Below are 57,671 nucleotides of genomic sequence, written 5' to 3' on the forward strand. Positions count from 1 at the left end.
GACGCGGACGGCGAACGGCCGGCGTCCCCCTGTCGGACGCCGGCCGTTCGTTGTCTCAATTACTACCAGGTCAGGCCGCCTGCAGCCCCTCCGCGCGAGCCAGCTCACGCAGCCGGCCGAGGGCCTGGATCTCCAGCTGGCGGATCCGCTCCCGGGAGAGCGAGAACCGCGACGCGACCTCGGTCAGCGAGTGCTCGCGCCCGTCCTCCAGGCCGTACCGGGCCCGCATGATGCCGGCGGACCGGTCGTCGAGGTGGTTGAGCAGACCCTCGATCCGCTGCCGCTCCAGGCCGGTGAGCACGATCTCCTCGGGCGACGGCGCGTCACTGTCGGCGACCAGGTCACCGAGATTGGTGTCGCCGTCGTCACCGACCGGCGTGTCCAGCGAGACGGTGTCCTGCGACCAGCGGACCAGCTCGTTGACCCGCTCGACGGTCACGCCGAGGGCGGTAGCGATCTGCTCCGGCTCCGGGTCGGCGCCCAGCTCACGGGTGAGCTGCCGGGCCACGTTGCGCATCCGGTTGACGTCCTCGACCAGGTGCACGGGCAGCCGTACGGTCCGCTCCTGCTGGGCGATCGCCCGGCTGATGGCCTGGCGGATCCACCACGTCGCGTAGGTGGAGAACTTGAAGCCACGCTCGTAGTCGAACTTCTCGACCGCCCGGACCAGGCCGGTGTTGCCCTCCTGGATCAGGTCCAGCATGGGCATGCCGGAGCGCACGTAACGCCGGGCGATCGACACGACCAGCCGCAGGTTCGCGCGGATGAACAGGTCCTTCGCGCGCTCACCCTCGACGACCAGCCGCTCCAGGTCCTCCCGGTCGACGCCGTCGGGGATGCGCTCTGAGTCGAGCAGGTGCTCGGCGTAGAGGCCCGCCTCGATCGCCTTGGAAAGGTCGACCTCCCGGGCGGCGTCGAGCAGCGGCGTCCGGGAGATCTCGTGCAGGTAGACGCCGACCAGGTCCCGCTCCTCGGCGACCTCGTCGGTACGCATGCCGATGTTCTTGTCCACGATTGCCACGGTCCCCTCGCTCGCGCCGGTTGCCCGGTTCCTTGCCATCCCCACGTTCATCAGCCCTCCCCGTAACCTCCGCTGTGCCCGTAGGTGCTGACACCTACACAACAGGTGTGACGCGTCGGGGATTCCATGTCGTGAGTCGAAACTGTCACGAATGCCTGAGTACTAGCTGAGAGCCCGGTCCATGTTTCCTGTTACCGGCCCGGTTCGGACGGCTTCCGGACACGGCTTTCGACGCCTGCCGGAGCTGCTGAATCGCTATTCGCCCATGGAATGGCACCATTGCCTGTTCCATGAACACAGCGAGCCGCGTCACCGGGTCGTTGCGATCCTGGTCACTGCGAGATACGCGCTCGCGGACCGGTCGGTTCAGCCACGCTCAGGATTACCCTCCGCCTCGTTGAACAATCCGTGCGGGCGGGAACGTCCCCCTCCCGCACGTGATACGCGTCGCACCCGCCTGGCGGATGCGCCGGGCGGGTGGATCCGGCGGGAAGAGCGGGCCGGAGCGCTCAGGAGGCGAGCAGGGCCAGCGCGCCGCGTACCTGGTGGGCGGAGCGGGCCAGCGCGGCCCGGGCGGCCGGCACCTCGGCGCCGGAGACGAGCGCGACGAGTGCGGTCTTGAGGTCGCCGTCGGCCTCCCGCAGGGCGACCTGGCAGACCTCCTCGGCGCAGCCGGTGGCCTCCATGAGAATCGAGATCATGCGGCCGCGCAGTTTGGCGTTCGTGGCCACCATGTCGATCATCAGGTTCGAGTAGACACGGCCCAGACGCACCATGACGGCCGTGGAGAACGTGTTGAGCACCAACTTCTGCGCGGTGCCGGCCTTCATCCGGGTCGACCCGGTGACCACCTCCGGCCCGGTGTCCACCCCGATGAAGACGTCCACCGACGCGGCGGCCTCGGCCTCCGGATTCGCGCAGAGCAGCACCGTAGCGGCCTCCAGCTCCCGGGACGCGGCGAGCGCCCCGAGGACGTACGGGGTGCGTCCGCTGGCCGCCAGGCCCACCACCAGGTCGCCCGGGCGTACGCACTCGGCGGCCTCGGCGGCGCCGCCGAGCTCGTCGTCCTCGGCGTCCTCGACCGCCCGCCACATGGCGTCCGGGCCACCGGCGAGGTGCGAGCAGAACCAGTGCCGGGGCGAGTTGAACGTGGGGGCCAGCTCGGCCGCGTCCAGCACGCCGAGGCGGCCGGAGGTGCCGGCGCCGAAGTAGTGCACGCGGTGCCCGTCACGCAGCGCGGCCACCGCCAGGTCGACGGTCTCGGCGATCTCGTCCAGCACGGCGGCGACGGCGGCCGGCACCCGCCGGTCGGCCTCGTTGATCACGGTGAGCACGTCGCGGGTGGACATCAGGTCGAGGTCGAAGCTGTGCGGGTTGCGGCGCTCGGTGGGCGCGCCGACACGCACCACCGGCTGGATCGCCGCCACGCCGTCGCGTTCCACCCGGCCCGCCGTCATCCCCGCCTCCGGCCGGGACCGACCCGGCGCGACTTGACCGCCTCGGCGGTGGCTTCGAGCGCCTTCTTGGTCCGGGCCCGGCTGCGCGCGGCCACCCCGACGAAGAGGCAGTCGACGACGGTGAGCTGGGCCAGCCGGCTGGCCGTCGCGCCGGAGCGGTAGGTCGTCTCCCGCGCGGCGGTGGTGAGCACGTGGTCGGCGACGTCGGTGATCGGCGAGCGCGGGAAGTTGGTGAGCGCGACGGTGGTGGCTCCGCGGGCCCGCGCCTGCTCCAGCACCTCGATGACGTCGGACGTGGTGCCGGTGTGCGAGATGCCGACCGCGACGTCGCCGCGCCCGAGCAGGGCGGCAGAGGTGAGCGCGGTGTGCACGTCCGGGAAGTAGAACGCGATGCGGCCGATGCGGTGCAGCTTCTGCTGGAAGTCGGAGGCGACGAAGCCGCTGGCGCCCGCGCCGTAGACGTCGATCCGGCCGGCCGCGCCGATCGCCTCGACCACCAGCTCGCAGACCGCCGGGTCGAGCTGCTCGGCGGTCTCCTCGACGGCCCGGGCGTCGTTGAACGCGATGGTGGCGATGATCTGGGCCAGGTCGGCGCCGGGCGGGATGTCGCCGCCGACCACCCGCGCGTCCGGCGGCTCGATCCGGCGGGCGGCCTCGGCGGCGAGGCGGATCCGCAGCTGGGGATAGCCGTCCATGCCGACCGAGCGGCAGAAGCGGATCACTGTCGCCTCGGACGTCTCGGCGGCGGTGGCGAGGTCGGTGATCGTGCGCCGGGCGGCGTCCGCCGGATCGGAGACGACCAGCCGGGCCACCCGCTGTTCGGCCGGGGACAGCGAGGGCAGCAGGCCGCTGATGTGGACGATCAGTCCACCGGGCTCGTGACTCGCAGAAATCTTCGAACTCTTCGCCACGGATGAAACTTACTTTCAGAGGGCGTGAGCGTCAACCATGACACCGTGTATCGGGAAATTTACCGTCCTCCGTGCCCGCCACCCGAGCCAAGGATCCCATTCTCGCAGCCCGGCCGCTTCATCCGGTCCGCTCGAGTCCGTCCCGCCGGGCGACGTGCCGGTCCGCCGTCGCGCGGCCCGGCCTGGCTGGACGGCCTCGACCAGGCAGGCCGGACGGCCGCCGCAGGGTCGCCGGACGGCCGGTGGGGCCGTTGGTTAGCGTGTGTCCATGACGGAGCGCACGGTGCTGGTGACCGGAGGTACTGGCGGACTGGGTGGCGCGGTCACCACCGCCTTCCTGGACGCCGGCTGGCGGGTGGTCGTACCCCAGCGGGAGCCCGGGACGGACGGCGGCGGCCCGGTCCGCGTCGAGGCGGACCTGCTGACGCCCGAGGGGGCCGCACGGGCGGTCGAGGTCGCCACCGCCGAACCCGTCGCGCCGCTGCGCGCGCTGGTCAACCTGGTCGGCGGGTACGCCGCCGGGGGCCTGGTGCACGAGACCCCGGTCGAGGAGTTCGAGCGGATGCTGCGGATCAACCTGCGCCCGACCTACCTGGTGACCCGGGCGGCGCTGCCGCACCTGGCCGCCACCGGCGACGGCGCCGTGGTGTGCGTCTCCGCGCGGGCGGCGGTGTCGCCGTTCCCGGGCGCCTCGGGCTACGTCACCGCCAAGGCCGCGGTGCGGGCGTTCGCCGACGCGGTCGCGGTCGAGTACCGGCAGCGCGGCGTGCGGTGCAACACGGTGCTGCCGAGCGTCATCGACACCCCGGCCAACCGGGCCGCCCAGCCCGACGCCGACCACCGGCGCTGGGTGCCCCCGGCGGAGATCGCCGGCGTGATCCGGTTCCTGGCCTCCACCGAGTCGGCGCCCACGAGCGGCGCCGGCATCCCGGTCTACGGCCGGGCCTGAACCGGCACCGGGCCGTCGCGGCCCGCCCCGCCGGCCGGACACGGCGGGCCGCCCGGAGCCGGGCCGGGACCGGCGGACGGATCGTCGGGCAGCCACTCGCTCAGGTGCGCCCGGATCCGGCGGGCCACCTCCTCCGGCGGGCCGTTGCCGTCCACCACCACGAAGCCGCCGTACTCCGGCAGCCTCCGATACGCGGTGTCCGCGTCGGTCAGCCATTCCATGCTCTCGTGGTCGGTGCCGCGCCGCTCGATCCGGCGATACGCCTCGGCCGGGTCCACGGTGAGCAGGAACGTCACCTCGGGCGCCGGGAAGACCCGGTACCCGGCCCGGGCCAGCCGCTCCCACCGCTGCCCGCCGTGCGCCCGGATGCTCGCGTACTGGCAGAACGACCAGCGGTCCATTACCGCGGTACGGCCCGTGACCAGGCAGCTGAGCAACGCGAGCGCGATGGCCAGCCACCGCAGCGCCGACTCGACCGCGAGCAGGCCGTCGCGCCCGACGAGCCGCTGCGCGTCCGCACGGCCGACCCGTTGGGCGATGCGGCCCAGCCAGCGGCGGCCACCGGCGTTGCGGTGATAGGTCGCGGGGTGGCCGGCGGCGGTCAGGGCCTGGGCTAGCCGGTGCGCCTGGGTGGTCTTGCCCGAGCCGTCGATGCCGATCAGGGCTACAGCGCGCAGTCGGGCCCTGCCGCGCCGCGCTCGCCGTGAGCTGGCCACCTTGTCGAGGTTATCCGATCGACGCTCACCATCGCCTATTTGTCGCTTTCCTGCCCGAGCGGACGGACCGCGCCGCTACAGGTGTGACCAAAGCGCCAGCCGGGTACGCATCGTGATCCCAACGCCCATGACGACGAGGGAGCCGCAGATGGCCGAGCGCGGGGACGAGACCCTGGTGCACACGCTGAAGAAGGTCGCCGCCGTGCTCAAACAGTCCGAGATCCCGTTCGCGCTGGGTGGCAGCTTCGCGGTGTACGCGCACGGCGGCCACTCCAGCGACCACGACGTGGACTTCCTGCTCCGGGAGGCGGACGTCGACCGGGCGCTGGAGGCGCTGGTCGAGGCCGGCTTCACCGCCGAGCGCCCACCGGAGGACTGGCTGGTCAAGGTCTACGACGAGGACCGGATGGTGGACCTGATCCACCGGCCGGTCGAGACACCGGTGACCGAGGAGACGTTCGCCGACACGATCGAGCGCCCGGTCGACGCCATCCGCATGCCGGTGCTCTCGGCCAGCCAGCTCATGGTGCACAAGCTGCTGAGCTTCTCGCAGCACTACTGCGACTTCGCCCGCGCCCTGCCGCTGGCCCGCTCGCTGCGGGAACAGATCGACTGGGAACGGGTACGGAAGGAGACGCAGCACTCGCCGTACGCGGAGGCGTTCCTGGTGCTGCTCGACCGGCTGGACGTGCTGCCCGGCGGCGTGCCCGGCGGAAGGGAGACCCTGTGACCGGACAGTCGCACGACGTTCCACCCGACGAGTACGTCGAGGCGGAGATCCAGAGCATGCTCGCCGAGGACCCCTCGGTGGCCGAGCAGGGCATCACAGTGGTGCGCCGGGAGAGCGGGCTGGTGCTCTACGGCGAGGTGGAGAGCCCGCACCGGCGGGAGGAGATCCTGCGGCGGGTCGCCGAGCGCTTCCCGGACACGCCGGTCACCAGTGACATCGGGGTGATCCGCACCGAGGCGCCCACCCAGGTCGAGGAACTGCCGTGAGGGAGGTTCGATGGTGATCCGGATCGCCGCCGTCGGCGACGTGCATCTGGACGAGGACGTGGTGGGCCGGTTCCGCCCGGCGCTGGAGGAGCTGCCCGGCAGCGCCGACGCGCTGCTGCTCGCGGGTGACCTGACCCGGCACGGCACCGAGGCCGAGGCGCGCTGCGTGGCCCAGGAGTTCGGCGATGTCGGCGTACCGGTGATCACCGTGCTCGGCAACCACGACCACCAGTGCGACCAGGTGCCGCAGGTGGTAAAGGTGCTGGAGGACGCCGGGATCACCGTGCTGGAGGGCACCGGCACCGTGGTGGAGACCCCCGGCGGGCGGCTCGGGGTGGCCGGCGTGAAGGGGTTCGGCGGCGGGTTCGCCGGGCGGTGCGCCAGCGACTTCGGGGAGCCGGAGATGAAGGCGTTCGTGCGGACCACCCGGGAGAGCGCGGACGCGCTGGCCGAGGCTCTGCTCTCGCTCGACTGCGACGCGCTCGTCGCGCTCACCCACTACTCCCCCGTGCCCGACACGCTCGCCGGCGAGCCGCTGGAGATCTATCCGTTCCTCGGGTGCTACCAGCTCGGACAGGCGATCGACGCCGCGCCCACCGCGCTGGCGTTGCACGGGCACGCCCACCACGGCACCGAGCGCGGCACCACGCCGGGCGGAGTGCGGGTCCGCAACGTGGCGCACCCGGTGATCAAGCAGGCGTACAGCATCTTCCACCTGGGAGATCAGCTGGACTGAGCGGGAGGTTTCCGGGATCGGACGTACGGGTATCCAGCCGCCATGGAGCTGATTCTCTGGATTCTCGCAGTCGTATTGGTGGTCGCCGGAATTCTCGCCCTGTTCCGCCGGCAGATCCTCTGGGGCATCGTCCTCATCGTCGTCGGCCTGCTGGTCGGCCCGGGCGGCGTCAGCATCTTCAACACCTAACCCGTAGCGAAGCGCGACGCGCCGGAGTCCTCGGGCCAAGGCGTTCCCTCCCCTCGGATCGGAACGTCGGCGCCCGGGGACTCCGGCGTCTCCGTGTCCGGGGCCGGGTGCGCCTGTCCGCCGACGTTTGCCCGCCACGCCGAGCGGAAACATCTCGACCATGGAGATGTCGCAGAGTGTCACCCGGCGGACGGCCGGCGCCCGGAAGTGGTGGGCGCTGCTCGGCTTCGGCGCCGCCACCTTCGCCGCGGCCGCCATCGGCGGGCTGGGTGTCCAGGGCACCTCCGCCGAGTACCAGAGCCTGGAGCAGCCCGCCTGGGCGCCGCCGTCGTGGCTGTTCGGCCCGGTCTGGACCATGCTCTACGCGCTGATCGCGATCGCCGGCTGGCTGGTCTGGCGCCGGGCCGGTTTCGGCGCCGCGCTCTGGGCCTGGGTGGTGCAGCTCGTGCTCAACGCGATCTGGACGCCGCTGTTCTTCGGCGCCGGGGCGTACGGGCTGGCGTTCGCCGAGATCGTGCTGATGTGGCTGGCGATCGGCGTGACGGTGGCCCTGTTCCGGCGGATCTCCCGGCCGGCCACGCTGCTGATGCTGCCGTACTGGGCGTGGGTGACGTTCGCGTCCGCGCTGAACTTCGCGGTGTGGCGGCTGAACTCCTGACCGGTACGGGCGCGCGGGCCGGTCGCCCCCGCGCCCGCCGGGCTCAGCAGCGGGGTACGCCGGGGATGTAGCCGTCGTAGCCGGTGTAGACGTAGGCGTCGGAGATGAACCGGCCGGAGCCGATCCGGTCCCAGATCGAGCTGGTGCCGTAGGTGCCGCTGACGCTGGTGCCGCTGGTCTGGCACTGGATGGTCACCTTCGCCCCGTCGGCGACCGTGCCGACCGAGCTGTAGCCGGTGCCGGGGCCGGAGCGGACGGTCAGCGGGGAGCCGGCCGTGTTGACGGTGCCCTCGCCGGTGTTCGTCCCGCCGCAGCCGTTGTCGCTGGTGTAGGTCTTGGTGCCCCAGTAGAGGGCCTGGGCGCCGTTGAACTTGATCTTCACGGAGCTACCGTCGATGCGCTGCTCGTAGTGCAGGTGCGGGCCGGTGGAGCCGCCGGTCGTGCCGACGTACCCGATCACCCGGCCGTAGCCGACGGTCTGCCCGACCGACACGTTGAAGCCGCTCAGGTGGGCGTAGTAGGTGGTGTGGCCGCCGCCGTGGTTGATCCGGACGTACTTGCCGTAGCTGGTGTCGCCGAGGTTGGTGACCACGTCGACGGTCCCGGGCGCGCTGGCGACCACCGGGTCACCGGCGTCGTCGGTGCGGTTGAAGTCGATCGCGTTCGCCGGGCTGTGGTTGGTCCGGGTCTGCCCGGACCAGGACTGGTTGCACGGGAACGGGACCTTGAACGCCGGCGCGGCCATCGCCGGCGCGGCCGGTACGAGAGTCGCCGCCAGGACCACCGCGCTCGCCCCGAGGGCGAGCCATCGCTTCCGCATCCACTGCCTCCTATGTTGAAAGTCTTCAATATGATGCAGACATCCTGACAGAAAGTTCCGTTCTCGGGAAGATTCGTGGGAGCGCACCCAACCCCCGTGGCCAGGGTTTCGGGATTGTTACCGGGCCGTGTCCGACCAGGGGTGGACCCGACACGATGCAAGCGCTTACATGTGAGGACGACCATCGGACCGGCGCGGGTTCGATCCCCCCACGCGCCGGCAAGGAAGGAGATCGGCATGGCATTTGCCAGATCGCGCCAGACGCTCGCGGTCGCCGGCGTCCTGGGGCTGGCGCTCGGTGTCGCCGCCTGCGGCACCGGCGATGACAAGAAGAGCGAGAAGGCCGGATCGGCCGAATGCGCCGCATACGAGAAGTACGAGGGTCACGACGGCAAGAAGGTGACCATCTACTCCTCCATCCGGGAGATCGAGGCCGACCGCCTCAACGAGTCCTGGAAGGAGTTCGAGGACTGCACCGGCATCGAGATCGACCACGAGGGCAACGCCGAGTTCGAGGCGCAGCTCCCGGTCCGGGTCGACGGCGGTAACGCCCCCGACCTCGCCTTCATCCCGCAGCCGGGCCTGCTGAAGCGCTTCGTCGACTCGGGCAAGCTCAAGCCGGTCGGCGCCGACACCAAGGCGATGGCCGAGCAGAACTACTCCCCCGACTGGCTGAAGTACAGCACCGTCAACGGGCAGCTCTACGGCGCCCCGCTCGGCTCGAACGTGAAGTCCTTCGTGTGGTACTCGCCGAAGACCTTCAAGGAGAAGGGCTGGACCGTCCCCACCACGTGGGACGACCTGATCAAGCTCTCGGACCAGATCGCGGGCAGCGGCACCAAGCCGTGGTGCGCCGGCATCGAGTCCGGTGACGCCACCGGCTGGCCGGCCACCGACTGGATCGAGGACGTGCTGCTGCGCACCGGCGGCCCGGAGGTCTACGACAAGTGGACCACCCACCAGATCCCGTTCAACGACCCGCAGGTGGCTGACGCGCTCAACCGGGCCGGCACCATCCTGAAGAACGAGAAGTACATGAACGGCGGCTTCGGCGGCGTCAAGAGCATCTCCACCACCGCCTTCCAGGAGGGCGGCACGCCGATCACCACCGGCAAGTGCGCGATGCACCGCCAGGCGTCCTTCTACGCCAACCAGTGGCCCGAGGGCACCAAGGTGGCCGAGGACGGCGACGTCTTCGCGTTCTACTTCCCGGCCATCGACCCGGCCAAGGGCAAGCCGGTGCTGGGTGGCGGCGAGTTCGTCGGCGCGTTCGCCGACCGTCCCGAGGTCCAGGCGGTGCAGACCTACCTGGCCTCCGGCGAGTACGCCAACAGCCGCGCCAAGATCGGTGACTGGGTGTCCGCGAACAAGAAGCTGGACATCAACAACGTGCCGAACCCGGTGGACAAGCTCTCCGTGGGCATCCTCCAGGACGAGAAGACGGTCTTCCGTTTCGACGGCTCGGACCTGATGCCGGCCGCGGTCGGCGCGGGCACCTTCTGGAAGGGCATGGTGGCCTGGATCAACGGCAAGGACACCAACTCCGTCCTGAACGACATCGAGGGAAGCTGGAAGTGATCTAGCAGGTGGCCCGGTCCGCGCACGCGGACCGGGCCACCTCTGGTAACCGAGCCCTTGAAGGAGGGTCGATGGAGTTCGACTTCGCGGCGGAGCAGCCGAAGTTCCTCATGCTGATGTACGGGCTGATCGCCTTCGTCGCGGTGGTGGGCGGGCTGCTCCTGCTCCTCGACGTGGTGCCGTCGTACTTCGCCCGGCGCCGGGAGGCGCAACTGGTCGCCGCCTCGGTGAGCGGCACGCCGCTGCCCCGCCGGCCCAAGCAGCGCGAGGGCGCGTTCGCGTTCTTCTTCCTGCTGCCGACGCTGCTGCTGCTCGCCGTCGGACTGGTGGTGCCGGCCATCCGCACCACGCTGCTCTCCTTCATGGACTCCAGCAGCAGCAACTGGGTGGGACTGGACAACTACCGCTGGATGTTCGCCGAGGACTCGATCGTCCGGGTCCTGATCAACACGCTGATCTGGGTGCTGCTGGTGCCGCTGGTCGCCACCGCGTTCGGCCTGATCTACGCGGTCCTGGTGGACAAGGCCCGGTTCGAGGCCGTGGCCAAGTCCCTGATCTTCCTGCCGATGGCGATCTCGTTCGTCGGCGCCTCCATCATCTGGCGCTTCGTCTACGCCTACCGGGGCGAGGGCGACCAGATCGGCCTGCTCAACCAGATCGTGGTGAGCCTCGGCGGAGAACCGAAGCAGTGGCTGCTGGACTCGCCGCTGAACACGTTCCTGCTCATCGTGATCATGGTGTGGATCCAGGCCGGCTTCGCGATGGTGGTGCTCTCCGCCGCGATCAAGGCCATCCCGGCCGACATCGTCGAGGCGGCCCGGCTCGACGGCACCACCGCGTGGCAGATGTTCTGGCGGATCACCATTCCGAGCATCCGCCCGGCGCTGATCGTCGTGGTGGTGACGATCTCCATCGCCACGCTCAAGGTCTTCGACATCGTCCGGACCGCCACCAACGGCAACTACGACACGAACGTGATCGCGACCGAGATGTACAACCAGGCGTTCCGCTACCAGGAGAACGGGCAGGGCTCGGCGCTGGCGGTCTTCCTGTTCGTCCTGGTGATCCCGATCGTGATCTACCAGATCCGCAACCTGCGCAAGCAGCGGGAGGGCTGAGATGACCACCACCACGCCCACCGTCGGAGTCGGCGCCCAGGCCACCGAGCCGACCACCCGGGGCGCCCGGGTGCGCAAGCGCCTGAACAGCCGTTCCGCCACGCTCGTGTCGATCGTGATCGCGATGCTCTGGACGATCCCGACCTTCGGCCTGTTCATCTCCTCGCTCCGGCCGGAGAACGAGATCAAGACCACCGGGTGGTGGACGTTCTTCACCGACCCGCAGATCACGCTGGAGAACTACCAGGAGGTGCTGTTCAGCTCCGGCTCGTCCGGGCAGCTGGCCAGCTACTTCATCAACTCGCTGGCGATCACCATCCCCTCGGTGCTCTTCCCGCTCGCGTTCGCGTCGCTCGCCGCGTACGCGCTGGCGTGGATGAACTTCAAGGGGCGGGACTGGGTCTACATCGGGATCTTCGCGCTGCAGATCGTGCCGCTGCAGATGGCCCTGGTGCCGCTGCTGCGGTTCTTCTCCACCGGCGTCACCGTCGCCGGCGTGCAGATCATGCCCGCGTGGGACCTGGTCGACGAGCAGAAGTTCGCCCAGGTGTGGTTCGCGCACACCTGCTTCGCGCTTCCGTTCGCCGTATTCCTGCTGCACAACTTCATCTCGCAGCTCCCCGGCGACCTGATGGAGGCGGCCCGGGTCGACGGGGCCACCCACCCGAAGATCTTCCGCACCATCGTGCTGCCGCTGATCATGCCCGCGCTGGCGGCGTTCGGCATCTTCCAGTTCCTCTGGGTCTGGAACGACCTGCTGGTCGCGCTGATCTTCGCCGGTGGCGGCGACGAGACCGCCCCGCTGACGGTCCGGCTCGCGGAGCTGGCCGGCACCCGGGGCAACGAGTGGCAGCGGCTGACGGCCGGCGCGTTCGTGTCGATCGTCGTACCGCTGATCGTGTTCCTGTCCCTCCAGCGCTTCTTCGTGCGAGGTCTGCTCGCCGGCAGCGTCAAGGGTTGATCCGGCGCCCCGCCGCCGGCACGGCCGGCGGCGGGCCCGGGTCACAGCGGGGAGCCCACGATGACCAGAATTGACGATGTCGCCCGGCTGGCCGGGGTCTCCACGGCCACCGTCTCCCGGGCGCTGCGGGGCCTGCCGACGGTCTCGGCCGCGACCCGCCGCCGGGTGCTCGCCGCCGCCGAACAGCTCCAGTACGCGGTGTCGCCGAGCGCCAGCCGGCTGGCCGGCGGCCGGACCGGCACGGTCGCGGTGGTCGTTCCCCGGATCACCAGGTGGTTCTTCGGCACTGTGGTCGAGGCGGTCGAGGAGTTCCTCCAGGACAGCGGCTACGACCTGCTGCTCTACAACCTCGGCGGCCGGGAGCAGACCCGCCAGCGGGTGCTGCACACGGCGAGCCTGCACAAGCGCGTGGACGCGATCATCCTGGTCGCCACCCCGCTGCGGGCGGCCGACGTGCACGCGCTGACGAAGCTGGAGCTGCCCGGCGTGACGATCAGCTCCGGCACCAAGGTCCCCGGCTGGCCCTGCGTCCGGATCGACGACGTGGCCGCCGCCCGGACCGCCACCCGCCACCTGCTCGACCTCGGCCACACCCGGATCGCGCACATCTCCGGCGACCCGGACGACGAACTGGCCTTCACCACGCACCTGGACCGGCGGCGCGGCTACCAGGAGGCGTTACGGGCCGCCGGCATCGGCCCCGACCCGAGCCTCGACGTCGAGTCCCGGTTCACCATCGACGGCGGCACCCAGGCCACGGCCGAGCTGCTGGCCCGGGGCGAGCCGCCGACCGCCATCGTCGCCGCGTGCGACGAGATGGCGATGGGCGCGATCACCGCGCTGCGCGACGCCGGGCTGCGGGTGCCGCAGGACGTGAGTGTGATCGGCATCGACGACCACGACCTCGCGGGTGTGCTCGGCCTGAGCACCATCGCCCAGCCCGCCGCCGAACAGGGGCTGCTGGCCGCCCGCATCCTGCTCGACCCGCTGGGCGTACGGGCCGCCGCGCCGCACCCCGGCGCGGTGCCCGCGCCGCGCGGCGCCGACACCGACGACCGGACGCCGACCCCGGTGATCCTCCCCACTCGCCTGGTGGTGCGCGAATCGACAGCGCCGCCCCGGGCACACTGAACCAACTTGCTCGTCCCGCACCACCAAGACAGGAGTAAGGCGCTGAACACCCACGCGACGCAGCAGGCCCCGGGCACCGGATGGTGGACCGAGGCGGTCATCTACCAGGTCTACCCGCGCTCGTTCGCCGACTCCGACGGCGACGGGATCGGCGACCTGCCGGGCATCACCTCCCGGCTCGACCACCTCGCCGAGCTGGGCGTCGACGCGGTCTGGCTGTCTCCGTTCTACCCGTCCCCGCAGGCCGACGCCGGGTACGACGTGGCCGACTACCGCGACGTCGACCCGCTGTTCGGCACGCTCGCCGACGCCGACAAGCTGATCGCCGAGGCGAAGGCCCGCGGGCTGCGGGTGATCGTCGACCTGGTGCCCAACCACACCTCGTCCGCGCACCGCTGGTTCGAAGCGGCGGTGGCGGCCGCGCCGGGCAGCCCGGAGCGGCAGCGCTACGTCTTCCGCGACGGCAAGGGCCCGGACGGCGCCCAGCCGCCGAACGACTGGGTGAGCGTCTTCGGGGGCCCGGCCTGGACGCGGCTGCCCGACGGGCAGTGGTACCTGCACCTGTTCGACTCCGGCCAGCCCGACCTCAACTGGGACAACCCGGAGGTGCGCGCGGAGTTCCTCGACGTGCTGCGCTTCTGGCTGGACCGCGGCGTGGACGGCTTCCGGGTGGACGTGGCGCACGGCCTGATCAAGCAGGCCGACCTGGCCGACTGGCAGGAGCCGCAGGAGATCCTCTCCGGCAGCGTGGTGGACAAGCCCCGCCCGCCGATGTGGGACCAGGACGGCGTGCACGAGATCTACCGGGAGTGGCGGCGCCTGCTCGACTCGTACCCCGGTGAGCGGATCCTCGTCGCCGAGGCGTGGGTGGAGCCGGCCGAGCGGCTGGCCCGGTACGTGCGCCCGGACGAGATGCACCAGGCGTTCAACTTCGAGTACCTGCTCGCCGCGTGGACCGCGCCGGCCCAGTACGCGGTGATCACCCGATCGCTGGAGGCCACCGACTCGGTCGGCGCGCCCACCACCTGGGTGCTGTCCAACCACGACGTGGTCCGGCACGCCTCCCGGCTCGGGCTCGGCACCGCCGGTGGCCGGGCCAACGGCGTCGGCGTGGACGACCCGCAGCCGGACGCCGCGCTGGGTCTGCGCCGGGCCCGGGCGGCCAGCCTGCTGATGCTCGCGCTGCCCGGCTCCGCCTACCTCTACCAGGGTGAGGAACTGGGGCTGCCGGAGCACACCACGCTGCCGGACGAGGCCCGGCAGGACCCGACCTGGGCGCGCAGCGGGCACACCGAGCGCGGCCGGGACGGCTGCCGGGTGCCGATCCCGTGGGAGGCCGACGCCCCGTCGTACGGCTTCGGGCCGACCGACGCGAGCTGGCTGCCCCAGCCGTCGACGTGGGCCGAGTACGCGCTGGACCGGCAGCGGGGCGTGGCCGGCTCGACGTACGAGCTGTACCGGACCGCGCTGCGGCTGCGCCACGAGCACGCGCTGGCCCGGGGCCCGCTGCGGTTCCTGTCCTCCGGCGACGAGGTGCTCACGTTCACCAACGGCGACCTCACCGTGCTGACCAACTTCGGGGCCGAGCCGGCGCCGCTGCCGGCCGGCGCGCAGGTGCTGGTGTCGAGCGCGCCGCTGGACAACGCCGCGGTCCCGACGGATGTCACCGTCTGGTTCCGGGTGTAAGGAAGGGCCCCTTATTAACGCCTCCGGTAGAGGAAGGGCCCCTTCTTAACACTCACCTGTTAAGAAGGGGCCCTTCCTTCCAGGCGGTCGGCTCGGGCGTGCAGCAGGTCGTGCACCTGCGCGATGTCCCGGGGTGAGGTGCGGGCCGCGAGCCAGTACATGATCCCGGTCGGGATGAAGAAGAGCTGGAACGCGGCCAGCCCGACCGCGTAGTTCAACGGCGGCGGGAAGGCCGTACGCAGCGCCGCGAACGCCACCCCGACCAGCCCGTTGCCGGCCGCCCGCCCGACGCCGTTCACCAGGTTGCCCAGACTGTAGACAGTGCCCCGGTGCTCGGGCGGGTTCACGTCGGCGATCAGCGCGAACCAGTTCGGCGAGTTCGCCGACGTCAGCCCCAGCGCCACCACAGCGGTGAGCAGGCTCAGCCCCACCGTCGGCTCGGTCAGCACGCTGGACAGCACCGCCGTCACCACCGCGCCCGCCCCGGCCCCGTCGGGCACGTCGATGCGGATCGGCACGAAGAACAGGACCAGGTAGAACGGCAGCGCCGCGAGGATGCCGACGGCCGCGACCGTGGCCCGGCCGCTCGGCGTACGCCGTTGCAGCGCGTCGCCGACCAGGCCGCCCACGATCGAGAGCACACCGCCGAGCTGGAACAGCGTGGCGAAGACGCTGCCCACCACCACTGCCGTGGCCGGTGAGTAGCCCTGCGCCTCGGCCCGCTGGCTGAACAGCACCGGCAACCAGACCAGCGAGCCGAACGCGGCCTGGGCGGTCAGCCCCTGCAGGATCAGCCAGCGGTTGGTCCGGCGGGCCAGGATCCGGGGCAGGTCGGCGCGGCTGATCCGGTAGTCGTACTCGTTCCCGGCGTCGATCGCCCCGGCCAGCTCCGGTTCGCTCTGCCCGCGCCGGATGTCGTAGGTGAACAGGTACGCCAGCGTCGCGGCCAGACCCACGCCGGTCAGCAGCAGGAACGGCCGCCGCCAGTCGGTCGATCCGAGCACGCCGCCGAGCAGCGTCCCGGCCAGCGTGCCGACGCCCTGGGACAGCCCCCAGAAGCTCATCACCAGGCCGCGTCGGCGCGGTGAGATCAGGTCGGTGACCACCGAGAAGCCGACCGAGCCCACCGCGCCCAGCCCGACCGCGCCGACGAACTGCGCGGCCAGGAACGTCGCGTACCCCTCGGCGAGCGCGCTGCCCCCGGTGCCGGCGGCCCAGAGCAGCGTGCCGACCATGAGCAGCGGCTTGCGGTTGGTGCGGTCTCCGACGTACGCCCAGCCCACCGCCGCCACCGCGCTGACCAGGAAGCTGACGGCGGTGACCAGGCCGAGCATCCGGGTGGGTACGTCGAGCGCGGTGGAGATCGGTCCGTACAGCGGGGGCACCAGGCCGATCGCCACGTTGTCCAGCGAGGCGAGCACCACGAAGACCACGACGCTGTAGAGCCGGTGTGCCGCGCTCCCGCGCCGGGAGATCTTCGTGCTGCTCATGCCCGGCAGCAAATCAGGTGCGGGTCACGTCGCGAACACGGACCCGCCGATCACAGGTAACCACCGATCTCGACCGGCACCGCGCCGGCCGTGGCGGTGCCGGCCCGCAACGCGTACAACTCGGCGAGGGTGGCGCCCTGGGCGGGGACGCCGGCCCGGGCGCCGAGCCAGTCGACCGCCTCGGCGTGCGACAGCGGCCCGACCTCGATCCGGGCCAGGCAGCGCCCGGGACGGGTGACCGCCGGGTGCAACCGGGACAGGTCCTCGTTGGTGGTCACCGCCACCAGCACCCGGCGCCCCTGCCCCAGCAGCCCGTCGGTGAGGTTGAGCAGGCGGGACAGCGCCTGTCCGGCCCTCTCGCGGGCGTCGCCGCGGATCAGCTCGTCGCAGTCCTCCAGGATCAGCAGCCGCCAGCGCGTCCGCTCCTCGCCCTCCTCCCCGTCGTCGTCCTCCCCCACTGCCACCTCGGCGAGGTAGGCGGGGTCGCCGAACAACGCCTCCGGATCGAGCACGCAGTCCACCTGGCACCATCGGCGCCACTCGTGGGCCAGGGCGCGCAACGCGGTGGTCTTCCCGGTACCGGGCGGACCGTGCATCAGCAACAGCCGCCCGGTGATCGTCTCGGCGGTGGTGGTCATCAGCGCGTCGAGCGCCACCGCCGCCTCGGCCGGGTAGTTCGGCCGGATCGTCGACCAGGCCGGCGTGTCGATCCGGCGGTTGTCCCGCTGGGCGCCCCGCCGCGGGTCCTGGTGCCAGAACCCGATCGGCGCGGTGCCCGGCCGGACCGGCTCGGCGCCGGTCGTGACGATCTCGTCCAGCACGGCCGTCCCGGTCGCCTCGTCGACGGCGGTGACGGTGACCTCGGCGCCCCGTCCTCGCCAGGTGACCACACGCAACGTCCAGCCGTCCCCGCTGGCGAGGCGGGCGGCGCGGTTGCGCTCGACAGCGGTCCGGATGACGGTCGCCCGCTCCGGCACCAGCGACACCCCTCGCCGGACCTTCGCCATGCGGACCGTCCGGGCCCAGGGCTGGCGGCCGGTGACGAAGTCGGTGAGCAGCAGGGTGTCGATGACGTCGCCGGGACTGTCGACGTCGTCGTACTGGAAGACGGGCAGCGGGATGCGCCGGGCGGCGCCGTCCGCGGGGAGGGTCGGAAACACGGCCCGATGATCCACGGCACGGCGCCACCCGGCACCCGCTTTTACGCCACCCGGTCGAGCACCTGTTCCCAGGCCCGGGAGTAGCGCTCGCGGATGGCCGGCACGGCCTCAGCCGCGTACTCCTCGGTGTCGCCGACCGACCAGGTGGGCGGGGTCTCGCCGCCCAGCGCGACCCAGGCGGCCTGCCGGGCCGCGCCGTCGGCCACGTACTCACCGGGCGGCGGCACCGTGACCGGGCGGCCGAAGACCTGCGGCGCGATCCGCCGTACCGCGGCGGACCGGGCGCCGCCCCCGACGAGGATGATGCGGTCGGCGCGGGCGCCCTGGGCGAGCAGCGCGTCGAGACCGTCGGCCAGCCCGCAGAGCATCCCCTCGACCGCGGCCCGGGCCAGGTGCGCCGGGGTCGAGGTGCCGAGCGTGAGGCCGTGCAGGGCGCCGGTGGCCAGCGGCCGGTCCGGTGTCCGTTCCCCCTCCAGGTACGGCACCAGGACCAGCCCGCCGGCGCCGGGCGGGGCGGACAGGGCCAGTTCGCCGAGCGTGTCGAGGTCGACGCCGAGCAGGGTCGCGGTGGCATCGAGCACCCGGGCCGCGTTCAGCGTGCACACCAGCGGCAGGAACCGGCCGGTGGCGTCGGCGAACCCGGCCACCGCGCCGCTCGGGTCGGCGGCCGGGGTGTCCGCGACCGCGAAGACGGTGCCGGAGGTGCCGATCGAGACGACCACGTCGCCCGGACCGGCGCCGACACCGAGCGCCGCCGCCGCGTTGTCCCCGGTGCCCGGCCCGAGCAGGATCCGCCCCGCCGCGCCCGGGTCGCCGTCGAGCACCGCCGGGTCGAGGTGTCCGGCCGCCTCGGCCGGGCCGAGCACGACCGGCACCTTCGGGCGCCGCCCGAGCGCCTGTTCCAGCAGGTCCAGCCGGTATTCGCCGGTGCGCGGCGACCAGTAGCCGGTGCCGCTGGCGTCGCCGCGGTCGGTGCGCAGCGCGTCCAGGCCGGGAGCGCCGGCCAGCCGCCAGGTCAGCCAGTCGTGCGGCAGGCACACGGCGGCCACGCGGTCGGCGTTGTCCGGCTCGTGCCGGGCCAGCCAGCGCAGCTTGGTGGCGGTGAAGCTGGCCACCGGCACCGCGCCGGTCGCGTCGGCCCAGAACCGGCGGCCGGTCTCCCCGCCGCCGGCCTCCTCGACCAGTTCCCCGGCCGCGTCGGCGGACCGGGTGTCGTTCCAGAGCAGCGCCGGGCGGACCACCTTCCCGGACTCGTCCAGGCAGACCATGCCGTGCTGCTGGCCGCCGACCGAGACGGCGGCCACGTCGGACAGGCCGCCGGCCTCGGCGACCGCCGCCCGCAGGGCCTCCCACCAGGCGTGCGGGTCGACCTCGGTGCCGGGCGGGTGCGGCGCGCGGCCCTGCCGGACCAGCGCGCCGGTCTCCGCGTCCCGGACCACCACCTTGCAGGACTGGGTCGACGAGTCGACCCCCGCGACGAGCGGCATGGCGGCCCGCCTCAGCGCGCGCCGAGCACGTGCTCGACGGCGAGCTGGTTGAGCCGGACGAAGCCGAAGCCCTTGGCGCCGACCGACTCCGGGTCGAACTCCTCGAACGCGGTCCGGTCGGCCAGCAGCTCGCGGTAGCCCTCACCGGGGTTGAGCGTCGGGGTGGCCAGCTCGGCCACCCGGGCGGCGGCGAGCGCCTCGACCACCTCCGGGTCGGCGCGGAACGCCGCGGCCCGCTCCTTGAGCAGAAGGTACGTCCGCATGTTCGCCTCAGCGGAGGCCCACACGCCGGCGATGTCCTCGGTGCGGGAGGGCTTGTAGTCGAAGTGACGCGGGCCGCCGTACGCCGGGCCGCCGTTCGGGCCGCCGTGCTCCAGCAGGTCGACCAGGGCGAACGCGTTGAGCAGGTCGCCGTGGCCGAAGACCAGGTCCTGGTCGTACTTGATGCCGCGCTGGCCGTTGAGGTCGATGTGGAACAGCTTGCCCTGCCAGAGCGCCTGGGCGATGCCGTGGGCGAAGTTCAGCCCGGCCATCTGCTCGTGCCCGACTTCCGGGTTGAGCCCGACCATCTCCGGGCGGGCCAGGGTGGAGATGAAGCCGAGCGCGTGGCCGACGGTGGGCAGCAGGATGTCGCCGCGCGGCTCGTTCGGCTTGGGCTCCAGGGCGAAGCGCAGGTCGTAGCCGTTGTCGACGACGTACTCGCAGAGCAGGTCCACCGCTTCGCGGTAGCGGTCCAGCGCGGCCTGGACGTCCTTGGCGACGTCGTACTCGGCGCCCTCCCGGCCGCCCCACATGACGAACGTCTTCGCGCCCATCTCGGCGGCGAGGTCGATGTTGCGCAGCACCTTGCGCAGCGCGTACCGGCGTACTTCGCGGTCGTTGCTGGTGAAGCCGCCGTCCTTGAACACCGGGTGGTTGAACAGGTTGGTGGTGACCATCGGCACGACCAGGCCGGTCTCGTCGAGCGCCTTGCGGAACCGGCTGAGCCGGGCGTCGCGGGTGGCCGCGTCCGCGCCGAACGGGACCAGGTCGTCGTCGTGGAAGGTGATGCCGTACGCGCCCAGCTCGGCGAGCCGGTGCACGGCCTCGACGGCGTCCAGCTCGGGACGGGTCGCGTCGCCGAACGGGTCACGGGCCGGCCAGCCCACCGTCCAGAGGCCGAAGGAGAACTTGTCCGCGGGGGTGGGACGGGGTGCCATGGCAGACCTCCAGGTGGTGGTGTCGTCCGCGATTTGTTCAGCGGTTGAATTAAATGGCGGCGATGTGGCAGTGTCAAGAGGTGACAAGCGCCAGCACCGCCGGGGCGGTCCGGCAGGGCAGCCTGCGCGAGTTGAACCTCGCTGTCGTGCTCCGGCGGATCGCCGCCGCCGACCGGCCGCCTTCCCGGGCCGGGATCGCCGCCGGCACCGGCCTGACCCGGGCCACCGTCTCCGCAGTCGTGGACGACCTGATCGCCGGCCGGCTGGTCGCCGAGGCGGAGCCGGAGCCGCGTACCGGGGCGGGCCGGCCGGCCCGGGGCCTGGTGCTCGCCTCCGACGGCCCGGCCGGGCTCGGCCTGGAGGTGAACGTCGACTACCTGGCGGCCTGCGTCGTCGACCTGGCCGGCACGGTCCGGCACCACCTGGTCCGCCGTGCCGACCTGCGCCCGGTCTCCCCCGCCGACGCGCTCGCCCGGCTCGCCGCGCTGGCCGCCGAGGCGCAGGCGGCCGCCGTACGCGACGGTCTGACCCTGGCCGGGGCGGCGCTCGCAGTGCCCGGCCTGGTCGGCGACGGCGGCCTGGTCCGGCTCGCGCCGAACCTCGGCTGGCGCGACGTGGACGTGCCGGCGCTGCTCGCCGGGCACCGGCTGGCCGAGCCGGTCGACGGTGTGCCACCGCTCGTGGTCGACAACGAGGCGAACCTGGCGGCGCTCGGCGAGCTGTACGCGCGACCGGCCGGACCCCGCAGCTTCCTGCACATCACCGGCGAGATCGGCATCGGCGCCGGGATCGTGCTGGACGGCTCGCTCTACCGGGGCGCGCGCGGCTGGAGCGGAGAGATCGGTCACTTCCCGGTCCAGCCGCAGGGGCGGCCGTGCCGCTGTGGCGGCCAGGGCTGCCTGGAGCGGTACGCGGGCCAGGAGGCGATCCTGTCCGCGGCCGGGCTGCCCGGCGCGGAGCTGCCCGCCGACACCGCCGCCACCCGCCTCGCCGACCTGGCCGGCGCCGGCGACCCGGCCACGCTCGCCGCCCTGGCCGACGCCGGCGCCGCCCTCGGGGTCGCCGTGGCGGGCGTGGTGAACCTGCTGGACCTGGACACGGTGGTGCTCGGCGGTGGATACGCCCCGCTCTCGCCCTGGCTGCGGCCCCCGGTGGTGGCGGAGGTCTCCCGGCGGGTGCTGACCGCCGCCTGGGCGCCGGTCGAGGTGCGCCCGGCGGTGCTCGGGGCACAGTCCGCAGCGGTCGGCGGGGCCGGCTCGGTGGTCCGCCGGATCGTCGACCGGCCGGTGGGCTGGCTGGCCCGGAGCACCTGATCCGGCCCGTCCTGGACGGGCATTCCGTGCCTGCGCTCGGTACGCTTGCCGTCAGGCAACCTGTCCGCCGAGCGAGGAGTCCACCGACAGCATGCGCAGGGGTCGACTGACCGAAGCGCCCGGCCACCTGAGGTGACCGCCGCGCGCCGGGGCGGTGTCGCGGGGCCGGTAAGCGGCGGTGGGCACGCCGGGAGGAAGCGACCCCGGCGGGTGGCCGGGGCCGCGCTCCCGGCTGACGACCGGCTCGCCCAGGAGCTGCTGGACGGGCTCGCCGAGGCGGTCGTGACAGTCGATCCCGCCGGCGTGGTGGCCCTGGTCAACGCGATGGCCGCCGACCTGCTCCCGGAGCTTGCCCCCGGCGTCGACCTGGCCGGGTGCCGGGTGCCGGCGCTGGCCGAGGCGGCGCGCGCCGGGTCGGACACGTTCGAGACGGAGCACCACGGCCGGCGGTTGCGCGGGCTGCGGCGCCCGCTGGCCGCCGAGCGCGGCGCCTGGTACGTCCGCGACGTCACGGAGGAACACGCGCGCACCGACGCGCTGCTCGCCGAACGGTCCCGGACCGCGTTCCTCGCCCAGGCCGGCAGTCGGCTCGGGCTGTCCCTGCACCGGGACCAGACGTTGCGCGCCACGGTGACGCTGCCGGTGCCCTACCTGGCCGACGTCGCAGTGGTGGTGCACCGCCCGGCCCCGCCCGCCGAGGACCAGCCGCACTGGATCCGGTACGCCACCGGCGAGTCCGGCCCGGTCACCGGCGTGACCGGATGGCGCACAGTCGAGTCCGTCCCCGGGCTGGTCGAGGCGCTCGACGGCGACCGCACCGAGCCCAGTCCCTGGCTCGACGCCGAGCTGGCCGACCTGGCCGAGGTGCTGCCCACCGGCTTCGGCCGGCCGGGCACCGTGCTGATCAGCCCGATGCCCAGCGCCGGCGGCCCGGCCGGCGCGCTGGTGCTGGCCCGCCGCCCCGAACGGCCCGGCTTCGACCAGCGGGAGATCGCGCTGGCCCGGGAGTTCGCTGGGCGAGCCGGCGCCGCGCTGGCCGCCGCCGAGTTGTACGGCGAGCAGGCCCACCTGGCTCGGGTGCTGCAGAACAGCCTGCTCCCGCCGGAACTGCCGCGCCTGCCCGGGATGACGCTGGCCGGCGGTTACCGCGCCGCCGGGGACAGCCTGCGCATCGGCGGGGACTTCTACGACGTGTTCCCCAGCGGCGAGGGCGGTCTTCTCGCGCTCGGCGACGTCTGCGGCAAGGGCGTCGGCGCGGCCGTGCTGACCGGCCGGGTACGCCAGTCGCTGCAGACGCTGCGCCTCGTCGAACAGCGTCCCCGGGAACTGCTGGAGCTGCTCAACCGGGCACTGCTGGACGCGCCGGACGCGGCCCGCCGGGCCCAGTTCACGACGCTCCTGCTCGGCGCGGTGCGCCGCGAGCCGGACGGCGGGCTGCTGGTCCGGGTGGCCGGTGGCGGGCACCCCGCCCCGCTCGTCGTCCGCGCCGACGGCGGGATCGAGACGGTCCGGGTGGGCGGAATGCCGGTGGGCGCGCTCACCGCCGCGCGGTTCGCCGACGCCGAGGTACGGCTGGCGGCGGGCGACCTGCTGCTGGCGTACACCGACGGGGTGACCGAGGCCCGGGGCGGCCCGACCGAGCTGGCCATGTTCGGCGAGGACCGGTTGCGCCAGGCGGTCGCCTCCGGCGCCGGGCTCCCGCCGGCCGCGCTCGTCGAGCGGGTGCTCCAACTCGTCGACGAGTGGCTGGACGGGCAGCCGCACGACGACATCGCCATGCTGGCCCTGGCCGCCGGGTGAGCCCGGAGCGCCGGATCGGGCCGGAGACGCTCGCCGCCTATCTCGATCACCTGGACCGGGCCGACCGGGCCGGCGCTATCGCGCTGGCGCAGGAGCTGCTCGCCGACGGCGTCCCGGTCGCGGACGTCCTGGTGGACCTCGTCTCGGTGGCGCAGCAGGAGATCGGCCGCCGCTGGCTCACCGGTTCCTGGAGCGTCGCCCAGGAGCACGCCGCCACCCATGTCAGCGAGCTCGTGGTCGGCGCGGTGGGCGCGACCATCGGCCCACCGCGACGCGGGCACGTGGTGATGGCCTGCGTCGAGGGCGAGTGGCACGCGCTGGCCGCCCGGATCGTCACCGAGGTGGTCCGGGCGGCCGGCTGGCGGGTGACGTTCCTGGGCGCCAGCGTGCCGGCCCGGCACCTGGTCTCCTACCTGCACCAGACCGGCCCGGACGCGGTACTGCTGAGCTGCGTGCAGCCGAACCGGCTGGTCCGGGCGGCGCGGATGGTGGAGGCGAGCCGCGCGGCCGGGGTGCCGGTGCTGGCGGGCGGCCCCGGCTTCGGGCCGGAGGGCCGGTGGGCCACCACCATCGGCGCGGCGGCCTGGGGCGCCAGCGCCCGGGACGCCGTCGCGCTGCTGGACCGGCCGCTGCCCGCCGGCGCGCACACCGGCGCACCGCCCCCGCCACCCGACGACTCGTACGTCGCAGTGCTGCGCCGGCGGCGTGATCTGGTCCGGCTCGCGCTTGCCGCGGTGGACCCGCCCGAGGAGACCGCCGAGGACGTCGCCACCGGCATCGCGCACCTGGTGGACGCGCTGATCGCGGCCGTGCGGGTGGACGACGACCGGCTGCTACGGGACTTCGTCGAGTGGCAGGCGGAGGCGCTGACGTCCCGGGGCGGCCGGGCGCTGCTGGACGAGGTGCTCGACACGCTGGAGCGGACGCTGATCGAGCATCCCCGGGTGGTGGCGCGGCTGCGGACCGTCCGCCGGGCCGGATGAGTCAGCGGGCCGGGTGAGTCAGCGCGCCAGGTGAGTCAGGCGGTGCGGGCCACCGGCGGCTCGCCGGACGGACGGGCCGGGTCGCCGATCCACTCCCCGGAGGGCTGCAGCACCGGCCAGCCCTCGGCCACTGTCGCTTGCCCGCGCCGGCCGACCTGGTCGAACTCGCGCATGCCGCGCAGCAGCGCCAGCCGCCCCTCCGGGCTCATGCCGGCCAGGATCCGCTCCAGCCGGCGCCGCCGGTCGGCGCGCAGTTCGGCGAGGAGCCGCAGGGCCGCCGGGGTGAGGTGCAGGGAGATCTCCCGCCGGTCGTAGCGGCCCGGCTCGCGCTCCAGCATTCCGGCGGCCACCAGCCGGTCACAGAGCCGGCTGGCGGAGGAGAGCAGCATGTCGGTGAGGGTGGCGAGTCGGCGGAGGTTGATGCCGTCATACTGCTCGACGACCATGATCGCGCGTAGCTGGGCACTGGACAGCCGGCTGGTGGTGCGCTCCCGGGCCGCCTCCCAGACGGCGAGCAAGGTGCCTGCCGCCTCGTCCAGGGCGGCGGACATACTCGGTTCAGGTCCCTGGGAATCACGCTCTTCGGTCATGGTGGGCCCGAGACTACTCCCCGGATCTGCCCGGCGACCTGTGCAAAGGAGCAAACATGAGCGGAGCGGAGGGTTGCGCGCGCCGGGTCCTGACGGACGCGCCGACAGATCTCATCGTGGACCGGCTCGCCGCCGAACTGACGCGCACGTACGGGATCACCCGCACCGAGCTCTACCAGGTCGACTACCGGCTCGCCGAACTGCTGCCGCTGGGTGACGGCGCGACGGTCTCCCACCCCGGCCATCCGGCCTGGCGCGCCTTCGACCACCAGGAACCGGTGATCGCCGACGAGGTGGGCTGGTTCCCGGTGGGCATGCGCGGCGAACGCCGGGGCGTGCTCCAGGTGTCGCCGGTGCCGGCCGACCCGGACGCGCGCCGCGAGCTGGCCACCATCGCCACGGTGCTCGGGCACGAGCTGAGCGCGGTCACTGCGACCACCGACATCTACGGCACCTCCCGGCGCAGCCGGCGCCTCACGCTGGCCGCCGAGATGCAGTGGGAGCTGCTGCCCGGGCGCAGCCGGATCCGCCCCTCGTTCAGCCTGGCCGGGCAGCTGGAACCGGCGTACGCGGTGCGTGGGGACAGCTTCGACTGGTCCGACGACGGCCACCGGCTCTGGCTGGCGGTCTCCAACGGCTTCGGCGAGGGGGTGGCCGCCGCGCTGCTCGCCTCGCTCGCCACGTACGCGCTTCGCAACGCGCGCCGGGCCGGGCTCTCTCTGGCCGACCAGGCCGCGCTGGCCGATCAGGCGATCTACGCGCAGCACCGGGGCAAGCAGCACGTCTCCGTGCTGCTGACCGAGCTGGACCTGGCCACCGGCGCGTTGACTGTGGTCGACGCCGGTTCGCCCCGCCTGCTGCGGCTGCGGGCCGGCGCGGTCAGCGAGGAGGTGCTGGACAAGCAGTTCCCGCTCGGCATGTTCGAGGGCACCGACTACCGGGAGCAGACGTTCCAGCTGGAGCGCGGTGACCGGCTCTTCGTGGTGAGCGACGGCGTCATCGACGCCACCACCGAGCAGACGCGCTACGGCGAGGCGGCGCTGGACCGGTTCCTGCGCCGGACCGGGCCGATGGAGCCGCTGGACGCGGTGCGGTCGCTGATCGGCGACCTGCGGGCCTTCGTCGCCGGTGACCTGGTCGACGACGCGGTGGTGGTCTGCCTGGACTGGCTGGGCCCGCAGCCCTGACCCGGCCCTCTCAGTACGCGCCGCGGCTGTTGATGACCGCGCCGAACGTCTTCCAGAGGATGGTCAGGTCGGCGGCCAGCGACCAGTTCTCCACGTAGTACAGGTCCAGCCGGATGCCGTCCTCCCAGCTCAGGTCGGACCGCCCGCTGACCTGCCAGAGGCCGGTCATGCCGGGCTTGACCAGGAGGCGTCGCGCCACGTCGCCGTCGTAGCGGGCCACCTCGGACGGCAGCGGCGGGCGCGGGCCGACCAGGCTCATCTGGCCGAGCAGCACGTTCACGAGCTGGGGCAGCTCGTCCAGCGACCACTTGCGCAGCAGCCGGCCCGTCCGGGTCACCCGGGGGTCGTCGCGCATCTTGAACATCAGGCCGTCGGTCTCGTTGCGCGCGGCCAGCTCGGCGAGCAGCGCGTCGGCGTTGACCACCATGGTGCGGAACTTGAAGACGCCGAACTCCTCGCCGCCCTGACCGACCCGGGTCTGCCGGAACAGCACCGGGCCACGGCTGTCGATCTTGATGGCGAGCGCGATCACGATCAGCAGCGGTGCCAGCACGAGCAGCGCGATCAGCGAGATCGACCGGTCCACGAAGCCCTTGACCAGCTTGCGGGCGCCACGGAACTCGGGCGCCTCGACGTGGATCAGCGGCAGGCCGGCGACCGGACGGGTGTGGATACGGGGGCCGGCGACGTCGGTCAGCGCGGGCGCCACCACCAGGTCGACCCCCGTGCCCTCCAGCTGCCAGCCCAGGCGGCGCAGCCGGGTCGCGGTCAGCTCACCGGAGGCGGTGACCGCCACCGTGTCTGCGCCGATGGCGGTGGCCGCCTCCGGGATGCCTCGGAAGGAGCCGACCACCGGCACGTCGCCCAGCCGCTGCGGCACCGGGGCGAGCAGCGCGTCCGGGATGCACGCGCCGACCACCTGGTAGCCCGCGTACGGCTCCCGGCGCAGCGTGTGCACCAGCTCCAGCACGTGTGCCGTGTCGCCCACCACGAGCACCTTGCGCGACCAGCCGGCGCCCCGGTCGCGGGCCCGGTGCAGCCGCTTGCGGGCCGCGAACCGCGCCACCTCCAGGCCGACGGTGCCGACGGCGAAGGAGATGGCCAGGAAACCCCGGGAAACGCCGACGTCGGCGATGTACCCGGCGATGGCGATACCGCCGGCCAACCGCATGCTCGCCGCGCTGACCCGGCGGTACTCGTCCGCGCCGTAGCCGAGCACCTGGTCGTCGTAGCACCGCATCACCTTGAGCGAGACGAGCCAGACCAGCAGCAGCGCCGGGGCGACCACGACGTACGGGATCTCGGACCCGGTCGGCTCCTCGTCGCCGAACCGCGCCAGGTAACCGACCAGGATGGCCACCGCGAGCACCGCGGTGTCCAGCACCACCAGGACCCGGATGTAGGCCCGCTCCGCCGCTCGTGTCGTCTTGCCCGGGCGATCACCACCGGGTCGCGACGTCGTGGCAGGGGTCAACAGCGTCGCCGAGGTCACCGGCCCTCCCCACTTCGCTCAGGACCGCCCCGCCCCCGCCCGGCTCCGGTGTGGAGCCCGCGGTCGAGGCACCCGGTCATCATGCCTGGACAATTATGGTTACCGATTGATTCGGACGCATTACCGTCAGTTCTCATCCCACGCCTTGAGCCGGGAAGCCTTCCGCCGTACCGGATTTCCCGGTACGGCGGAAGGGTAGCGCTGAGCGCCAGGTCAGCGGGGGGCGGGCGGCCGGAGCGCGATCGCCCGGAGGAAGATCTCGCCGATCTTGCTGGGGTCGGTGGTGACGAACGCGCCGCCGCCGGTGACCTTGGTGATCGACTCCAGCTCGGCCCGGTTCACCTCGGTGCCGATGCCGATGATGACGACCTGGACCGGCTGCTCGTCGTCCTTCAGCTTCTTCAGCTGGTCCAGCAGCGCCTTCTGCGAGATGCCGTTGTCGTCCTCGTTCTTGCCGTCGGTGAACAGCACGATCGAGTTGACCTTGCCCGGCTCCCAGTCCTGCTGCACCTTCTTGTACGCCGCGAGCATGGTGTCGTACAGGCCGGTGTCGCCGCTGGAGGGCTTGATCGAGGCGAGGCCGCGCTGCAGCGCCCCCCGGTTGCTCGACAACGGCTTTATTCCGACCAGCTCGCTCCAGTCCTGCGAGCCCTGGAGGTTCGTGGAGAAGGTCCACAGGCCGATCGACCAGGAGTCGTCGAAGAGCCCGAGGCCCTGGCTCGCGGCCGCCACGGTGACCTGCTCCCGACTGGCGCCGTTGGCCGTCGCGACCGGCTTCTTCATCGAGCCGGAGACGTCGATGACGCAGAGCATCCGGCCCGACTGCGTGGCCACCGACCAACTGGTGGTCGCCGTCGAGATGGCGCCCGGGTCGAGGTCGGCCGCGCCGCCCTGACCGGATGGCGGCACCTGGCTGGCGCCGCCGTTCGCCGGGCTCGGCGCACCCGTCGGGGCCTGGAAGCCGCGCCCCCAGTTGCCGTCCGGCGCGCGCAGCGCCTGCGAGGCCAGCCGGTCCTTGAAGTCCGGCGTACGCAGCACCTCGAAGAGCACCCGGGCGGCGGACGCCTTGGCCGGCTCGATGCCGGGCAGCACCGCGAACGGGTAGTCCAGCGGGATCGGCACCGGCTCCAGGTAGAGCGCGGCCAGCCGGATCGGCGGCTTCGTGCTGTTGTAGGCGATCACGTCCTCTTCGGACAGCGCCGCCGCGCCGAGTCCGTTGGCGATCGCCGTCGGGTCCGACGAGCGCGGGAACCGCGCGAGGAGGTCCTGCCGCAGCGAGGAGCGGTTCGTCGCCAGCGCTCGCAGCGCCCCGACCATCGCCTCCTGCGCCTTCGGCGAGCCGGACTCGCCGGTGGAGCTGGCCGCGGCGGTGAGCGACAGCAGCCCGGACAGGCCGGCCGCGTCCTGGGTCGGCTCGACGATCCCGGCCCGCAGCGGCTTGCTCGCGGTGACCTGGGTCAGCAGGTCGGACCACCGCAGCTTCTTGTCCGGCCAGCCGATGCGCGAGGCCACCGGCTCGGGCAACGCCACGACCACCGGGCTGCGCGCGATCGAGGCGCCGTTCGTCGGCGCGAACGCGCTGGCGCCGCCGCTCTTGAGCCGGACCAGCCAGGTGGAGGAGTCGGGCACCCAGACGTCGGGGGTGACGGCGGTGCCGCTGGCCTGCCCGACACCGGCGAGCGTGGCGCCGTGCTTGCTGGCCACCGCGGCGGCCACCTCGACCGACTCGGAGGAGGAGACGTTGACGGCGATGCAGGTGCCGCCCACCGCGGCGCCGTCGGAGACCCACTGGTCGGCGGCGCCGCGCACCGCGGGGGCGATCTCCGGGGCGGTCGCCACCGACAGCTCGATCCGGCCCGAACAGTTCGGGCCGGCCAGCTGCTGGTAGCCGAACCAGGAGCCGCCCACGACGGCGACCAGGGCTACCGCCACAGCGGCGGCGCCTGCTCCACGGAGGTTGGAACGCATGCGATGGCGGCCAGACACGGTGACCATCTTGCGTACCTCGTGGGGTTACCACCACAACCGTTCGGACGAAAGTTACGCAGCAGAAACAGTTGATCACCTAACCCATACGCTAAGTTACTGGTCAGTTATCTTTGGGTGATACCAGTCCACTCCGGACGGTTGTTTCGGTGACCGGTCGATCACGGCAGAAAGCAGGTCGGGCTCGCCACCGGAACCGGTTCCCCCACTGCCTCGGGCACTCCGCTGACCGGATCGACCCGAAAGATCCTGATCATGTCGGCCCGCTCGTCGGCGACGTACAGGTGGTCCCCGGCGAACGCGAAGTGCCGCGGCCACTCGCCGCCGGTGTCGACCTCGGCCACCAGCTCCGGCGCGGCGCCGTCGAGCGCGAAGACCGCCACCGTTCCCACGCCCCGGTTGCCCACGTAGAGGAAGCGCCCACCGGGCCCCACGCTCACCTCGGACGGCTGGACGTGCCCGGCCCGCCCACTGGCGTCGACGCGCGCCCGCTCCCGCGGCCCGTCCGGCGTCAGGTCGTACGCGGTGACGGTGGCGTCCAGCTCGCCGACCAGCCAGCCGCGCCGCCCGTCCGGGTGCCGGGCCAGATGGCGGGGCCCGGTGCCGGGCGGGGTGCTCAACCGGGGTTCCCGGGGCGTCAACCGGCCGGACCCGGCGTCGACGTCGTACCGGTAGACCGAGTCGGTGCCCAGGTCGACGGCGAGCAACGGGCCGCCGGCCGGATCCGGCGAGACCATGTGGCAGTGCGCGTGCTCCTGCCGGTCGGGGTCGGGGCCGTGGCCCTCGTGCCGGACCAGGTCGGTGCGCTCCCCCGGCACGCCCTCGGCGTCCAGGCCGAACACCGCCACGCTGCCGCCGCCGTAGTTCGCCACGAACAGGTGTCGCCCGTCCGGGGCCACCGCCAGGTGACAGGGCTCGGCCCCGCCGGAGGGACGCTCGCCCAGCGGCGTGAGGTCCCCGTCCGGCGCCACCCGGAACGCGCTGACCCGGCCGTCCGGCAACTCGTTGCACGCGTACAGCACCGGCAGCGCCGGGTGCCGGGCCAGGAACGACGGCGACGGGGTGACCGCCACGACACCCAGCGGCGTCAGCCCGCCGCTCGTCCGGTCCCGCCGGGCCGCGACGACGCCCTCGCCCCGCCCGCCCGTCTCCGCCGTGTAGCCGCCGATGTGGACGATCTCGTCCTGCCCGGTCACCGCTCCCACCTTCCGTCGGTCCTGTCTCCGCAGATCCAACCAGAGGCTTCCCGATAAGGCGCCCGATCAGTCCCGCGACGGCCGACGGGATTCCCGGCGGGCGGCTCAGCCCACCGGCACCGGCTCGCCGCGCTGCCGCGCCACGTGCTCCACCAGCGAGATCAGCACCAGCTTGCCGGACTGCCGGTCCCGCGCGTCGCAGAGCACGAGCGGGACGTCCGGGTCCAGGTCGAGGGCGTCGCGTACCGCCTCCAGGCCGAACCGGCGGGAGCCCTCGAAGCAGTTGACGCCCACCACGAACGGGATGCCCCGCTGCTCGAAGTAGTCGATGGAGGGAAAGCAGTCGGCCAGCCGCCGGGTGTCGGCGAGCACCACGGCGCCGAGCGCGCCGAATGCCAGCTCGTCCCAGAGGAACCAGAACCGGTCCTGACCCGGCGTGCCGAACAGGTAGACCTGGAGGTCGTCGTTGATGGTGATCCGGCCGAAGTCCATCGCCACGGTGGTGGTCGACTTCTGCTCCACCCCGGAGACGTCGTCGGTGTCGAGCCCGGCGCCGGTCAGGACCTCCTCGGTCTGCAGCGGCCGCACCTCGCTCAACGCGCTGACCAGCGTCGTCTTGCCGGCGCCGAACCCACCGGCTATGAGGATCTTCAGTGCCAGCGGCACCTGTGGCGCCCCCGGCTCCCGGTCATAACGCACGGAGTCCACTGACCACCGCCTTGAGGATGTTGTCGTCGGGCAGGTACGCGGTGGCCGGTGGCCGGTGCACCGCGACGAAGCCATGGGCGAGGAGGTCGCCGAGCAGCACCCGGACCACGCCCACGGCGAGGTCCAGGTCGGCGGCGAGGTCGGCCACGGCCTTGGGCCGGCGGGCCAGTTCGATCAGCCGGCGGTGCTCCGGCTGGAGGCCGGGCGTGCCGGCCGGATCGGCGTCAGGGGTGGCGAGCACGAAGGCCAGCAGGTCGAAGCCGTCCACCGGCGGCCGCACCCGGCCCCCGGTGAGCGTGTACGGGCGCACCACCGGACCGGCGTCGGCGTCCAGCCACTCGTGCTGCGGCCCCGGCGAGTCAGCGTGCATCGGCCGACCCCCCGCCGCTGCGGGCCGGCGCGGCCAGGTTCTCCCCGACCCGGATCACCAGCATCGCCATCTCGTACGCCACCAGGCCGATGTCGGCGTCGGCGTCGCTCGCCACCGCCAGGCAGGCGCCCTGCCCGGCGGCGGTCACGAACAGGTAGGCGGACTCCATCTCCACCACGGTCTGGCGGACCGCGCCGCCGCCGAGGTGCCGGGTGGCGCCCTTGGCCAGCCCGGAGAAGCCGGACGCCAGCGCGCACAGGTGCTCCGCTTCGCTGCGGTCCTGGCCGCCGGAGGCGCCGAGCAGGAGCCCGTCCGCCGAGAGCACCACCGCCCGGCGCGCGGCGGGCACCCGGTCCACCAGGTCGTCGAGCAGCCAGTCGAGATCGGCGTTCTGCCGCGTCGTGTGCACCACTAGGCGTCCCTCTCAGTCGCGCTTCGGTCCTCCGCCACCGGCAGGGCGGGCTCCACGGCCGGCCCGGGCGTGGCGGACGGCGTACCGGTGTCAGGCTTTTCGGTGGTGACCGGATCGGCGTCACCCGCCGGGTCGGTGGCGCGGGAGCCGTCCCGGCGTCCCCGTGCGGTGCCCGCCTGCAACGCCGACATGGCCCGGCGTGCCTCCTCCGGCGTGCGGTACGCCGGGGCGTCCACGACCGCCGCGCGCGGACGCGCCGACGCGCCGCGCCGCCGGATCCGGCGCGGCAGGCCGTCGCCGTCGGTGGGTGGTTCCACGGTCGAGGCGCGCGCGGACTGCAACGGGACCACTGTGCTCTCCGACCGGTCCCGTCCCGGCCGGTTCGGGCGCCCCGGACGCGGCACCGTGCTCAACCGGGTCACCTTGGCCAGGCGACGCCGCTCCGGCCCGGCGGGGCCGTCCGCGCCCACCGGCGGCTCGTCGGTGATCAGGTCCGACGGCACGAACACCGCGGCGAGGATCCCGGCCGGACGGGCCGGGCGCAGCTCCACCCGTACGCCGTGCCGTGCGGCCAGGCGCGCCACCACGAACAGCCCCAGCCGGGCGCTGTCGGCCGGGTCGAACTCGGGCGGCTCGGCCAGCTTGCGGTTGGCCGCGGCCAGGGCCGCCGCGGACATGCCCAGCCCTCGGTCGGTGATCTCGATGGTGTAGCCGCCCGGGACGGTCCGGCCGGTGACGTCCACCCGGGTGCCCGGCGGTGAGTACGCGGTGGCGTTCTCGATCAGCTCGGCGAGCAGGTGGATCACGTCGCCGACGGCCCGGCCCAGCACCCCGGCCGGCGCCACCTCACCCACGTCGACCCGGTCGTACGCCTCGACCTCGGAGATCGCGCCGCGCATCACGTCGACAGCGGCGACCGGCCGGCGCCAGCCCCGCCCGGGCGCGGCCCCGGCGAGGATGACCAGGTCCTCGGCGTGCCGGCGGAGCCGGGTCGCCAGGTGGTCGACCTGGAACAGCCCGGCCAGCTCGTCCGGGTCCTCGGTACGCCGTTCCAGCCGGTCCAGCAGCGCCAACTGCCGGTGCACCAGGCCCTGGCTGCGCCGGGCGAGGTTGAGGATCACCTCGTTGAACCCCCGGCGCAGGCTGACCTCGTCGATCGCGGCGCGCACCGCGGTGCGGCGCACCTCGTTGAACGCGCGCGCCACCTGGCCGATCTCGTCGCCGCCGTGGTCCAGTTCGGGCGCCTCCCGGGCGACGTCGACCTCCTCGCCCCGGCGCAGCCGGGCGACCACGTCGGGCAGCCGGTGCTCGGCGACCTCGGTCGCGGCGGCGCGTACGCCGGTCAGCCGCCGGGCCAGCGACCGGCCGACCCGCAGCGCCACGAGCACACAGACCACTATCGCGACGAGCCCGAGCACACCGGCGGCGGCGAGCTGGACGAGGATCCGCGTCGCCATCGGCACCGACCGCTCGGCGAGGGCGTCCGCGCCGCGCAGCTCGAAGTCGCGCAGGCTCTGCCACACCTCGGCGTGACTGGCCTCCCAGCCGGCCATGTCGAACCGGGCCGGCAGCCCGGGCGAGCGGATCAGGGTGTCCTGGAAGGCGCGCATCTTCACGAACCCGGGGGCCTCGGTCAACCGCTGGTACGAGGTCCGCTCCCCGGCCGGCAGGTCGGCCACCGCCGTCTCCGCCAGGAAACGGTGGTTCTCCAGGGTCCGGACCAGCTGCTCGTGCTCGCCCTCGGCGTACCGGCCGGCGGTGACGGCGCCGGCCAGCAGCGCGTCGGCCTGGCCGAGCAGCTCGCGGGAGCGGCCCAGCGCGGTGAGCGCTGTCGCCTCCCGGTTGAGCTGGGCGTCGGGCAGCGCGGCCATCGCGCCGAACGCCTGGAACGCCGAACCGATCATTCCGCTGTAGAGGCCGACGGCGCCGGACCGGTCCACCTTCCGGTCGTCGATGAAGGCGCGCCCGGCGGGCAGCGCGTCCAGCGCCGAGACCAGCTGGTCGAGCCGGGCGTCGAGCTGCTCGTCGGCGACGTCGCGCAGGTCCTTGCCGTCGACCTTCCGGCGCAGCTCGACGATCGCGTCGTCGGTGCGTACACGCTGCTCGGCCAGCGCCGGCAGGCTGCCGCCGCCGGCGAGCTGGACCACCGACAGCCGCCGCTCCCGCTGCAGCTCCGCCACCACGCTCTCGCCGGGACGGCCGAGGTCGTAGAGGAGGGTACGGGCGGAGAGCAGGTCGAGGGCGGGCCCGAAGGTGAGCGTGGTGGCGAAGATCCACAACGCCAGCAGCCCGGTCACCGGGCCGATGACCAGCGCGGTCAGCTTGGCGCGGATCGGCCAGTCACGGGTGTTCAATCAGACCTCGCCCGGGAAGGTGTCGCTCGGTGGCGCCGGCAGCGGCCGCCGTTTCGCCGGCCACGACGCCGGGCCCCGGCCCGGACGCCTTGGGCAGGATACGTAATCCGGGGCGGATGCACTACCGGCCGTCTCGGCTCTCGCTACGGTCCGAGACGGGCACGACGGGCTCAGTCGGACACCGGACCGGCACCGGACGGCGACCGCGACACCGCGCCTTTTTCCCGGCCGGGGCGGAAAGTGCCGCGCAACGGGATTGGCGATCACCCGCACGAGGGAATACCAGCGTGCGAAGGAGGAGCCCATGTCGTCCACCCAGGTAGTCGTCATAGTCATCGTCGTCCTCGTCATCGCCGCGCTCGCCGCGGTCGCCGTGGTCGCCAGCCGGCGGCGCGCGCTGCGGGAGCGCTTCGGCCCGGAGTACGACCGGGTCGTCGCCGAGCAGGACAGCCGCAGCGCCGCCGAACGTGAGCTGCGTGAGCGCGAGCGCCGGCACGCCGAACTGGAGCTGACCCCGCTGAGCCCGGAGTCGCGGGCCCGCTACGCCGCCGCCTGGGAGGAACTCCAGGTGCGCTTCGTCGACTCGCCCGCCGAGACCGTCAGCGAGGCGGACGAGCTGGTCGGTCGCCTGATCGCCGAGCGCGGATACCCCACCGGGGACTTCTCGGACCAGATCGCCCACCTCTCCGTCGAGCACGCCCGCACCCTCACCCACTACCGCGACGCCCACGAGATCCGGCAGCGCAACGAGCGCGGTGAGGCCGGCACCGAGGACCTCCGGCAGGCGCTCGTGCACTACCGGGCCCTCTTCGCCGACCTGCTCGGTGAGGACCCGGTGCCCGCGTCCACGCAGCAGCCGGAGCAGCCGGAGCAGCGCCACCCCGACCACGACCACGACGTCACGAGCCGCTGAGGAGGCCGCCGCCATGCGCCAGGAAGAGCAGCAGGTCACGCAGGACCACCCCGAGGCCGTCCGGTCCGCGCCGGTACCGGTGCCGCAGCCGGGCGACCACGCCGACGGTCGGTACGACGCCGACCGGGCCGACGTGCCCGAGGACGCGATCGACGACCGGGGCACCTTCGACGACCCGGCCGTCGCCGACGATCGCCACGAGCCGGGAGCCGACGATCGGCGCGACGACGAGGTCGACGAGACCCGCGCGTACGACGCGGGCGAGCTGAGCGCCGCGGCCGACCGTACCGACGACGGGCGCGACGACGACGGACGTCCGCCGTTCCACGAGCCGGCGCCGCTGCCGACGGCGTTCGGCGCGGCCACGGTGGGCGACGCGGTCGCCGCGTCGGCGCTGGCCGGCGGCCGTCCGCAGGACGAGCGCGACGCCCGCGACGAGGACACGGCCGTGCCGGGCGACGGCGCGCCGGGCCGGACCGACCCGCTGGACGACGAGCGGGCCGACCCGACGGCCGGGGACCGCCTGCACGACCGGGACCGTTGGGACGCCGAGCACTCCGACGCCGACGACGCGGACCGGGACGACGCGGTGACCGACGGCGTCGTCCGGGACGACGCGGCGGCCGACGGCGCGGTCGGGTACGGCAGCGCCGAGCCGGGCCTGGTCGACCCCGACGCCGAGCCGGTCGCCGCGGCCGACGAGGACGCCGGCCGGCACCACGACCGCGTCGACCCGGACACCGCCACCGCGGCGGCTGCCGGCGCGGCAGCGGCCGGCACGACCCTGGGCGGGGCGGACCGGCCCACGCAGGGCGCGGTACCGGCCGACGCCGCGACGCTGTTCGCGCCGGAGGCGGCGCAGGGCTTCCGGGACCGCTGGCGCGACGTGCAGCTGCGCTTCGTGGACGACCCGCGCGCCGCTGTCGGCGAGGCCGAGTCGCTGGTCGAGGAGGCGATCGAGGCGCTCTCCACGGCCCTGCGCGAGCAGCGCACCCGGCTCGGCGCCTGGCAGGAGTCCGGTTCCACGGACACCGAGCAGCTCCGCGTCGCCGTGCGCGGCTACCGCGACTTCCTGGACCGCGTCCTGGGGCGCTGAGGCCCGCCGCGGAACCCCACCGAGCCCTGGCCGGCGACCCGGCCGGGGCTCGGTCGCGCCCGGACCGAACAGCAGGCATGAAACCTCGCAATCGGGGTAGCTGCGGGCAGCGGTGCACACGAGGGGAGCACGGGCATGGGTGGCGGCGGTCTGCGTCTGGACATGAACGCGGTGGACTACCTGATCCTCGCGCTCTACTTCGTCACGGTGCTCGGCGTCGGTTTCGCCGCCCGGCGCGCGATCCGTACCAGCGTGGACTTCTTCCTCTCCGGCCGCTCGCTGCCCGCCTGGGTCACCGGCCTGGCGTTCGTCTCGGCGAACCTGGGCGCGCTGGAGATCATCGGCATGGCCGCCAACGGCGCCCAGTACGGCATCATGACGGTGCACTACTACTGGATCGGCGCCGTGCCGGCGATGGTCTTCCTCGGCATCGTGATGATGCCGTTCTACTACGGCTCCAAGGTCCGCAGCGTCCCCGAGTACCTGCGGCTGCGCTTCAACCGCCCCACCCACCTGCTCAACGCGATCAGCTTCGCGGTCGCGCAGGTGCTCATCGCGGGCGTGAACCTCTACGCGCTGGCCCTGATCATGCAGGCGCTGCTCGGCTGGCCGCTCTGGTTCGCGATCATCGTCGGCGCGGTGATCGTGCTGGCGTACATCACCGTCGGCGGCCTCTCCGGCGCGATCTACAACGAGGTGCTCCAGTTCTTCGTGATCATCGCCGGTCTGGTGCCGATCACGGTGATCGGCCTGGTCAAGGTCGGCGGCGTGAGCGGCCTGATGGACGCCGTCCGCGACTCCAAGCTCGGCGAGGCCGGCCTGCACGCCTGGGAAGGCACCGGCAGCACCGACAACCCGCTCGGCGCGCACTGGCTGGGCATCGTGTTCGGCCTCGGCTTCGTGCTCTCCTTCGGCTACTGGACCACCAACTTCGCCGAGGTGCAGCGCGCCCTGTCCGCCCGGAACATGAGCGCCGCGCGGCGTACGCCGATCATCGCCGCGTACCCGAAGCTGCTCATCCCCGCGGTCACCGTGATCCCCGGCCTGATCGCCCTGGTCACCGTCAAAGGGCTGGGCGCCGACGAGGGCGATCTGGTCTACAACAACGCGATCCCGCTGCTGATGCGCGACCTGCTGCCCAACGGCGTGCTCGGCATCGCGGTCACCGGTCTGGTGGCCTCGTTCATGGCGGGCATGGCGGCGAACGTCAGCGGGTTCAACACCGTCTTCACGTACGACATCTGGCAGGCGTACTACCGGCGGAACGAGTCGGACGAGCACTACGTGAAGGTGGGCCGGATCGCCACCGTGGGCGCGGTGGTGATCGGTATCGGCACCGCGTTCATCGCCGCCGGGTTCAGCAACATCATGAACTACATCCAGGCGCTCTTCTCGGTCTTCAACGCCCCGCTCTTCGGCACCTTCATCATCGGCATGTTCTGGCGGCGGATGACCCCGCTGGCCGGCTTCTGGTCGCTGCTGTCCGGCACGGTCGTGGCGACCGCCACCTACCTGCTCTACAAGGTCGGCGTGATCAGCTTCAACTCGGACCTGGAGGAGAGCTTCTGGGGCGCGGGCCTGGCCTTCGCCACCGTCGCCGTGGTGGCCGCGATCGTCACGCCGTTGACCCGGCCGAAGACCGACGAACAGCTGACCGGGCTGGTGTACGGCCTCAGCGACACCACGCTCGCCGACGACTCGGTGGCCGGCGACGCCGCCTGGTACCGCTCCCCGGTGCTGCTCGGCGTCGTCGCCGTGATCCTCGCCGCCCTGTTCTACATCCCGGTCTTCTGAAGGAGGGGACGCACGCCATGACAGACGACGCGGACCGCAACTACCAGGGCGGCGAGGCGCACGACCCGCTCGTCGACGAGACCGAGGACGCCCGGGAGGCCCGCTCGGCGGCGGCCCGGCTGTTCGACATCCGCCGGGTGATCGGCGGCCTGTTCGTCGCGTACGGGCTGATCGTCGGCCTGATGGGGCTCTTCGACACGTCCGCCGAGATCGACAAGGCGCAGGGCGTGCGGATCAACCTGTGGTCCGGCGCGGCGATGCTGGTCTTCGGCCTGCTGATGCTGCTCTGGCAGCGGCTGCGCCCGACCGAGACGCCGGAGCCGCGACGCGACGATGCCTGACCGTCCGCATGGCGCGGCCCGCACCGGGTACGCCCAGGGGATCAGGCGAAAGGGACAGGAGGGCAGCAGCATGACCGATCGTGACCGCGGTGGCGAGCGGCCGCTCGAGGAGACCCCCGAGGTGGCCGCGGCGGTGGACGACGACAGCACGGTGCCCCAGTTGCGCGCCGGCGGCACCGACCCGGACAACCCCACCTTCACCGAGCCCGACGGCGCGGTGCCCGACACCGGTTCGCCGAACATCATCGGTGACCCGTACGCGGCCGGGACCGGCGCGACCGGCACCGGCACGGGCGCGGCCCCGGACGGCATCCGTACCGGCGCCGAGCAGCCCTGGGAGCCGGAGGACCTGGTGATGGCCCGGGGCCAGGACATGACGCCGGAGAACCTGGAACGGGCCCGCCGCGACCTGCACGAGCTGGGCCGGGCCGCGATCGAGCGAACGGTTCCCTGACCCGGACGCCCGGGGGCCCCTGGCCGACGTGGGCGTCGACCAGGGGCCCGGGGAACCCGCGCGGGCGGTGCCTCACTCCCGCCGCCGCGGGTGGTACGGCAGCGCCTCAGGAGAGCGGCGGGTACGCGTTCTGCATGAGCTGCTGGAACTGGGCGGCGAACCACGCGCCGGAGATCGGCGCGTCCGGCAGAGCACCGGACATGCTGTTGCCGTTGCGGGCGTTGCCGGTGTACGTCGGGTCGCACATCCGGTCGAAGCCCTTGCCCTCGCTGTTCGGGATCTCCTTGCTCGAACCGTCCGACTCACCCGGGGGCTTCACCCAGACGTAGGCGTCGATCCCGGTCTCCGGGTTGGCCCGCGGCCGCTCGCCGAGACCCGCGCCGGCCTGGTTGCACCAGTTGCCGGTGTGGAAGCGGCGGTCGACCCGGCCGCCGTCGACGTACGCGTCCACGCTGGTCGACGGGCCGGGGCCGGTCGGCCGGGCGGTGCCGCCCCAACCGTTGCGGGAGGTGTCGATCAGCATGCCGATGTTGCTGTCGAAGCCGATCGAGACCAGCTTCTGCCGGAACGCCTGGGCGAACGACAGCTCGTCGAGGTACTGGTTCCAGTCGGCCCACTTGGACTGCCGGACGGTCTGCCCGTTCACCGTGTCGGTGATCTTGACGTACGGCTCCTTCAGCGCGGAGTAGTTCGCCGTGTTGACGATGAAGCCCTGCACGTTGGCGACGGTGCTGCCGGACGCCACGGCGGCGGCCTTGAGCTGGTCGGCGACCGGGCCGAAGTTGCTGTCCCAGCCGATCCAGCCGTGGTGGGCGGCGTCGATGTAGTTGTAGACGTTGCCGATCGCACCCAGCTTCGCCAGGGCGTAGCCGACACCGTTCACGTACGCGCCGTTGGCCTTCACCGTGTCACACATGACCGTGCCGCCCGCGTTGCCCGAGGTGTTGGTCACCAGGTTGGGCAGCGAGTCGATCTCGATGATGTTGACGATGCGCAGGTTCCGGTACTTCGTGTCGCCCTGGATCGCGGCGATCGGGTCGATGTACTCGGACTTGTAGCGGGGCAGCTCGTCCGGGCCCAGCTCACCGTTGGAGGCGAGCGCCGAGCAGTCGCGGCCGGGCAGGTTGTAGATGACGAACTGGATGTAGCCGGCGCCCTGGGCGAGCGCGGCGTCCAGGTGTTCACGGACGCCCATCGCGCCGTTGGAGCTGCTGTCCGGCGTGCCGTTGATGGCGGCGATCCGGTCGAGCCAGACCGCGGTCGGGTTGTTCGACACCCGGTTGCCGCCGGACACCGACTCGGCCTTGGCCTTCCACTCGGGGTTCACGTACCCCTTCACCCCGGCGTACGGGTTGTCGACCCGCTGCCCGGGCGGCGGCTGCGACGTCGGCGGGGTCGACGTCGGCGGCGTGCTCGTGGGCGGCGTGCTCGTGGGCGGCGTGCTGGTCGGCGGCGTGCTCGTGGGCGGCGTGCTCGTCGGCGGGGTGCTGGTGGTCGGCGTACCGCCGTTGCAGACCGTGCCGTTGAGCGTGAACTGGGTCGGCTTGGGGTTGCTGCCGCTCCAGGAGCCGTTGAAGCCGATGGTGGTGCTGGCGCCGCTGGCGAGCGCCCCGTTGTACGACTCGTTCTGCGCGGTGACGTTCTGGCCGCTCTGGGACCACCGCGCGGACCAGCCGTTCACCACCCGCTGCGAGCTGTTCGGGAAGGTGAAGCCGAGGTTCCACGAGGTGAGCGCGTCACCGATGTTCTTGATGGTCACGGTGCCGGTGAATCCACCGGGCCAGTCGCTCGTCGTATAGGTCACGCTGCACTGGGTGGCGGCCTGCGCCGCGGTGACCGGGAGGGTCACCAGTCCACCGGCTACCAGGACGCCGGCGCTGGTCAGCGCGAGCGCCCGGTTCCGGCCGGACAGCCTTCTCCACAGATTCATGCCACTGATCTCCTTGGGCGAGACCGGATCCGCGTACGGCCCGGCGCAAATGGCGGCTGCGGTCGCCCTGCGGGAACGACCGTGCGCGCCACGGGTTACTTCGGGGGACGCCCGACCCGGACGGGCGTTGGGGGTGGTGGTGCCGACCGGTCCGCAGGACCGGTCGATGGAGCCGGACGTCGGCCGGTGAACCGGCTGCCCTCGACGCCTGAGCTCGCGGTGTGGCTCCCCGAACCGCGTGCAGCGATTCTTGCATGGGAGCGCTTCCATGGCAATGCCTCGATGCGCCTCGGGCCCACCCTACCGCCCTCTCCGAACCCGCCCCACCACCCGCCGCGCCCACCGCCCGCCCGGACCCCGCCCACCAATCGGCGCGTCCTGCCAGCCGGTGCGCCCCACCAGCCGGTGCGCCCCACCAGCCGGCCCGCCGCACTCACCCCACCCACCCGTGCGCCCTACCAGCCGGCCCGCCGCACTCACCCCCGTCCACCTACGATCCCCCGTCGGCGCTGGGCCGGCGTCGCCGCCGAGCTCGCCGGCGACCGCCCTCGCGGGTACACCCACCTCGCCGCACCCACCCTCACGCCGGGCGGCGGACCGCCCGGTACGCCGCCCCGGCCGGGTGGAACGCCATGGGTGCCAAAACGGCCCGATGACACCCATGACGCTCCACCGGCGGAGGCGCGCCCTGCCTCCGACCGCCCGGGACGGGCGGAGCGGCGACGGCGACGGCGACGGCGACGGCGACGGCAAAGGGAAGGACGGGAACCGCACGAGCGGGATCCGGGTCGCGGGGTCGCCGAAGTCGGGCCGATCGGCGCGTGGAGTCGGGGACAGCGCGGACAGCACCTGACCTCGACAAACTCCTAAAAGCGAATCTTTCCCCGGATAAGTTGCGAAAAGGTCTAACGTCGGCCTTAGCTCGACTGACGTCGGGCTCAGGACGAAACAGGGATGGAGACGCTGGTCATGGCTAAGAAAATGCTCGGGAAGGTGGTCGCGAGCGCTGCCCTCGGCGGCGCCGGCCTTCTCGTGTTCACCCCGGGATTGGCCTTCGCGGGCGGACACGATGAGGGCAAGGTCATCGCCAAGCCGCACGTGGTGAAGGCGGGGGACACCGTCGAACTGCTCGCGATCTGCTCAGAGCCGCAGAAGCACGCCACGGTCTGGTCGAAGGTGACCGGCAAGGTCGACCTGCACCCGGCCCGTGGCGGCGAGCACGGCGACTGGGCCGACCGCGGCGGCGACTGGGGCGGCGACGAGGACTGGGGCTGGGACGACAAGGGCCCGGACAGCAAGGACGACCACGGCAAGGGCCCGGACAGCAAGGACGACCACGGCAAGGGCCCGGACAGCAAGGACGACCACGGCAAGGGCCCGGACGGCCGCGGTGAGCCGGGCGGGGACGGACACGGCCCGGGCGGGAACGCCCCAGGTGGCTACGGGCCCGGCGAGAACGGGCCCGGCGGGAACGGCCCGGGCGGGGACGGCATGCCGCAGCCTCCGGCGAACCAGCCGCAGCCGGGTGGCGCGGGCGCCGGCACGGCCGTCGACCCGGGCGACTGGCAGGGGCACGACGAGTACGGCCAGGACGCCGAGCCGGGCTGGGAGAAGGAGAAGCCGGGCGCGACGGACTGGACCAGGGACGCGCACGGCCCCGACGGCAAGGACCGGTACGGCAAGGACGCCAAGGACGAGCACGGCAAGGACGACCGTGGCGGCCGGCCGGACGACAAGGGCAAGGACGGCACGGACGAGCACGGCTCCTGGCAGGACGGCAAGGACGGCTGGCAGGACGGCAAGGACGACTGGCAGGCGAGCGGAGGCGCCTGGCAGGACGACAAGGGCGACTACGGCAAGGACGCCGAGCGCGACTACGACAAGGGCGACTACGGCAAGGACGCCGAGCGCGACTACGACAAGGGCGACTACGGCAAGGACGGCTGGGAGCACGGGAAGGACTTCGTCTACTACGGCGAGGCCACCGTCTCGCACGACGCCCGGCCCGGCCGGTACGAGCTGAAGGGCTCCTGCGGCGAGGGTGAGCTTGTGGTCCTGCCGCGCGGCGGGGTCGACGGCGGTGACGGTGGCATGGCGAGCACCGGTGTGGACCGCAACCTCGCCACCGGTGGGGCGGGCATGATCGGCGCCGCGGCGCTGGGCGGCCTGGTGCTGCTGCGTCGGCGGCGGGCCGGTGAGCTGGTCTGACCGGACGACGACCCGGGCCGGCGGCCGTCACGGGAAACCGTGGCGTGCCGTCGGCGCGGCCGTCGTCGTCCTGCTCGCCATGGTGGGAGCGGGCCTGGTCGGCGCGTCCGTCCGGACCGTCCCGTCGCCCACCCCGCCGCAGCCGCTCGGGCAGGCGGGTCCGGTCGCCACCGGCCCGCTGACCGATCCGGATGGCGCCTACGCCGACCCGGACGCCGGAGGGCAGCCCACATCCGGCGCCGCAGAGCAGCCCGTGCCGGGCGCCGAAGGGCAACAGACATCGGCCGCCGGAGGCGGATCAGCGCCGGCCACCGCCGCACAACCGGCGCCGGGCGGCAACGGGCCGACGCCCTCCGGCCAGGGCACCCCGGCCGCGGCCGGCCCCGTCCCGGCCCCGCTGCCACGGTCCGCGCCGACGACCATCTCGATCCCCCGCATCGCGGTACGGGCCGAGATCATGTCGCTCGGCACGAATCCGGACGGCACGGTCCAGGTGCCCCCGCTGGACCAGGCCATGAAGGCCGGCTGGTACTCCCCCGGCGCCAGCCCGGGCGAGGCCGGCAACGCGGTGATCGTGGGCCACGTCGACTCCGCCCAACTCGGCCCGGCGGTGTTCTTCAACCTCGGCGCGCTGGTCCCCGGCGACACGATAGTGGTCACCCGGCAGGACGGCAGGGCCGCCACGTTCACGGTGCGCGAGGTCGGGTCGTACCCGAAGACCGCCTTTCCCGCCGCGCAGGTCTACGGCCCGTCGGCCGTGCCCGCCCTGCGCGTGGTGACCTGCGGCGGGGTGTTCGACCGGACGGCCGGAAGCTACCTGAACAACATCGTCGTCTACGCCCCGAGGACCGGGTGAGGGCGGAGACGGCAGTGGCCCGGTGGTCGGTTCCCCGACCACCGGGCCACGCTCGGTTGAACGGTCAGGCCGCCGCCGAGGTCCGGACCAGGGTACGGATCTGGCGCAGCAGCACCGACAGCGCGGACAGGTCGGCGCGGGACTCGTCGAACTCCCCCATCGCCCGGTGCGCCCGGTGGATCGAGGTGGCGTTCGCCTGCTCCCATTCCTGCACCCGCTCCACCGGTGGCACGTCGTCCGGGGTGGAGCCGAGCACCTCGGCGGTGAGCGCGGCCAGCGCGGCGTACAGGTCGTAGCGCAGCGCCATCCGGGCCAGCGTCTGCCACCGGTCCTCGCGCGGCAGCAGGGAGATCTTCGACAGCAGCGCGTCCACCCGGAACCGGTCGGAGAGCACGAAGTAGACCGAGGCCACCTCGCCCACGTCCCGCCCGGTCGCCTGCGCCGTCTCGACGATGTCGAGCAGGCCGAAGCTGTACATCAGGCGGGTCGCCTGCTCGGCCAGGTCACGCGGCAGCCCTCGGTCGACGAGCGACTCGATGTGCGCCGCGATGGCCTCCCGCTCGGTGCCCCAGAACCTGTGTTCCAGGTCCGGCAGGAGCCGGGCCACACCGTCGCGCAGCCGGGCGATCTCCGCCGGGACGTCGATCGGCGAGCGGCGGTTGGTGACCAGCCAGCGCACCGCGCGGTCGAGCAGCCGCCGGGTGTCCAGGTAGACGGCGGTCTGCAACTCGGGCGAGACCTTGTTGTCCAGCGCCTCGACCGCGTCCCAGAGGTCGCGCAGTCCGAACACCTCGCGGACCACCACGTACGCCCGGAGCACGTCCGCCGCCGAGGCGGCCGTCTCCTCGACCACCCGGAACACGAACGAGATGCCGCCCCGGTTGATCGCCTCGTTGACCAGGACCGTGGTGACGATGTCCCGGCGCAGCCGGTGCCGGCCCATCCGGTCGGCGAAACGCTGCCGCAGCGGCGTCGGGAAGTAGTTGACCAGGATGTCGGTCGTCCACTCCTCGTCCGCCAGGCCCTCGCCGACGATCTCGCGCTCCAGCACGATCTTGACGTACGCGAGCACCACCGCGAACTCCGGCGGGGTCAGCCCGGTCTCGGTGCGGACCGCCAGTTCCTCGTCCGACGGCAGCGCCTCCAGCGCCCGGTTCAGCGCGCCGGACCGCTCCAGGTCGTTGATCATCCGCCGGTGCACGGGGAGCAGCGAGGCAGCCTGGGCCTGGGCGTTGTTGAGCGCCCGCGCCTGGTCGTAGTTGTCCCGCAGCACCAGCTCGGCGACCTCGTCGGTCATCCGGGCCAGCAGCTCGTCGCGCTCCGGCCGGTCCAGCTCCCCGTCGGCCACCGCCGTGTTGAGCAGGATCTTGATGTTGACCTCGTGGTCGGAGCAGTCCACCCCGGCCGCGTTGTCGATGAAGTCGGTGTAGATGCGGCCGCCGGTCGCCGCGTACTCGATCCGGCCCTGCTGGGTGAAGCCCAGGTTGCCGCCCTCGCCGACCACCCGGCAACGCAGGCTCTTGCCGTCCACCCGGATGGCGTCGTTCGACTTGTCGCCGACCTCGGCGTTGGTCTGGCTGGACGCCTTGACGTAGGTGCCGATGCCGCCGTTCCAGAACAGGTCGACCGGCGCGGTGAGGATCGCCTTCATCAGCTCCTGCGGGCTGAGCTGCGTGACGTCCTCGTCGAGCCCGAGCACCGCGCGGACCTGCGGTGTGATCGGCACCGACTTGGCGGTACGCGGGTGCACGCCGCCGCCTTCGGAGATCAGCTCGCTGTCGTACTCCTCCCACGACGAGCGGGGCATGTCGAACAGCCGCTTGCGTTCCTGGAAGGAACGGGCCGAGTCCGGGTCCGGGTCGAGGAAGATGTGCCGGTGGTCGAACGCGGCCACCAGCCGGATGTGCTTCGACAGCAGCATCCCGTTGCCGAACACGTCGCCGGACATGTCACCGACGCCGACCACTGTGAAGTCCTGGGACTGGGTGTCGTGCCCCAGCTCCCGGAAGTGCCGCTTCACCGACTCCCAGGCGCCCCGGGCGGTGATGCCCATCTTCTTGTGGTCGTAGCCGGCCGAGCCACCGGAGGCGAACGCGTCGCCGAGCCAGAAGCTGTGCGCCTCGGAGATCTCGTTGGCGATGTCGGAGAACGTCGCGGTGCCCTTGTCGGCGGCCACCACCAGGTACGGGTCGTCGCCGTCGTGCCGGACCACGTCCTCGGGTGGCACGATCTCGCCGCTGACGATGTTGTCGGTGACGTCCAGCAACGCGGAGATGAACTCCTTGTAGCAGGCCACCGCCTCGTCCCGGTCGCCCGGCTTCTGCTTGAGCACGAAGCCGCCCTTGGCGCCGACCGGCACGATCACCGCGTTCTTCACCATCTGCGCCTTGACCAGGCCGAGCACCTCGGTCCGGAAGTCCTCGCGCCGGTCGGACCAGCGCAGGCCGCCGCGGGCCACCGGCCCGTACCGCAGGTGCACGCCCTCGAACCGGGGCGAGTAGACGAAGATCTCGAACTTGGGTCGCGGGGCCGGCAGGTCCGGGATGGCCTGCGGGTCCAGCTTGAACGCCACGTACGCCTTGGGCCGCCCGCCCACCGGCTTCTGGTAGAAGCTGGTGCGCAGCGTGGCCTGGATCAGTGTCAGGTACGCCCGCAGGATGCGGTCCTGGTCGAGGCTGGCCACCTCGTCCAGCGCCTCACCGATCGCGTCTACCAGCTCGGCGCTGCGCTGCCGTCGCTCGTCCAGCGTGGTCGCGCCCGGGGCGAACCGGGTCTCGAACAGCTGCACCAGCAGTTCCGCGATCTGCGGGTACGCGATGAACGTCTGCTCCATGTACTCCTGGGAGAACACGGTGCCGGCCTGCCGCAGGTACTTCGCGTACGCGCGCAGCACGACGACCTGCCGCCAGGTGAGCCCGGCGCGCAGCACCAGCTCGTTGAAGCCGTCCACCTCGGCCTCGCCCCGCCAGGCGGCGGCGAAGGCGTTCTCCACGTGCGGGCGCACCTCGGCCAGGTCCTGGTGCCGCTCGGGCAACTCCAGACCGAAGTCGTAGAGCCAGATCCGGCCGTCGACGCGCTCCACCTCGTACGGGTGCTCGTCGACCACCTTCACGCCGAGCGAGTGCAGCACCGGCAGCACGGCGGAGAGCATCATCGGCTCGCCGTACCGGTAGACCTTGAACCGCACGTCCATCGCCTCGTCGGCGTCGGCGGCGCGGCCCGCGTACGGACGCGGCGGCGCCTGCTTGCGGAACAGGTGCATCTCCAGCTGGCCGGGCTCCTCCAGCAGTTCCAGCTTCGCCAGGTCCTTCATCGCCTCGTACGGCGTGTGCCCGTCCTTGTAGCCCTCCGGGAACGCGTCGGCGTACCGGCTGAACAGGTGCTTGGCCTGCTCGTCGCCGAGCTTGCGCTCCAGCACCAGCCGGTAGTCGTCGTCCCAGAGGCGGGTCGCGTCGGCCAGCTCCTCGGCGAGCAGGTCGGCGTCGATCTCACCGGGCGGGTTGTTCGGGTCGGTACGCACGATGAAGTGCACCCGGGCCAGCATCGACTCGGTCACCCGCGTGGTGTAGTCGACGCCGACGCCGTTCAGCTCGCGCAGCAGGATGTCCTGCATGCGCAGCCGGTTCTGGGTGGTGAACCGGTCCCGCGGCAGGTAGATCAGGCACGAGATGAACCGCCCGTACGCGTCGCGGCGCAGGAACACCCGCAGTTGCCGGCGGCCCGCCATCCGCAGCACGCCGATCACCGCGTGGTACAGGTCGTCGGTCTTGATCTGGAACAGCTCGTCGCGCGGGTAGGTCTCCAGGATCTGCAACAGGTCCTTGCCGGAGTGGCTGCGCAGGCTCAGGCCCGAGCGGTCCAGCACCTCGGCGACCTTGCGCCGGACCACCGGCAGCTCCTGCACGCTGGTCCGGTACGCGGCGGTGGAGAACAGGCCGAGGAAGCGCCGCTCCCCGACCACCTCACCGGCCTCGTTGAAGATCTTGAAGCCGATGTAGTCGAGGTAGGCCGACCGGTGCACAGTGGCACGCGAGTTGGCCTTGGTGATGATGAGCAGGCGCTTCTCCAGCACCTTCTCGTGCGCCTCGGGCGTCATCGAGTTCAGCGACCGGGCCTCCGGCGAGTCGGAGCGCAAAATGCCCAGCCCGGTGCCGAGCACCGCCTCCAGGGCCTGCCCGCCGCCGCGCGCGCCGTCGGTGTCGACCAGGCGGTACTCCCGGTAGCCGAGGAACGTGAAGTGGTCGTGCGCCAGCCAGCGCAGCAGCTCCACCGAGTCGGTGATGTCCTTCTCCGGCACCGGCGGGCGATTGTCCGACGTCCGGGCGGCGGCCAGCTCGTCGGCGAGGGCCAGCGCCCGCTGCCGCATCTTGGGCCAGTCCTCGACCGCCTCGCGCACGTCGGTGAGCACCCGCTGCAACTCGCGGCGCAGCGCCTCCCGCGCGGCCGGGTCACGGACCGGGTCGATCTCGATCCGCATCCAGCTCTCGACCAGGTCACCGGCGATGGCGTCGTCCGGCTCCACGTCCGCGGAGACCTCGGTGAGCCGGCCGAGCGGCTCGCGCCGCACCACGACCAGCGGGTGCACCAGCAGGTGCACGTCGAGGTGACGGGAGTTCAGCAGGGCGGTCACCGAGTCGACCAGGAACGGCATGTCGTCCGTGACGATCTCGACGACTGTGTGGTGCTGCTCGGCGTCCGGCTCGTGGATGCGCAGCTTCAGCTCGCCCGGCACCCGCTGCTGGGCCAGGTCCCGGTGGGCCCGGGCCGCCTCCAGCATCTCCTCGGCGGTGAAGCCGATCAGCTCCTCGTCCGGCGCGAACCGCCAGAAGCGGTCGACGAGTGTCGCCGCGTCGTGGTCGTCGCCGGCGAGCGCGACCGCCTGGGCGACCAGCCGCTCCGCGTTGGGAACGGGCTCGTCCAGCTCGGCGTCCTCCGACTCGTCACCCAGCGCCTGCGTCGGCAGGCCCAGGTCGTAGAGGGTGTCGATGCTGGAACCGGTCATCCCGGTCACTCCTGTGTCGAGACGGCTGAAACCGTCCCCGTCGGTCGCCGAATCGAAGCTGTCGTCGTCCCGGCCGGTGTCAGCCTGCCGGAGGTCGGGTCCCGGTTTGATCGCCGGACGCCGGTCCATCGGTGCCACTCCCCTCGACCCACCGCACTGTGGGTCACTCTGCCGCCCAGCCTAGGCCCTACCGCGCGGTACCTCCCGCGGCGGACCACTGGCCGGACGTCCGGATCGGGACTCTGTCCTTTCACCCGTTGCGGGTCCGTGGTCGGCCGCCCGCGGAGTACCCCGACTGGCGATGTTCATCACACTGCCACAGGGGCCTTTCCGCGCTGCCGGAGGCCGTGGCGGGGCGGTGGCGAGCGCCGGGCCGTACTAGCGTGCAGGGCAGTTAAGCACCGGAGGGACTGCTTCATGCCCGTGTCGTACCCCGTCCACCCCCGTCGCCACACCCGGCACCGCGCTCTCGCGGCGCTGGCCGCCGTCCTGGTCACAGCGGGCGCGCTGACCGGATGCTCCGGGGACGACGGCCCGGAGACCGCCGTCGAGACGTTCCTCGGCGGCTGGCGCTCCGGCGACCTGCAGGCCGTCGGCTTCATCCAGCCGACCGGCGGGCGGGTGCCGGCCGGCGAGGTGACCAAGCAGCTCCAGGCGCTCGCCGGTGAGCTGGCCGCCAACCCGCCGGAGCTGACCCGCACCGGCGAGATCAGCACCAAGGGCGACGTCGCCACCGCCCGGGTCAAGGTGAGCTGGGCGCTGCCCGGCGGCGCCCGCTGGACCTACGAGAATCCGGTACGCCTCAAGCGCGGCGGCGACGACCACTGGCAGGTGATCTGGGAACCGGCTGTGGTGCACGAGAAGCTGGAGGACGGCGACCGGATCGCGCTGCGGCGGGAGCCCGCGCAGCGCGCCGGTGTGCTGGACGGCGCCGGCCAGCCGATCGTCGCGCCGCGCCCGGTGGTCCGGGTCCAGGTCGTTCCCGGCGAGATCGACGACGTCCCGGGCCTGATCCGGAAGCTGGACACCGCGTTCAAGGCGATCCGGCCCGCGCTCAGCCCGCCGGTCGATCTCGGCGACCTGCCCAAGCGGCTCAAGGAGGCCAAGCCGGACGCGCGGGTCGACGTGGTGACGCTGCGCGACGAGGCGTACCGGCAGATCAAGCCACGCATCTACGAGCTGCCCGGCACCCGGTTCGAGTCGGAGCAGCTCCTGCTGGCGCCGACCCGCGAGTTCGCCCGGGCGCTGCTCGGCTCGGTCGACCAGGCCACCGCCGACGACCTCCAGGCCCACCCCGAGCGGTACGCGCGCGGCGACCTGGTCGGCCACGGCGGCCTCCAGGGGCGGTACGACGAGCGGCTGCGCGGCGTCACGGGCGTCACCGTGATCACCGAGCGGACCACGCCGGAGGGCAAGGTGGAGCCGACCGGCACGGAGCTGTTCCGCAACGACCCGAAGCCCGGTCAGCCGGTGAAGACCACCATCGACGTGGCCACCCAGAACGCGGCCGACGCCGCGCTGCGTGGGCAGACCCGCCGCTCCGCGCTGGTGGCGCTGCGGATCAGCGACGGCGCGGTGCTGGCCGCCGCGAACGGTCCCGGGGCGGCCGGCGAGAACCTCGCCTTCACCGCCCAGGTTCCGCCCGGCTCGACATTCAAGGTGGTCAGCGCGCTCGGCCTGCTCGACCGGGGCGCGGTGACCCCGCAGACCACTGTGAACTGCCCGAAGACGTCGACGGTCGAGGGCCGCAGCTTCAAGAACTCGGACAACTTCGAGCTGGGCGCGGTGCCGTTCGCCACCGACTTCGCCAAGTCCTGCAACACCGCGTTCGTGGCGCTGGCGCCGAAGCTCGGCCCGGACGGGCTGGCGCAGGCCGGCCGTACGCTCGGCCTGGAGGCCGCGTGGGATCTCGGCGCCGACGCGTTCACCGGCAAGGTCTCCGCCAACGGCTCGGCCACCGAGCAGGCCGCCGCCGCGATCGGCCAGGGCACCACGCTGGTGAGCCCGCTGGCCATGGCGAGCGCCACCGCGGCCGTGGCCCGGGGCAAGTTCGAGCAGCCCAAGCTGCTGCTCGACCCGGCGCCGGCCAAGCCCGCGCCGGCCGGCGAGGCGCTCAAGCCGGAGTCGGTGTCGGCGCTGAAGTCGATGATGCGCGGGGTGGTCACCTCGGGCAGCGGCAGCGCGCTGGCGGACGTGCCGGGCGAGCCGGTGCACGGCAAGACCGGCACCGCGGAGTACGACAACAACCCGGCGAACACGCACGCCTGGTTCGTCGGGTGGCAGGGCGACGTGGCCTTCGCCGTCTTCGTCGAGCAGGGCGGGGCGGGCTCCAAGGTGGCGGCGCCGATCGCCGAGAAGTTCCTGCGCGGCCTCGCCGCGAGCTGAGGCGTACCGGTCAGGCGATGTCGACGCCGGAGCGGGCCGGGTCCGGCTCGTCTCCGGCGGGCGCCCGGCGCAGCAGGCCGGGCCCCAGCGGGTCGGTGCCGAGGTCGTCGACGGTGCCGTCGGAGGTCGGGTCGGGGCCGATCGGCTCCACCGCCACCGCCGGGGCCGGCACCGCTGCCGGGGCGGGCAGCGGCTCGGGCGCCGGTCGGCTGTCGGCGGCCCGGGGCGCGGGCGCGACCGGCCCGGCCGGCAGCAGCCGGGGCGGCACCGCTCCCGGCGCGACGACCGGGGCGAGCCCGGCCACCACCGTGTTGACGATCTCGGCCGCGTACGCCCCGTCCTGGTCGTAGTCGGGGTCGAAGACGGTCAGCTCGACGCCGAGACAGTGCGGGGTGTCGACCAGCCCGGCCAGCAGGATCTCCAGCTCGGCGAAGGCGATCCCACCGGGGTCGGGCGCGTCCACCGCGGGCATCACCGCCGGGTCGAGCACGTCGACGTCGATGTGCACCCAGTAGCCGGCGCAGTCGACGAGCTGCTCGTGCGCCCACTGGGCGGTGCGGGCGGCGCCCTCGGCGCGCAGCGCCGGCACCGGCCGGGTGGTGATACCGGCGGCCTGCAGGTCGAGGCGGTACTCGTCCTGCGCGCGGATGCCGAGCACCACCACGTCGATGTCCCGGAAGTAGGGCCGCCGCCCCTCGATGGCGGCCAGGTCGGGCTGCCCCCGCCCGGTGACCAGCGCCAGGTCCTCCCCGGCGGCCGCGCCGACGTAGGAGGCGTTGCCGGGATGCCGGAAGTCGGAGTGGCCGTCGACGAAGACCAGGCCGATCCGCCCGCCGACCGCCTCGCCGAGACGGTGCATGGCCAGCCCGGAGCCGAGCAGCACCGAGCAGTCCCCGCCGAGCACCAGCGGGAACTCGCCCCGGTCGATGATCGCGCCGATCCGGTCGGCGAGCGCCAGCGAGTACGCGGAGATCTCCGGCGCGTGGCAGACGCCGTCGCCGGGCCGCCAGTCCCCCGGGTCGTACCGGGGCGGGGTCAGGCAGCCGGCGTCGCGGGCGCGCAGCCGGGCGAGCAGGCCGTGGTCGCGCAGCGCGCCCGGCGCCTTGCCGCATCCGGGCACGGAGCTGGCGGTGGGCGGGCGCAATCCGAGGTTCGTCGGCGCGTCGAGGACGGCGATCCGGCGCATCATGGGCTCCCGTCCTCGATGGTCGGGCGGGCCGGCGGTGCGCCGGCCCGCGCGGGTTGACTCAGAACAGCGCGCTGGCCAGGGCGCGTCGGGCGGACGCCACGGCGGGGTCGTCCGGGCCGGCGATGGTGAACAGGCCGAGCAGGTGCTGGCGTACCCGGTCCCGGTCGTCCCCGGCGGTGCGCCGCACCAGGCCGACGAGCCGCTTGTACGCCTGGTCGGCGAGGCCGCTGAGCACCTCGATGTCGGCGGCCAGCAGCTGGGCGTCCACGTCGTCCGGGGCGGCGGCTGCGGCCTCCAGCGCCGCCTGCGGGTCCGCGCCGGCGACCCGGCGGGCCAGCCCGACCTGCGCCAGGCCCGCCTCCGCTGCCGCATCGGCCGGGGACTCGGCGAGGATCTTCCGGTACGCCGCCTCGGCGGCGTCGAGGTCGCCGCTCATCAGCGCGTCGTCGGCGGCGTCGAGACGCGGGTCCTCCGGCTCGGCCACCGTGACGCCGCCGGCCTTGAGCACGGCCTGGAGCCACTGTCGCAACTGCGACTCAGGCACCGGGCCGGGGAAGGCGTCGATCGGGCGGCCGCCGACGATGGCGTACGTGGTGGGCAGCGTCTGGAGCTGGAACATCTGCGCGAGCCGCGGCTGCTGCTGCACGTCGACCCGGGCCAGCAGCCACGCTCCGGCGCCCTCGGCGGCCAGCTTCTCCAGCACCGGGGCGAACTGGTCGCTCTCCGGGTAGCCGGCGGCGCCGAAGAAGACCACAACCGGTGTGGTGAGAGAGCGTTCGAGCACCTCGGACTGGATGTTCGCCTCGGTCACGTCGATCACGGCGGCGGAGCCGGCGGGGCTGCCCGGCAGCCCGGCGGGTGTGCCGCCCGGAGACGGTGTGGCGGTGGAGGTGTCGGCAGGTGCGGGGGTGCGCAGCGCGCTGAGGTCGACCGCGCCGCGGGTGAAGATCGACGAGGTGATCCGTGGGTCGCTCATGGTTGTCTAGTCTCGCACGTACCCCACGGATCTCCGACCAGCCGCGACGGCGACAGTCGCCACTCTCCCCCAGCTCAGCCCGCCCGCAAGGAAGGGCCCCCTGTTAACGCCTGCGGTAGAGGAAGGGCCCCGTATTAACAGCTGCTGTTAATAAGGGGCCCTTCCTTGCAAAGCCGGGGGGTCAGAAGCGGGCGGGCTCTCGGTAGACGCCCCACTCGGCGCGCAGGGCGTCGCAGATCTCGCCCAGGGTGGCCTCGGCGCGGGCCGCGTCGAGCATGGCGGGGATCATGTTCTCGCCGCTGCGGGCGGCCTCGACCATCCGCGCCACCGCGGCGGTGACGGCGGCGTCGTCGCGGGCCGACTTGCGCTCGGCGAGCACCCGGCGCTGCTCCAGCTCCACCTCGTGCGAGATGCGCAGGATCTCCAGGTCCTTGGACACCGTGCCGGTGTGGCAGTTGACGCCGACGATCTTCTTGTCGCCCTTTTCCAGCGCCTGCTGGTAGACGAACGCGGACTCGGCGATGTGCCCGGTGAACCAGCCGTCCTCGATGCCGCGCAGGATGCCGGAGGTCATCGGGCCGATGGTGTGCGGGCCCTCGCCGCCGAGCTGCTTGATCCGGGCGAAGATCTCCTCCGCCTCGGCCTCGATCCGGTCGGTGAGCGCCTCGACGTACCAGGCGCCGCCGAGCGGGTCGGCCACGTTCGTCACGCCGGTCTCCTCCATCAGCACCTGCTGGGTACGCAGGGCGATCTCGGCCGACTCGTCGGTGGGCAGGGCGAGCGTCTCGTCGAGGGCGTTCGTGTGCAGCGAGTTGGTGCCGCCGAGCACCGCGGCCAGGGCCTCCACGGCGGTACGCACCACGTTGTTGACCGGCTGCTGCGCGGTGAGCGACACCCCGGCGGTCTGCGTGTGGAACCGCAGCCACATGGCCTTCTCGCTCGTCGCGCCGTAGACGTCGCGCAGCCAGCGGGCCCAGATCCGGCGGGCGGCGCGGAACTTGGCGATCTCCTCGAAGAAGTCCACATGGGAGTCGAAGAAGAAGCTCAGGCCCGGGGCGAACGTGTTCACGTCCAGCCCGCGCGACAGGCCCAGCTCGACGTACCCGAATCCGTCGGCCAGCGTGTACGCCAGCTCCTGCGCGGCGGTCGAGCCGGCCTCGCGGATGTGGTAGCCGGAGACCGACAGGGGCTTGTACCGGGGGATCTCCCGGGCGCAGTACTCCATCAGGTCGCCGATGAGGCGCAGGTGCGGCTCGGGGTCGAACAGCCACTCCTTCTGCGCGATGTACTCCTTGAAGATGTCCGTCTGGAGTGTTCCGTCCAGCTTGGACAGGTCCGCGCCCTGCCGTTCGGCGGCGACCAGGTACATGCAGAAGACCGGCACGGCCGGCCCGGAGATGGTCATCGAGGTGGTCACGCCGGCCAGGTCGATGCCGTCGAACAGCACCTCCATGTCGGCGGCCGAGTCGACGGCGACGCCGCAGTGCCCGACCTCGCCGAGCGACTGCGGGTCGTCCGAGTCGCGGCCCATCAGCGTCGGCATGTCGAAGGCGACGGAGAGCCCGCCGCCACCGGCGCCGAGGATCATCTTGTACCGCTCGTTGGTCTGCCGGGCGTTGCCGAAGCCGGCGAACTGCCGGATGGTCCAGGTCCGTCCGCGGTAGCCGGTCGGGTGCAGGCCCCTGGTGTACGGGAACTCGCCCGGCCAGCCGATCCGGTCGAAGTCCGGGTACGCCGTGCCCTCCGGCGGGCCGTACACCGGGTCGACACTCATGCCGGACAGCGTGGTGAAGTCCGCGTCGCGCTTGCGGGCGGCGTCGTAGCGGGCCTGCCAGCGGGCCCGACCGGCGGCGATCTCGTCAGCGTCCATGCGCGGAGCTCCTTCTCAAGTCGTCGTCCCAAGCCCGAGTGTAGAGCGAGATCCTGAACGATCCTTAAGTGCATGCGTACCGGCCGGTAACCCGGCGCCGCCCGGCGCGAAGCCCCACCACGATCGTCGATCCGCAGGTCAGGGCCCTGTCTCACGTGCCGGACGGCTTGCCGCCGGAGCCTCCCGGGCGGCGCAGGGACATGCCACACTCCCGCCGTGGGCATGCACATCGCGATCGGGCCGATTACCTAGGCGGCGTACGCCTTCCGCGTGCGTCGCCGGCCAAGCCACCCCTGTCGGCTCGACACTGTGAGGCCCCCGTGACCACGTTCCCCTTCACCCCCGACACCGTCGATCGCCGGCCGCCCGGCCCGGCCGCCCGGCCGCACGACGAGTCCCCCGCCGCCACGTGCACGATGGTGGTGCACCTCGGCCCCGGGCACTCCACCACCGGCCTGCTCAAGGTGCTGTCCGTGCTGCACTCACGCCGGGTCGCGGTCTCACACGTCCAGTACGTGCAGTGCCCGAACCTGTCGGCGGTGATGATCGTGGAGTGCTCCCCCTCCGCGGCGTCGCTGGAGACGGTGCGCAAGAGCGTCGCGAACGCGGTGCCGGTGGTCAGCGTCAGCATGCACACCGCGCCCACCCGCGACGCCGTCCGGCGCCCGCGGGCACGTCGCGGCCGGTGACCGTCAGCCCGCGGACCCGGAGACGCCGCCGCCGCGCATGACGTCCCGGGCGGTGAGCGCCACGTGCAGCGACAGGCGCCGCTCGCTCGAATCCAGGTCGACGCCGAGCACCCGCTCGATCAACTGCAACCGCTGGTACAGCGCGGACCGGGACAGCGACATCTCCTCCGCCGCGCGCCGCTTGTTGCGCCCCTCGACCAGGTACGCCTCCAGCAGGCCCACGTGGTTCGTGCCGTGCCGCTCGTCGTAGGAGAGCAGCGGCCCCAGCTCGCGCTCGACGAACGTCTGCAGGCGCACGTCGTCGCGCAGCAGGTACAGCAGGCCCCGGAGGCGGACGTCGAGGAGCCGGTAGAAGGGCCGGGGTTCGGCGGTGTGCGCCGTGGCGTCGGCCACCTGCGCCGCCTCGACCAGCGAGCGCCGCGCCAGGTCGAGAGACCTGACCACCGAACCGGCGGCGACCACGACGTCCGACCCGGCCCGCAGGCCCGCCCGGGTGAGCGCGGTGGACAGCCCGAGCAGCGCGCCCTCGTCGGACTCGGCCTCGGTGAGGGCGACGAGCACTGTGACCTCCGCGCCACCGAGCCCGTCGACGTCACCGGCCAGCGCCGCCAGCCCGCAGTCGCGCACCGCCGCCTCCACCGCGTCCAGCAGTTCCCGGCGGCGCACGTTCATCTCGACGCCGGGACCCGGGCCCGGGCGGCGCCTGCGTACCACGACCCCGAGCAGCCGCCGCTGCTCCAGCGCCACACCGAGCCCGCGCGCCCGCAGCGCCACGTCCCGGGTGGGCGCCGAGTGGTTGACGATGCTCCACAGCAGGCTGCTGCGCGCCTGCCGTTCGACCGACGAGTCGTCCCGCGCGACGAGCTGGTTCAGCGCGATGGTGGACGCGGCGCGCTCCAGCAGGACGCTCGTCCGGGCCGGCGGCTCCTGGTCGCACAACAGCACCAGCCGCCCCCACCGGTTGCCCCGGGCCTCCACGCCGGTCACCAGCCAGCCCGAACGCGGCTCGTAGCCGGTGCCGGACGGGACCTCGACCGCGCGCGAACGGGTCTCCCAGCGGTCGAGCAGCTCCTCGGCCGACAGCGGGCCGGTCTCGTACGCCAGCACCTGGTGGGAGAGGTTCTCCAGCACCGCGGGACGCCGGGACAGGCGGGTGACCTCACGGAGCACCTGCCGGGGCTCCGCGCCCTCCACCGACAACTCGGTGAAGATGCGGTGGATCTCGTCCTTCGCGAGCAGGTCCGCCGTCTGCTCCTCGACGATCACCGAGTGGACCACCTCGGTCACCGCCACGAACCGCATCTCCCGCTGGAG

45 protein-coding genes and 2 pseudogenes (1 of these 47 cut by a window edge) are annotated in these 57,671 nt (G+C 72.8%); 24 read left to right on the forward strand and 23 right to left on the reverse strand.

What is annotated here, in order from left to right; all coding sequences use genetic code 11:
* Positions 1 to 70: 70 nt before the first annotated feature.
* The 3 genes from FHU28_RS28505 to FHU28_RS28515 form a co-directional block, all read right to left on the reverse strand.
* Positions 71 to 1,060, reverse strand: a complete 990-nt coding sequence (locus FHU28_RS28505) for a sigma-70 family RNA polymerase sigma factor (protein WP_073830704.1) — start codon at positions 1,058 to 1,060, stop codon at positions 71 to 73.
* Between the two features lie 470 nt (positions 1,061 to 1,530).
* Positions 1,531 to 2,478 carry an N-acetylmuramic acid 6-phosphate etherase gene (locus FHU28_RS28510; protein WP_184687833.1) on the reverse strand — a complete coding sequence of 316 codons (948 nt, stop codon included), beginning with the start codon at positions 2,476 to 2,478 and terminating at the stop codon, positions 1,531 to 1,533.
* Positions 2,475 to 3,389, reverse strand: a complete 915-nt coding sequence (locus FHU28_RS28515; RefSeq protein WP_184687836.1) for a MurR/RpiR family transcriptional regulator — start codon at positions 3,387 to 3,389, stop codon at positions 2,475 to 2,477. Before FHU28_RS28515 ends, FHU28_RS28510 begins: the two co-directional genes overlap by 4 nt.
* 268 nt (positions 3,390 to 3,657) lie before the next feature.
* Between FHU28_RS28515 and FHU28_RS28520 the strand changes: the two genes are divergently transcribed.
* Positions 3,658 to 4,338 (forward strand): SDR family NAD(P)-dependent oxidoreductase, encoded by a 681-nt coding sequence (locus tag FHU28_RS28520; protein ID WP_184687839.1) that lies wholly within the window; start codon positions 3,658 to 3,660, stop codon positions 4,336 to 4,338.
* On the opposite strand, the gene FHU28_RS28525 is transcribed toward FHU28_RS28520, so the two are convergent.
* Complete coding sequence (locus FHU28_RS28525; protein WP_184687841.1) at positions 4,323 to 5,054, reverse strand: dTMP kinase; 732 nt, start codon at positions 5,052 to 5,054, stop codon at positions 4,323 to 4,325. The two genes, FHU28_RS28520 and FHU28_RS28525, sit on opposite strands and share 16 nt — an antisense overlap.
* A gap of 148 nt (positions 5,055 to 5,202) precedes the next feature.
* Here FHU28_RS28525 and FHU28_RS28530 point away from each other — a divergent pair, with 148 nt between their 5' ends.
* From FHU28_RS28530 to FHU28_RS28550, 5 genes and pseudogenes are all read left to right on the forward strand, one after another.
* The gene (locus tag FHU28_RS28530; protein ID WP_184687843.1) at positions 5,203 to 5,784 is read left to right on the forward strand and encodes a nucleotidyltransferase; all 582 of its coding nucleotides are present in this window, start codon (positions 5,203 to 5,205) and stop codon (positions 5,782 to 5,784) included.
* Between the two features lie 56 nt (positions 5,785 to 5,840).
* Positions 5,841 to 6,050 carry a hypothetical protein gene (locus FHU28_RS28535; protein ID WP_221454666.1) on the forward strand — a complete coding sequence of 70 codons (210 nt, stop codon included), beginning with the start codon at positions 5,841 to 5,843 and terminating at the stop codon, positions 6,048 to 6,050.
* Positions 6,051 to 6,060: 10 nt separating this feature from the next.
* A pseudogene (locus FHU28_RS28540) lies at positions 6,061 to 6,838 on the forward strand (metallophosphoesterase family protein).
* Positions 6,829 to 6,975, forward strand: a complete 147-nt coding sequence (locus FHU28_RS28545) for a GPGG-motif small membrane protein (RefSeq protein WP_013288160.1) — start codon at positions 6,829 to 6,831, stop codon at positions 6,973 to 6,975. The pseudogene FHU28_RS28540 and the gene FHU28_RS28545 overlap by 10 nt, the downstream one beginning before the upstream one ends.
* A 160-nt stretch (positions 6,976 to 7,135) precedes the next feature.
* Positions 7,136 to 7,633, forward strand: coding sequence for a TspO/MBR family protein (locus tag FHU28_RS28550; RefSeq protein WP_184687848.1), 498 nt, complete (start codon positions 7,136 to 7,138; stop codon positions 7,631 to 7,633).
* 43 nt (positions 7,634 to 7,676) lie between these two features.
* Here FHU28_RS28550 and FHU28_RS28555 read toward each other — a convergent pair whose 3' ends face one another.
* On the reverse strand, positions 7,677 to 8,453 hold the full coding sequence (locus tag FHU28_RS28555; RefSeq protein WP_184687851.1) for a M23 family metallopeptidase: 777 nt from the start codon (positions 8,451 to 8,453) through the stop codon (positions 7,677 to 7,679).
* A 237-nt stretch (positions 8,454 to 8,690) separates the two neighbouring features.
* Here FHU28_RS28555 and FHU28_RS28560 point away from each other — a divergent pair, with 237 nt between their 5' ends.
* The 5 genes from FHU28_RS28560 to FHU28_RS28580 all read left to right on the forward strand — a co-directional run bounded on the left by FHU28_RS28560 (position 8,691) and on the right by FHU28_RS28580 (position 14,927).
* Entirely contained in the window at positions 8,691 to 10,031 is a 1,341-nt protein-coding gene (locus FHU28_RS28560) for an ABC transporter substrate-binding protein (RefSeq protein ID WP_184687853.1), read from the forward strand.
* Between the two features lie 71 nt (positions 10,032 to 10,102).
* The gene (locus tag FHU28_RS28565) at positions 10,103 to 11,149 is read left to right on the forward strand and encodes a carbohydrate ABC transporter permease (protein ID WP_073830593.1); all 1,047 of its coding nucleotides are present in this window, start codon (positions 10,103 to 10,105) and stop codon (positions 11,147 to 11,149) included.
* A gap of 1 nt (position 11,150) precedes the next feature.
* Entirely contained in the window at positions 11,151 to 12,110 is a 960-nt protein-coding gene (locus tag FHU28_RS28570; RefSeq protein WP_184687855.1) for a carbohydrate ABC transporter permease, read from the forward strand.
* Positions 12,111 to 12,170: 60 nt separating this feature from the next.
* Positions 12,171 to 13,241 (forward strand): LacI family DNA-binding transcriptional regulator, encoded by a 1,071-nt coding sequence (locus FHU28_RS28575; protein ID WP_184687857.1) that lies wholly within the window; start codon positions 12,171 to 12,173, stop codon positions 13,239 to 13,241.
* Between the two features lie 42 nt (positions 13,242 to 13,283).
* Positions 13,284 to 14,927: a glycoside hydrolase family 13 protein gene (locus tag FHU28_RS28580; protein ID WP_184690008.1), complete on the forward strand. Its 1,644-nt coding sequence runs from the start codon at positions 13,284 to 13,286 to the stop codon at positions 14,925 to 14,927.
* A 59-nt stretch (positions 14,928 to 14,986) separates the two neighbouring features.
* Here FHU28_RS28580 and FHU28_RS28585 read toward each other — a convergent pair whose 3' ends face one another.
* Genes FHU28_RS28585 through xylA form a run of 4 tightly spaced genes read right to left on the reverse strand, consistent with a single transcriptional unit; the run spans position 14,987 to position 20,263 of the window.
* Positions 14,987 to 16,417 carry an MFS transporter gene (locus FHU28_RS28585; RefSeq protein ID WP_184687859.1) on the reverse strand — a complete coding sequence of 477 codons (1,431 nt, stop codon included), beginning with the start codon at positions 16,415 to 16,417 and terminating at the stop codon, positions 14,987 to 14,989.
* A gap of 50 nt (positions 16,418 to 16,467) precedes the next feature.
* Positions 16,468 to 17,577, reverse strand: a complete 1,110-nt coding sequence (locus FHU28_RS28590) for a DUF5925 domain-containing protein (protein WP_311773669.1) — start codon at positions 17,575 to 17,577, stop codon at positions 16,468 to 16,470.
* A 41-nt stretch (positions 17,578 to 17,618) separates the two neighbouring features.
* Positions 17,619 to 19,064, reverse strand: a complete 1,446-nt coding sequence (gene xylB / locus FHU28_RS28595; RefSeq protein ID WP_184687861.1) for a xylulokinase — start codon at positions 19,062 to 19,064, stop codon at positions 17,619 to 17,621.
* A gap of 11 nt (positions 19,065 to 19,075) precedes the next feature.
* Positions 19,076 to 20,263, reverse strand: coding sequence for a xylose isomerase (gene xylA, locus FHU28_RS28600; protein ID WP_184687863.1), 1,188 nt, complete (start codon positions 20,261 to 20,263; stop codon positions 19,076 to 19,078).
* 53 nt (positions 20,264 to 20,316) lie between these two features.
* Between xylA and FHU28_RS28605 the strand changes: the two genes are divergently transcribed.
* The 3 genes from FHU28_RS28605 to FHU28_RS28615 all read left to right on the forward strand — a co-directional run bounded on the left by FHU28_RS28605 (position 20,317) and on the right by FHU28_RS28615 (position 24,359).
* Positions 20,317 to 21,576 (forward strand): ROK family protein, encoded by a 1,260-nt coding sequence (locus tag FHU28_RS28605; RefSeq protein ID WP_184687865.1) that lies wholly within the window; start codon positions 20,317 to 20,319, stop codon positions 21,574 to 21,576.
* Positions 21,577 to 21,786: 210 nt separating this feature from the next.
* Positions 21,787 to 23,376 (forward strand): PP2C family protein-serine/threonine phosphatase, encoded by a 1,590-nt coding sequence (locus FHU28_RS28610; protein WP_311773670.1) that lies wholly within the window; start codon positions 21,787 to 21,789, stop codon positions 23,374 to 23,376.
* Positions 23,373 to 24,359 carry a cobalamin B12-binding domain-containing protein gene (locus FHU28_RS28615; protein WP_184687867.1) on the forward strand — a complete coding sequence of 329 codons (987 nt, stop codon included), beginning with the start codon at positions 23,373 to 23,375 and terminating at the stop codon, positions 24,357 to 24,359. Before FHU28_RS28610 ends, FHU28_RS28615 begins: the two co-directional genes overlap by 4 nt.
* 35 nt (positions 24,360 to 24,394) lie before the next feature.
* Here FHU28_RS28615 and FHU28_RS28620 read toward each other — a convergent pair whose 3' ends face one another.
* Positions 24,395 to 24,910 (reverse strand): MarR family winged helix-turn-helix transcriptional regulator, encoded by a 516-nt coding sequence (locus tag FHU28_RS28620; RefSeq protein WP_184687869.1) that lies wholly within the window; start codon positions 24,908 to 24,910, stop codon positions 24,395 to 24,397.
* Between the two features lie 95 nt (positions 24,911 to 25,005).
* Between FHU28_RS28620 and FHU28_RS28625 the strand changes: the two genes are divergently transcribed.
* A complete protein-coding gene (locus tag FHU28_RS28625) occupies positions 25,006 to 26,136 on the forward strand; it encodes a PP2C family protein-serine/threonine phosphatase (protein ID WP_184687871.1) in 1,131 nt (376 codons plus the stop codon).
* Between the two features lie 10 nt (positions 26,137 to 26,146).
* Here the strand turns inward: FHU28_RS28625 and FHU28_RS28630 are convergent, their stop codons facing one another.
* From FHU28_RS28630 to FHU28_RS28660, 7 genes are all read right to left on the reverse strand, one after another.
* Complete coding sequence (locus FHU28_RS28630) at positions 26,147 to 27,628, reverse strand: sugar transferase (protein ID WP_184687873.1); 1,482 nt, start codon at positions 27,626 to 27,628, stop codon at positions 26,147 to 26,149.
* Positions 27,629 to 27,841: 213 nt separating this feature from the next.
* Positions 27,842 to 29,596, reverse strand: a complete 1,755-nt coding sequence (locus FHU28_RS28635; RefSeq protein ID WP_184687875.1) for a substrate-binding domain-containing protein — start codon at positions 29,594 to 29,596, stop codon at positions 27,842 to 27,844.
* Between the two features lie 179 nt (positions 29,597 to 29,775).
* On the reverse strand, positions 29,776 to 30,810 hold the full coding sequence (locus tag FHU28_RS28640; RefSeq protein WP_184687877.1) for a lactonase family protein: 1,035 nt from the start codon (positions 30,808 to 30,810) through the stop codon (positions 29,776 to 29,778).
* 105 nt (positions 30,811 to 30,915) lie between these two features.
* A complete protein-coding gene (locus FHU28_RS28645) occupies positions 30,916 to 31,518 on the reverse strand; it encodes a GTP-binding protein (protein ID WP_184687879.1) in 603 nt (200 codons plus the stop codon).
* Entirely contained in the window at positions 31,499 to 31,888 is a 390-nt protein-coding gene (locus FHU28_RS28650; RefSeq protein ID WP_184687881.1) for a DUF742 domain-containing protein, read from the reverse strand. Before FHU28_RS28650 ends, FHU28_RS28645 begins: the two co-directional genes overlap by 20 nt.
* The gene (locus FHU28_RS28655; protein ID WP_184687883.1) at positions 31,878 to 32,300 is read right to left on the reverse strand and encodes a roadblock/LC7 domain-containing protein; all 423 of its coding nucleotides are present in this window, start codon (positions 32,298 to 32,300) and stop codon (positions 31,878 to 31,880) included. Before FHU28_RS28655 ends, FHU28_RS28650 begins: the two co-directional genes overlap by 11 nt.
* Positions 32,300 to 34,654, reverse strand: coding sequence for a sensor histidine kinase (locus tag FHU28_RS28660; protein WP_184687885.1), 2,355 nt, complete (start codon positions 34,652 to 34,654; stop codon positions 32,300 to 32,302). The genes FHU28_RS28655 and FHU28_RS28660 overlap by 1 nt, the downstream gene beginning before the upstream one ends.
* Before the next feature lie 304 nt (positions 34,655 to 34,958).
* Here FHU28_RS28660 and FHU28_RS28665 point away from each other — a divergent pair, with 304 nt between their 5' ends.
* From FHU28_RS28665 to FHU28_RS28685, 5 genes are all read left to right on the forward strand, one after another.
* A complete protein-coding gene (locus FHU28_RS28665; protein ID WP_184687887.1) occupies positions 34,959 to 35,567 on the forward strand; it encodes a hypothetical protein in 609 nt (202 codons plus the stop codon).
* Between the two features lie 13 nt (positions 35,568 to 35,580).
* Positions 35,581 to 36,663 (forward strand): hypothetical protein, encoded by a 1,083-nt coding sequence (locus FHU28_RS28670; protein ID WP_184687889.1) that lies wholly within the window; start codon positions 35,581 to 35,583, stop codon positions 36,661 to 36,663.
* Between the two features lie 135 nt (positions 36,664 to 36,798).
* Positions 36,799 to 38,457, forward strand: a complete 1,659-nt coding sequence (locus FHU28_RS28675; protein ID WP_184687891.1) for a sodium:solute symporter family protein — start codon at positions 36,799 to 36,801, stop codon at positions 38,455 to 38,457.
* Between the two features lie 17 nt (positions 38,458 to 38,474).
* Complete coding sequence (locus FHU28_RS28680; RefSeq protein ID WP_184687893.1) at positions 38,475 to 38,798, forward strand: hypothetical protein; 324 nt, start codon at positions 38,475 to 38,477, stop codon at positions 38,796 to 38,798.
* A gap of 70 nt (positions 38,799 to 38,868) precedes the next feature.
* Positions 38,869 to 39,252 (forward strand): hypothetical protein, encoded by a 384-nt coding sequence (locus tag FHU28_RS28685; protein WP_073830568.1) that lies wholly within the window; start codon positions 38,869 to 38,871, stop codon positions 39,250 to 39,252.
* A gap of 106 nt (positions 39,253 to 39,358) precedes the next feature.
* Here the strand turns inward: FHU28_RS28685 and FHU28_RS28690 are convergent, their stop codons facing one another.
* A complete protein-coding gene (locus tag FHU28_RS28690; RefSeq protein ID WP_184687897.1) occupies positions 39,359 to 41,182 on the reverse strand; it encodes a glycoside hydrolase family 6 protein in 1,824 nt (607 codons plus the stop codon).
* 969 nt (positions 41,183 to 42,151) lie between these two features.
* Between FHU28_RS28690 and FHU28_RS28695 the strand changes: the two genes are divergently transcribed.
* Together FHU28_RS28695 and FHU28_RS32910 are read left to right on the forward strand one after the other, a co-directional pair.
* Positions 42,152 to 43,390: a hypothetical protein gene (locus FHU28_RS28695; protein WP_260413178.1), complete on the forward strand. Its 1,239-nt coding sequence runs from the start codon at positions 42,152 to 42,154 to the stop codon at positions 43,388 to 43,390.
* Complete coding sequence (locus FHU28_RS32910; protein WP_184687902.1) at positions 43,377 to 44,246, forward strand: class F sortase; 870 nt, start codon at positions 43,377 to 43,379, stop codon at positions 44,244 to 44,246. Before FHU28_RS28695 ends, FHU28_RS32910 begins: the two co-directional genes overlap by 14 nt.
* Before the next feature lie 64 nt (positions 44,247 to 44,310).
* On the opposite strand, the gene FHU28_RS28705 is transcribed toward FHU28_RS32910, so the two are convergent.
* Positions 44,311 to 49,377 carry an NAD-glutamate dehydrogenase gene (locus FHU28_RS28705; RefSeq protein ID WP_184687905.1) on the reverse strand — a complete coding sequence of 1,689 codons (5,067 nt, stop codon included), beginning with the start codon at positions 49,375 to 49,377 and terminating at the stop codon, positions 44,311 to 44,313.
* Between the two features lie 288 nt (positions 49,378 to 49,665).
* Between FHU28_RS28705 and FHU28_RS28710 the strand changes: the two genes are divergently transcribed.
* Entirely contained in the window at positions 49,666 to 51,633 is a 1,968-nt protein-coding gene (locus FHU28_RS28710; protein ID WP_184687907.1) for a penicillin-binding transpeptidase domain-containing protein, read from the forward strand.
* Positions 51,634 to 51,689: 56 nt separating this feature from the next.
* Here FHU28_RS28710 and FHU28_RS28715 read toward each other — a convergent pair.
* The 3 genes and pseudogenes from FHU28_RS28715 to icmA all read right to left on the reverse strand — a co-directional run.
* Positions 51,690 to 52,822 (reverse strand): annotated as a pseudogene (locus FHU28_RS28715) (arginase family protein); the annotation flags it as partial.
* A gap of 58 nt (positions 52,823 to 52,880) precedes the next feature.
* The gene (locus tag FHU28_RS28720) at positions 52,881 to 53,798 is read right to left on the reverse strand and encodes a tetratricopeptide repeat protein (protein ID WP_184687913.1); all 918 of its coding nucleotides are present in this window, start codon (positions 53,796 to 53,798) and stop codon (positions 52,881 to 52,883) included.
* A 181-nt stretch (positions 53,799 to 53,979) separates the two neighbouring features.
* Positions 53,980 to 55,668, reverse strand: coding sequence for a coenzyme B12-dependent isobutyryl-CoA mutase large subunit (icmA, locus tag FHU28_RS28725; protein ID WP_184687915.1), 1,689 nt, complete (start codon positions 55,666 to 55,668; stop codon positions 53,980 to 53,982).
* Between the two features lie 320 nt (positions 55,669 to 55,988).
* Here icmA and FHU28_RS28730 point away from each other — a divergent pair, with 320 nt between their 5' ends.
* On the forward strand, positions 55,989 to 56,357 hold the full coding sequence (locus FHU28_RS28730; protein WP_184687917.1) for a hypothetical protein: 369 nt from the start codon (positions 55,989 to 55,991) through the stop codon (positions 56,355 to 56,357).
* Between the two features lie 3 nt (positions 56,358 to 56,360).
* Here FHU28_RS28730 and FHU28_RS28735 read toward each other — a convergent pair whose 3' ends face one another.
* Positions 56,361 to 57,671: the 3' portion of a PucR family transcriptional regulator gene (locus tag FHU28_RS28735; RefSeq protein ID WP_184687919.1), read on the reverse strand. It continues 333 nt past the right edge of the window; the window shows 1,311 of its 1,644 coding nt (coding positions 334-1,644); its start codon lies off the right edge, out of view; its stop codon occupies positions 56,361 to 56,363.

The sequence above is a fragment of the Micromonospora echinospora genome (genome assembly GCF_014203425.1).
Taxonomy (GTDB): Bacteria; Actinomycetota; Actinomycetes; order Mycobacteriales; family Micromonosporaceae; genus Micromonospora; species Micromonospora echinospora_A.

Bases quoted from the DNA above. Each gene is read 5' to 3' on its own strand.
- FHU28_RS28565 (WP_073830593.1), top strand. From the start codon at position 10,103: ATGGAGTTCGACTTCGCGGCGGAGCAGCCGAAGTTCCTCATGCTGATG.
- FHU28_RS28575 (WP_184687857.1), top strand. From the start codon at position 12,171: ATGACCAGAATTGACGATGTCGCCCGGCTGGCCGGGGTCTCCACGGCC.
- FHU28_RS28605 (WP_184687865.1), top strand. From the start codon at position 20,317: ATGGCGGCGATGTGGCAGTGTCAAGAGGTGACAAGCGCCAGCACCGCC.
- FHU28_RS28545 (WP_013288160.1), top strand. From the start codon at position 6,829: ATGGAGCTGATTCTCTGGATTCTCGCAGTCGTATTGGTGGTCGCCGGA.
- FHU28_RS28675 (WP_184687891.1), top strand. From the start codon at position 36,799: ATGGGTGGCGGCGGTCTGCGTCTGGACATGAACGCGGTGGACTACCTG.
- FHU28_RS28685 (WP_073830568.1), top strand. From the start codon at position 38,869: ATGACCGATCGTGACCGCGGTGGCGAGCGGCCGCTCGAGGAGACCCCC.
- FHU28_RS28505 (WP_073830704.1), bottom strand. From the start codon at position 1,060: ATGGCAAGGAACCGGGCAACCGGCGCGAGCGAGGGGACCGTGGCAATC.
- FHU28_RS28670 (WP_184687889.1), top strand. From the start codon at position 35,581: ATGCGCCAGGAAGAGCAGCAGGTCACGCAGGACCACCCCGAGGCCGTC.
- FHU28_RS28555 (WP_184687851.1), bottom strand. From the start codon at position 8,453: ATGCGGAAGCGATGGCTCGCCCTCGGGGCGAGCGCGGTGGTCCTGGCG.
- FHU28_RS28570 (WP_184687855.1), top strand. From the start codon at position 11,151: ATGACCACCACCACGCCCACCGTCGGAGTCGGCGCCCAGGCCACCGAG.
- FHU28_RS28530 (WP_184687843.1), top strand. From the start codon at position 5,203: ATGGCCGAGCGCGGGGACGAGACCCTGGTGCACACGCTGAAGAAGGTC.
- xylB (WP_184687861.1), bottom strand. From the start codon at position 19,064: ATGCCGCTCGTCGCGGGGGTCGACTCGTCGACCCAGTCCTGCAAGGTG.
- FHU28_RS28665 (WP_184687887.1), top strand. From the start codon at position 34,959: ATGTCGTCCACCCAGGTAGTCGTCATAGTCATCGTCGTCCTCGTCATC.
- FHU28_RS28650 (WP_184687881.1), bottom strand. From the start codon at position 31,888: ATGCACGCTGACTCGCCGGGGCCGCAGCACGAGTGGCTGGACGCCGAC.
- FHU28_RS28635 (WP_184687875.1), bottom strand. From the start codon at position 29,596: ATGCGTTCCAACCTCCGTGGAGCAGGCGCCGCCGCTGTGGCGGTAGCC.
- FHU28_RS28695 (WP_260413178.1), top strand. From the start codon at position 42,152: ATGGCTAAGAAAATGCTCGGGAAGGTGGTCGCGAGCGCTGCCCTCGGC.
- FHU28_RS28705 (WP_184687905.1), bottom strand. From the start codon at position 49,377: ATGGACCGGCGTCCGGCGATCAAACCGGGACCCGACCTCCGGCAGGCT.
- FHU28_RS28535 (WP_221454666.1), top strand. From the start codon at position 5,841: ATGCTCGCCGAGGACCCCTCGGTGGCCGAGCAGGGCATCACAGTGGTG.
- FHU28_RS28690 (WP_184687897.1), bottom strand. From the start codon at position 41,182: ATGAATCTGTGGAGAAGGCTGTCCGGCCGGAACCGGGCGCTCGCGCTG.
- FHU28_RS28620 (WP_184687869.1), bottom strand. From the start codon at position 24,910: ATGTCCGCCGCCCTGGACGAGGCGGCAGGCACCTTGCTCGCCGTCTGG.
- FHU28_RS28585 (WP_184687859.1), bottom strand. From the start codon at position 16,417: ATGAGCAGCACGAAGATCTCCCGGCGCGGGAGCGCGGCACACCGGCTC.
- FHU28_RS28510 (WP_184687833.1), bottom strand. From the start codon at position 2,478: ATGACGGCGGGCCGGGTGGAACGCGACGGCGTGGCGGCGATCCAGCCG.
- FHU28_RS28710 (WP_184687907.1), top strand. From the start codon at position 49,666: ATGCCCGTGTCGTACCCCGTCCACCCCCGTCGCCACACCCGGCACCGC.
- FHU28_RS28720 (WP_184687913.1), bottom strand. From the start codon at position 53,798: ATGAGCGACCCACGGATCACCTCGTCGATCTTCACCCGCGGCGCGGTC.
- FHU28_RS28520 (WP_184687839.1), top strand. From the start codon at position 3,658: ATGACGGAGCGCACGGTGCTGGTGACCGGAGGTACTGGCGGACTGGGT.
- xylA (WP_184687863.1), bottom strand. From the start codon at position 20,263: ATGGCACCCCGTCCCACCCCCGCGGACAAGTTCTCCTTCGGCCTCTGG.
- FHU28_RS28560 (WP_184687853.1), top strand. From the start codon at position 8,691: ATGGCATTTGCCAGATCGCGCCAGACGCTCGCGGTCGCCGGCGTCCTG.
- FHU28_RS28680 (WP_184687893.1), top strand. From the start codon at position 38,475: ATGACAGACGACGCGGACCGCAACTACCAGGGCGGCGAGGCGCACGAC.
- icmA (WP_184687915.1), bottom strand. From the start codon at position 55,668: ATGGACGCTGACGAGATCGCCGCCGGTCGGGCCCGCTGGCAGGCCCGC.
- FHU28_RS28625 (WP_184687871.1), top strand. From the start codon at position 25,006: ATGAGCGGAGCGGAGGGTTGCGCGCGCCGGGTCCTGACGGACGCGCCG.
- FHU28_RS28550 (WP_184687848.1), top strand. From the start codon at position 7,136: ATGGAGATGTCGCAGAGTGTCACCCGGCGGACGGCCGGCGCCCGGAAG.